At 40.8% G+C, this 57,671-nt stretch carries 53 protein-coding genes and 2 tRNA genes (3 of these 55 only partly in view); 41 read left to right on the top strand and 14 right to left on the bottom strand.

The window, feature by feature from the left end; genetic code table 11:
• From lepA to ligA, 3 genes are all read right to left on the bottom strand, one after another.
• Positions 1–762, bottom strand: the 5' portion of a protein-coding gene (lepA, locus tag TPSD3_RS00770) for a translation elongation factor 4 (RefSeq protein ID WP_086486690.1). 1,038 nt of this gene lie to the left of the window's left edge; the window shows 762 of its 1,800 coding nt (coding positions 1–762); it begins with the start codon at positions 760–762; its stop codon lies beyond the left edge, outside the window.
• A 349-nt stretch (positions 763–1,111) separates the two neighbouring features.
• Positions 1,112–1,826 (bottom strand): IS1 family transposase gene (locus TPSD3_RS00765; RefSeq protein WP_217884325.1). Its coding sequence is split into 2 segments (ribosomal slippage): positions 1,112–1,574 and positions 1,573–1,826, totalling 717 coding nucleotides; the frame shifts between segments, so codons are not numbered across the junction.
• A 53-nt stretch (positions 1,827–1,879) separates the two neighbouring features.
• Positions 1,880–3,928 (bottom strand): NAD-dependent DNA ligase LigA, encoded by a 2,049-nt coding sequence (gene ligA, locus TPSD3_RS00760; protein ID WP_086486689.1) that lies wholly within the window; start codon positions 3,926–3,928, stop codon positions 1,880–1,882.
• A gap of 179 nt (positions 3,929–4,107) precedes the next feature.
• On the opposite strand from ligA, the gene TPSD3_RS00755 reads away from it, so the two are divergent.
• The 16 genes from TPSD3_RS00755 to tatC all read left to right on the top strand — a co-directional run bounded on the left by TPSD3_RS00755 (position 4,108) and on the right by tatC (position 24,575).
• Positions 4,108–4,632, top strand: a complete 525-nt coding sequence (locus tag TPSD3_RS00755) for a GTP-binding protein (RefSeq protein WP_086486688.1) — start codon at positions 4,108–4,110, stop codon at positions 4,630–4,632.
• Between the two features lie 29 nt (positions 4,633–4,661).
• Positions 4,662–6,944 carry a CHAT domain-containing protein gene (locus tag TPSD3_RS00750; RefSeq protein ID WP_086486687.1) on the top strand — a complete coding sequence of 761 codons (2,283 nt, stop codon included), beginning with the start codon at positions 4,662–4,664 and terminating at the stop codon, positions 6,942–6,944.
• A gap of 198 nt (positions 6,945–7,142) precedes the next feature.
• Positions 7,143–7,448 (top strand): DUF485 domain-containing protein, encoded by a 306-nt coding sequence (locus TPSD3_RS00745; protein ID WP_086486686.1) that lies wholly within the window; start codon positions 7,143–7,145, stop codon positions 7,446–7,448.
• Positions 7,448–9,100, top strand: coding sequence for a cation acetate symporter (locus TPSD3_RS00740; protein ID WP_086486685.1), 1,653 nt, complete (start codon positions 7,448–7,450; stop codon positions 9,098–9,100). The genes TPSD3_RS00745 and TPSD3_RS00740 overlap by 1 nt, the downstream gene beginning before the upstream one ends.
• 164 nt (positions 9,101–9,264) lie before the next feature.
• Entirely contained in the window at positions 9,265–11,094 is a 1,830-nt protein-coding gene (locus TPSD3_RS00735; protein ID WP_086486684.1) for a putative nucleotidyltransferase substrate binding domain-containing protein, read from the top strand.
• Positions 11,094–11,711 (top strand): 3'-5' exonuclease, encoded by a 618-nt coding sequence (locus TPSD3_RS00730; RefSeq protein ID WP_086486683.1) that lies wholly within the window; start codon positions 11,094–11,096, stop codon positions 11,709–11,711. Before TPSD3_RS00735 ends, TPSD3_RS00730 begins: the two co-directional genes overlap by 1 nt.
• 420 nt (positions 11,712–12,131) lie before the next feature.
• Positions 12,132–12,665 (top strand): 50S ribosomal protein L10, encoded by a 534-nt coding sequence (gene rplJ, locus TPSD3_RS00725; protein WP_086486682.1) that lies wholly within the window; start codon positions 12,132–12,134, stop codon positions 12,663–12,665.
• 58 nt (positions 12,666–12,723) lie between these two features.
• Positions 12,724–13,098 (top strand): 50S ribosomal protein L7/L12, encoded by a 375-nt coding sequence (gene rplL / locus TPSD3_RS00720; RefSeq protein ID WP_086486681.1) that lies wholly within the window; start codon positions 12,724–12,726, stop codon positions 13,096–13,098.
• 159 nt (positions 13,099–13,257) lie between these two features.
• Entirely contained in the window at positions 13,258–17,796 is a 4,539-nt protein-coding gene (rpoB, locus tag TPSD3_RS00715; protein WP_086486680.1) for a DNA-directed RNA polymerase subunit beta, read from the top strand.
• 111 nt (positions 17,797–17,907) lie between these two features.
• The gene (gene rpoC, locus TPSD3_RS00710; protein ID WP_086486679.1) at positions 17,908–22,158 is read left to right on the top strand and encodes a DNA-directed RNA polymerase subunit beta'; all 4,251 of its coding nucleotides are present in this window, start codon (positions 17,908–17,910) and stop codon (positions 22,156–22,158) included.
• Positions 22,136–22,270: a hypothetical protein gene (locus TPSD3_RS18060; protein ID WP_280938399.1), complete on the top strand. Its 135-nt coding sequence runs from the start codon at positions 22,136–22,138 to the stop codon at positions 22,268–22,270. Before rpoC ends, TPSD3_RS18060 begins: the two co-directional genes overlap by 23 nt.
• A gap of 34 nt (positions 22,271–22,304) precedes the next feature.
• Positions 22,305–22,649 (top strand): phosphoribosyl-ATP diphosphatase, encoded by a 345-nt coding sequence (locus TPSD3_RS00705; protein ID WP_086486678.1) that lies wholly within the window; start codon positions 22,305–22,307, stop codon positions 22,647–22,649.
• Between the two features lie 4 nt (positions 22,650–22,653).
• Positions 22,654–23,010, top strand: coding sequence for a histidine triad nucleotide-binding protein (locus TPSD3_RS00700; RefSeq protein WP_086486677.1), 357 nt, complete (start codon positions 22,654–22,656; stop codon positions 23,008–23,010).
• Between the two features lie 26 nt (positions 23,011–23,036).
• Entirely contained in the window at positions 23,037–23,288 is a 252-nt protein-coding gene (gene tatA / locus TPSD3_RS00695; protein WP_086486676.1) for a Sec-independent protein translocase subunit TatA, read from the top strand.
• Between the two features lie 28 nt (positions 23,289–23,316).
• Positions 23,317–23,742: a Sec-independent protein translocase protein TatB gene (gene tatB, locus TPSD3_RS00690; protein ID WP_086486675.1), complete on the top strand. Its 426-nt coding sequence runs from the start codon at positions 23,317–23,319 to the stop codon at positions 23,740–23,742.
• Positions 23,743–23,750: 8 nt separating this feature from the next.
• The gene (gene tatC / locus TPSD3_RS00685) at positions 23,751–24,575 is read left to right on the top strand and encodes a twin-arginine translocase subunit TatC (RefSeq protein ID WP_086486674.1); all 825 of its coding nucleotides are present in this window, start codon (positions 23,751–23,753) and stop codon (positions 24,573–24,575) included.
• Here the strand turns inward: tatC and TPSD3_RS00680 are convergent, their stop codons facing one another.
• Positions 24,576–26,174: a hypothetical protein gene (locus TPSD3_RS00680; protein ID WP_086486673.1), complete on the bottom strand. Its 1,599-nt coding sequence runs from the start codon at positions 26,172–26,174 to the stop codon at positions 24,576–24,578. It abuts the gene before it with no gap.
• Positions 26,175–26,303: 129 nt separating this feature from the next.
• On the opposite strand from TPSD3_RS00680, the gene TPSD3_RS00675 reads away from it, so the two are divergent.
• The 11 genes from TPSD3_RS00675 to TPSD3_RS00625 all read left to right on the top strand — a co-directional run bounded on the left by TPSD3_RS00675 (position 26,304) and on the right by TPSD3_RS00625 (position 34,140).
• Positions 26,304–27,335 carry an IS630 family transposase gene (locus TPSD3_RS00675; RefSeq protein ID WP_086486621.1) on the top strand — a complete coding sequence of 344 codons (1,032 nt, stop codon included), beginning with the start codon at positions 26,304–26,306 and terminating at the stop codon, positions 27,333–27,335.
• Between the two features lie 64 nt (positions 27,336–27,399).
• Positions 27,400–27,810: a hypothetical protein gene (locus TPSD3_RS00670; protein WP_086486672.1), complete on the top strand. Its 411-nt coding sequence runs from the start codon at positions 27,400–27,402 to the stop codon at positions 27,808–27,810.
• On the top strand, positions 27,794–28,243 hold the full coding sequence (locus tag TPSD3_RS00665) for a helix-turn-helix domain-containing protein (protein ID WP_086486671.1): 450 nt from the start codon (positions 27,794–27,796) through the stop codon (positions 28,241–28,243). The genes TPSD3_RS00670 and TPSD3_RS00665 overlap by 17 nt, the downstream gene beginning before the upstream one ends.
• A gap of 55 nt (positions 28,244–28,298) precedes the next feature.
• Positions 28,299–28,826, top strand: a complete 528-nt coding sequence (locus TPSD3_RS00660; RefSeq protein ID WP_176329666.1) for a transposase — start codon at positions 28,299–28,301, stop codon at positions 28,824–28,826.
• A 219-nt stretch (positions 28,827–29,045) separates the two neighbouring features.
• Positions 29,046–30,077, top strand: a complete 1,032-nt coding sequence (locus TPSD3_RS00655; RefSeq protein ID WP_086486669.1) for an IS630 family transposase — start codon at positions 29,046–29,048, stop codon at positions 30,075–30,077.
• 244 nt (positions 30,078–30,321) lie between these two features.
• Positions 30,322–31,005, top strand: a complete 684-nt coding sequence (locus TPSD3_RS00650) for a hypothetical protein (RefSeq protein WP_086486668.1) — start codon at positions 30,322–30,324, stop codon at positions 31,003–31,005.
• Positions 30,989–32,020, top strand: a complete 1,032-nt coding sequence (locus TPSD3_RS00645; RefSeq protein ID WP_086486667.1) for an IS630 family transposase — start codon at positions 30,989–30,991, stop codon at positions 32,018–32,020. Before TPSD3_RS00650 ends, TPSD3_RS00645 begins: the two co-directional genes overlap by 17 nt.
• Positions 32,021–32,081: 61 nt before the next feature.
• The gene (locus TPSD3_RS00640) at positions 32,082–32,621 is read left to right on the top strand and encodes an InlB B-repeat-containing protein (protein ID WP_342587060.1); all 540 of its coding nucleotides are present in this window, start codon (positions 32,082–32,084) and stop codon (positions 32,619–32,621) included.
• Positions 32,605–33,060: a helix-turn-helix domain-containing protein gene (locus TPSD3_RS00635; protein ID WP_086486665.1), complete on the top strand. Its 456-nt coding sequence runs from the start codon at positions 32,605–32,607 to the stop codon at positions 33,058–33,060. The genes TPSD3_RS00640 and TPSD3_RS00635 overlap by 17 nt, the downstream gene beginning before the upstream one ends.
• A 47-nt stretch (positions 33,061–33,107) precedes the next feature.
• Positions 33,108–33,635, top strand: a complete 528-nt coding sequence (locus tag TPSD3_RS00630; RefSeq protein ID WP_176329665.1) for a transposase — start codon at positions 33,108–33,110, stop codon at positions 33,633–33,635.
• A gap of 169 nt (positions 33,636–33,804) precedes the next feature.
• Positions 33,805–34,140: a hypothetical protein gene (locus TPSD3_RS00625; RefSeq protein ID WP_086486663.1), complete on the top strand. Its 336-nt coding sequence runs from the start codon at positions 33,805–33,807 to the stop codon at positions 34,138–34,140.
• A gap of 25 nt (positions 34,141–34,165) precedes the next feature.
• Here the strand turns inward: TPSD3_RS00625 and TPSD3_RS00620 are convergent, their stop codons facing one another.
• On the bottom strand, positions 34,166–35,197 hold the full coding sequence (locus TPSD3_RS00620) for an IS630 family transposase (RefSeq protein WP_086486662.1): 1,032 nt from the start codon (positions 35,195–35,197) through the stop codon (positions 34,166–34,168).
• Between the two features lie 88 nt (positions 35,198–35,285).
• Here TPSD3_RS00620 and TPSD3_RS00615 point away from each other — a divergent pair, with 88 nt between their 5' ends.
• The 6 genes from TPSD3_RS00615 to TPSD3_RS00590 all read left to right on the top strand — a co-directional run bounded on the left by TPSD3_RS00615 (position 35,286) and on the right by TPSD3_RS00590 (position 39,851).
• On the top strand, positions 35,286–37,466 hold the full coding sequence (locus TPSD3_RS00615; RefSeq protein WP_086486661.1) for a PKD domain-containing protein: 2,181 nt from the start codon (positions 35,286–35,288) through the stop codon (positions 37,464–37,466).
• A 427-nt stretch (positions 37,467–37,893) separates the two neighbouring features.
• On the top strand, positions 37,894–38,283 hold the full coding sequence (locus TPSD3_RS00610; protein ID WP_217884324.1) for a ComEA family DNA-binding protein: 390 nt from the start codon (positions 37,894–37,896) through the stop codon (positions 38,281–38,283).
• Positions 38,284–38,487: 204 nt separating this feature from the next.
• A tRNA-Asn gene (locus TPSD3_RS00605) sits at positions 38,488–38,563 on the top strand.
• 38 nt (positions 38,564–38,601) lie between these two features.
• A tRNA-Asn gene (locus TPSD3_RS00600) sits at positions 38,602–38,677 on the top strand.
• Positions 38,678–38,776: 99 nt separating this feature from the next.
• Positions 38,777–39,304, top strand: coding sequence for a glycine cleavage system transcriptional repressor (locus tag TPSD3_RS00595; RefSeq protein WP_086486659.1), 528 nt, complete (start codon positions 38,777–38,779; stop codon positions 39,302–39,304).
• Positions 39,305–39,545: 241 nt separating this feature from the next.
• Positions 39,546–39,851: a hypothetical protein gene (locus TPSD3_RS00590; protein WP_086486658.1), complete on the top strand. Its 306-nt coding sequence runs from the start codon at positions 39,546–39,548 to the stop codon at positions 39,849–39,851.
• 24 nt (positions 39,852–39,875) lie between these two features.
• On the opposite strand, the gene TPSD3_RS00585 is transcribed toward TPSD3_RS00590, so the two are convergent.
• From TPSD3_RS00585 to TPSD3_RS00570, 4 genes are read right to left on the bottom strand one after another with little or no spacing between them, the layout of a single operon-like run.
• On the bottom strand, positions 39,876–40,817 hold the full coding sequence (locus TPSD3_RS00585; protein ID WP_086486657.1) for a sulfotransferase family protein: 942 nt from the start codon (positions 40,815–40,817) through the stop codon (positions 39,876–39,878).
• Between the two features lie 24 nt (positions 40,818–40,841).
• Positions 40,842–41,594 carry a metallophosphoesterase gene (locus TPSD3_RS00580; RefSeq protein WP_086486656.1) on the bottom strand — a complete coding sequence of 251 codons (753 nt, stop codon included), beginning with the start codon at positions 41,592–41,594 and terminating at the stop codon, positions 40,842–40,844.
• A 24-nt stretch (positions 41,595–41,618) separates the two neighbouring features.
• Positions 41,619–44,033, bottom strand: a complete 2,415-nt coding sequence (locus tag TPSD3_RS00575) for a hypothetical protein (protein WP_086486655.1) — start codon at positions 44,031–44,033, stop codon at positions 41,619–41,621.
• A gap of 18 nt (positions 44,034–44,051) precedes the next feature.
• Complete coding sequence (locus tag TPSD3_RS00570) at positions 44,052–46,079, bottom strand: response regulator (RefSeq protein WP_086486654.1); 2,028 nt, start codon at positions 46,077–46,079, stop codon at positions 44,052–44,054.
• Positions 46,080–46,360: 281 nt separating this feature from the next.
• Between TPSD3_RS00570 and TPSD3_RS00565 the strand changes: the two genes are divergently transcribed.
• Together TPSD3_RS00565 and TPSD3_RS00560 are read left to right on the top strand one after the other, a co-directional pair.
• On the top strand, positions 46,361–47,482 hold the full coding sequence (locus TPSD3_RS00565; RefSeq protein WP_086486653.1) for an FIST signal transduction protein: 1,122 nt from the start codon (positions 46,361–46,363) through the stop codon (positions 47,480–47,482).
• A gap of 48 nt (positions 47,483–47,530) precedes the next feature.
• Complete coding sequence (locus tag TPSD3_RS00560; RefSeq protein ID WP_086486652.1) at positions 47,531–48,253, top strand: CAP domain-containing protein; 723 nt, start codon at positions 47,531–47,533, stop codon at positions 48,251–48,253.
• 35 nt (positions 48,254–48,288) lie between these two features.
• Here the strand turns inward: TPSD3_RS00560 and TPSD3_RS00555 are convergent, their stop codons facing one another.
• The 5 genes from TPSD3_RS00555 to TPSD3_RS00535 are packed head-to-tail and all read right to left on the bottom strand — an operon-like array spanning position 48,289 to position 53,198.
• Complete coding sequence (locus tag TPSD3_RS00555) at positions 48,289–48,990, bottom strand: pirin family protein (protein ID WP_086486651.1); 702 nt, start codon at positions 48,988–48,990, stop codon at positions 48,289–48,291.
• 30 nt (positions 48,991–49,020) lie between these two features.
• Entirely contained in the window at positions 49,021–51,066 is a 2,046-nt protein-coding gene (gene prlC / locus TPSD3_RS00550) for an oligopeptidase A (protein WP_245391495.1), read from the bottom strand.
• Entirely contained in the window at positions 51,050–51,436 is a 387-nt protein-coding gene (locus TPSD3_RS00545; RefSeq protein ID WP_245391494.1) for a DUF2304 domain-containing protein, read from the bottom strand. Before TPSD3_RS00545 ends, prlC begins: the two co-directional genes overlap by 17 nt.
• On the bottom strand, positions 51,433–52,146 hold the full coding sequence (locus tag TPSD3_RS00540) for a glycosyltransferase family 2 protein (protein WP_086486649.1): 714 nt from the start codon (positions 52,144–52,146) through the stop codon (positions 51,433–51,435). The genes TPSD3_RS00545 and TPSD3_RS00540 overlap by 4 nt, the downstream gene beginning before the upstream one ends.
• Complete coding sequence (locus TPSD3_RS00535; RefSeq protein WP_086486648.1) at positions 52,143–53,198, bottom strand: quinone-dependent dihydroorotate dehydrogenase; 1,056 nt, start codon at positions 53,196–53,198, stop codon at positions 52,143–52,145. The genes TPSD3_RS00540 and TPSD3_RS00535 overlap by 4 nt, the downstream gene beginning before the upstream one ends.
• 193 nt (positions 53,199–53,391) lie before the next feature.
• Between TPSD3_RS00535 and TPSD3_RS00530 the strand changes: the two genes are divergently transcribed.
• Positions 53,392–54,186, top strand: a complete 795-nt coding sequence (locus tag TPSD3_RS00530) for a YciK family oxidoreductase (RefSeq protein WP_086486647.1) — start codon at positions 53,392–53,394, stop codon at positions 54,184–54,186.
• 67 nt (positions 54,187–54,253) lie between these two features.
• Positions 54,254–55,030, top strand: coding sequence for an exodeoxyribonuclease III (locus TPSD3_RS00525; protein WP_086486646.1), 777 nt, complete (start codon positions 54,254–54,256; stop codon positions 55,028–55,030).
• Between the two features lie 19 nt (positions 55,031–55,049).
• Positions 55,050–55,646, top strand: a complete 597-nt coding sequence (locus TPSD3_RS00520; protein WP_140048445.1) for a TIR domain-containing protein — start codon at positions 55,050–55,052, stop codon at positions 55,644–55,646.
• An 84-nt stretch (positions 55,647–55,730) separates the two neighbouring features.
• Entirely contained in the window at positions 55,731–57,410 is a 1,680-nt protein-coding gene (locus TPSD3_RS00515) for a VWA domain-containing protein (protein WP_086486644.1), read from the top strand.
• 23 nt (positions 57,411–57,433) lie between these two features.
• On the top strand, positions 57,434–57,671 hold the 5' portion of the coding sequence (locus tag TPSD3_RS00510; RefSeq protein WP_086486643.1) for a hypothetical protein. Its footprint extends 20 nt past the window's final position; only the first 238 of its 258 coding nucleotides appear in the window; the start codon lies at positions 57,434–57,436; its stop codon lies beyond the right edge, outside the window.
• On the top strand, positions 57,669–57,671 hold the beginning of the coding sequence (locus tag TPSD3_RS00505; protein WP_176329664.1) for a substrate-binding domain-containing protein. The gene runs 687 nt beyond the window's last position; the window shows 3 of its 690 coding nt (coding positions 1–3); the start codon lies at positions 57,669–57,671; the stop codon falls past the right edge of the window. Before TPSD3_RS00510 ends, TPSD3_RS00505 begins: the two co-directional genes overlap by 23 nt.

Raw genomic sequence — 57,671 nt, 5'->3', positions numbered from 1 at the left:
CACCGAAAGACTGTCTCGATCTTTGGGTTTTGGGGTAAAAATGCCGAGTTGTTCAACTTGGACTTTGCGCCCGGTGGACATCACAAGAATTTTTTGGCGTTTGCGCAGCGTACCATCCATAATACGAACTAAGGACACCACGCCCAAATAGTTGTCAAACCAAGAATCAATAATCAAGGCTTGCAAAGGGGCATCCGGATTGCCTTTAGGTTCAGGAATGCGCTCAATCAGTTGTTCTAATAAGTCTTCGATTCCGATGCCTGTTTTAGCACTGATGCGCAGAGCGTCACTGGCTTCGATACCGATAATGTCTTCAATTTGATGAATGACTCGTTCTGGATCGGCCGCGGGGAGATCGATTTTGTTTAGCACAGGGATCACTTCTAACCCCTGTTCCAACGCCGTGTAACAGTTGGCGACACTTTGGGCTTCAACGCCTTGCGCCGCATCAACCACCAACAAAGCCCCTTCGCAAGCCGCTAGGGAACGAGACACTTCATAGGAAAAATCCACATGTCCAGGCGTATCAATGAAGTTTAATTGATAAGTTTGGCCATTGCGGGAGTTGTAGTCCAATGTCACACTTTGGGCTTTAATAGTGATACCGCGTTCTCGTTCTAAATCCATAGAATCAAGAACTTGTTCTGCCATTTCACGTTCACTGAGTCCGCCGCACACTTGGATAAAGCGGTCGGCTAAAGTGGATTTACCGTGATCGATATGGGCAATAATAGAAAAATTGCGAATGTTCTGGTGCTTCATGCCGCGTATAAGGGCGTAAGTAAGGATTGCCTAAAAGGTGAGCTAGGACAATCAGCGTATGTCTTTAGAAAAATGCAGACGACGGGTTGCTCATCTAACCGTTGCGTATCGTGTAAATGATGTGGCCAATTTGTCACAACGCCACCATTATAGCGCAAATGATACACTTCTTAAACCAAAGACAGAATATTACAGCAATTCCCCATTCAACTGCTGCTCGATCATCGTCAAGCAATTGGGTTTGTTTTTGTACGGACTTAGAAAAATTTTTTTTTCCCTACCCTGACCCTGACATGCAAAGGTATCTACACAAGTCGGTAGTCCTAGCCAAGTAGTGATATGAATAAAATTATCCCAAATCTAATGATTCGTTATCATGGTGAATAAAGTGCCAAATTGCTCCGATGTGATTTTCTAATTTTTTAGAGAAGGATAGCATTTCTCTGACCAGAAGAGAAATACGCTGTCTCAGGGGGCAATTAAGACGTTCAACAAGGTTGGTTAGACCTGTTTGTTTGCCAACAGCATGATGGCGTTTACTAGGAAAAACAGATTGATAGGACTGCCAAAAATCGGTATACGAGACAGCACATTGCCGATACACTGGTGGAAGAGACTTCCACAATTTTTGCGCCGCGGCTTCATCTCGTTTACCCACATAAGCTCCTATAATTTCACGGGTTTCTATATCTAAGGCAATCCATATCCACTGTTTGTTTTTCTTGTTTTGGACAAAAGACCACATCTCGTCACACTGTAGGGTAAGCCGCCGTTTAGATTTTTTTTTACATGGACTTCGCGTGGGGTTGTTCATATTTTTTATTGACGTATCTTTGTAACCAACTGGCTGATACGCCCGTTACCCGACCAATAGCGGCTAAAGACAGCCGCTCAAGAAGCAATTTATCAATCAGTTCTACCGTCGTTTGAGGAATAGGCTGATTGGTGTTCTGGGGATTTTCCACAAACTGACGACCGCAATCTTTACAGGCATATTTTTGCTTTCCACTATTAATACTTCCATTCTTTACAATCGCTTGGGATTGGCAACGGGGACATTTCATTCGCTTTTCCTCTTTATCTCTATAAAAATGGATATTATACCATTTATCACCACCTAGAGGGGACTACCCCTTCCCATTAACGCCAACAATTCCTCTTCATTTAAACAAGTAATTCCTAATTCCTGTGCTTTGGTGAATTTACTGCCTGCGGATTCGCCCACGGCCACATAATGGGTTTTCTTAGACACACTGCCACTCACCGTTGCGCCTAATTCGCGTAATTGACGGGTTAATTCGTCACGAGTGAATTGTTGAAAGACTCCCGTTACTACAATCGTTTTTCCCAATAAAATTTGTGCTTTGGGTGTAGCGATAGGTTGAGCATGAGATTGATCTTGGCAAGCGATCAATTGCGCGGCTTTTAAACGGGCTAATAATTCTTGATTACTTTTTTCTTGAAAAAAATTATAAATCATTTGCGCCACTTGTTCACCGATTCCCGCGGTGCTTTTTAAACTGTCTAAATCAGCTTGCATTAATGCGTTTAATGCGCCATATCGTTCTGCCAATTGATGCGCAGTCACTTCTCCCACATTGCGAATGCCCAGCGCGTATAAAAAGCGTCCTAATGGAACTTGTTTGCTTTCTTCTAATGCACGCATTAAATTTTCCGCTGATTTTTTGCCCATACGCTCTAAATGAGACAATCTTTCTACGGATAATTGGTACAAATCAGCCACATCCGCAATATAATTTTTTTCTAATAATTGCGTGATTAATTTTTCTCCTAATCCTGCAATATCCATCGCGCGTCGTGAGGCAAAATGAACCACACTTTGTTGCAATTGCGCAGGACAATGAAATTGATTGCGACAACGAATCACCACATCTTCATTATCATTGGGAGTTAATTCGCTGCCACACGAAGGACAATGAGTAGGAAAAACAAAAGGTTGGGCGTTTTCTGGGCGTTGTGCCAACACCACACTGACAATTTCAGGAATCACATCCCCCGCACGTCGCACAATAACCGTGTCTCCCACACGAATATCTTTACGTTTAATTTCTTCTTGATTGTGCAAAGTGGCGCGGCTGACCGTGACTCCACCCACAGAAACAGGCTGTAAATGCGCCACAGGCGTAATTGCGCCCGTGCGTCCCACTTGGCTGTCAATGGCTAAAACGGTCGTCGAGACTTCTTGCGGAGGCAATTTATGCGCAATTGCCCACCGCGGCGCACGCGCCACAAAACCCGCCAATTGTTGCTGTGCCAGATTATCCACTTTATACACCACACCATCAATATCAAACGGTAATTGATCGCGTAATGTTTTTATTTTTTCATAATAAGCTAAACAACCCGAAACGCCCGTTACTTTTTCAGAATAAGCAGAAATTGGTAAGCCGAATTGTGCCAATTGTTGCAATAATTCATAGTGCGATAAAATCTGGGTTATTCCGTCAATTTCTACCACAGAATAAGCGGTAAATAATAAAGGACGTTGTGCGGTAATGTGGGCATCTAATTGACGCAAACTACTGGCCGCCGCATTACGCGGATTGGCAAAGATTCGTTCTTGACGTTGGGCTTGTTTTTGATTTAATTCTACCAAGCCTTGTCGCGTCATAAAAACTTCTCCCCGTACTTCTAAAAAACGCGGAATATTTTCCCCTTTTAATTGTTGAGGAATGCAGGAAATGGTTTTTACATTGGCCGTGACATTTTCTCCTTGCGATCCATCGCCACGAGTGGCTGCTTGGATTAACTGCCCTTGTTCATAGCATAAGCTAATCGCCAAGCCATCTATTTTTAATTCGGCCACATATTCGATTAAATCCACTTCTAAGCGCGTACGCAAACGGCGATCAAAATCAGTGATATGTTGGGCTTCAAACGCATTGCTTAATGACAACATGGCCGAACGATGTTTTACAGGTGCAAATGTGGGTAATGGCGCGGCACCCACTTGTTGTATGGGCGAATCTTGACGCGCCCATTCAGGATAAGCCTGTTCTAATGCTTGTAATTGTTGCCATAATTGATCATAGTCATGATCTGGAATGGTGGGCGCGTCTAACACATAATATTCATGACGATATTGATTTAATAATGCGCGTAATTGTTCTATTTTTTGTCGTAATTGATCGGCGGATAAATTCATTTTACAGCGTCCTTATTTTTAGCGAAATGAGCAGAGGAGAATGATACTTTAGCGTGATTTCCCGTCCCCACACCAAAGGCTGTAAAAGAACAGGCAAAAAGCGCATAATGGACTGCAACACTTTTTGCTACACGGTGTTGGTTAGGTATATGTTTTACAGTTATCGTGAGTGAATCCCTATGGATAAAATTATTTTCACAGGCCCGATGGGGGCAGGCAAAACCACGGCCATTGCCTCGATCAGCGAAATTCCCCCCATTTCCACTGATGTCCGCTGTAGCGATGAAGAAGGCAAAAATCGCAAAGAAAACACAACCGTGGCAATGGATTATGGTTATATCACTTTGGATGCGGGCGAACGCATCCATTTGTACGGCACGCCCGGCCAAGCGCGATTCGATTATATGTGGACAATTTTAACCCGCGGCGGCATTGGTTTGGTTTTAATGTTGGATAATGCGCGTCCTGATCCTTTAGCAGATTTGGCTTTTTATTTAGATGCGTTTAAAGATTTTATTGCCCAAACGGGAGTCGTGATTGGTGTGACGCGATTTGATGTCAGTCAACAATTAACTTTATTCGATTATCAACAGGCCTTAATGCAGCGCGGACAAATCGTGCCGATTTTTGAAGTGGATGCACGTCAACCCAATGATGTAAAAATTTTAATTCACGCTTTATTAGCGATTTTACAAGCGGTTTAATTTCACTTTTATTTTGGAATGTTTTAGTTATGCGCAATGGATTATATTTGTTTTATGGGCTAATTGTTTTTTATTTATTCGGTGGTTTTTCTTTATCTGCACCGGTGTGGGCTGACAGTGCGTGGCAGGCTTATGAGCAAGGGAGATTTGAACACGCCATTCGTGCATGGGAATTACGTTTGCCATCGGCCAGTGGGGAAGAAAAAATACAATTACACAGCCGTTTAGCCGCCGCACAACAGGCTTTAGGCAAGCATCGCCACGTTTTTTTACAATTAGATCAAGCAATTAAATACGCCGAACAATATGGCGATCCCACTCAACAAGCTTTAATTTTCAGTCAATTCAGCGATGCGTGGTTGACCATTGGCGATCAAGAAGCCGCGTTAGCGTATGCGCAACAAGCCGTCACTTTAGCCGAATCTCTCAATGACCCCGCTATTTTAGCACATGCCTTAAACAGTTTGGGTAATGTTTGGTTGGCTCATGATGCTTTAGAAGAGGGGTTAGCCTGTTATCAACGCGCTGCGGCATTGGTGGCGAATGGGGATGATTTGTCTTTATTTTTTAAGATTGCATTAAACCATTTATTTGCTTTAATCGCACAAGAAGAAATAACTGCCATTTTGCCTTTTTCTCAACAATTAGCCACGCAATTATTACAACAACCCCATACGCAACACACCGCCAGTTTCTTATTAACTTATAGTCAACATTTACAAAAATTATTGACTTTTCCTGATTTATCTATTAGCGATAAACAACAGCTGCTTAATCAGTTATATCAAGCGGCTATAAAAGCCCATGAATTAGCCCAAGAATTACAGCAACCACGTTTATTGGCATTAAGCTATCAACAACATGCACTATTAGCAGAACAGTCACGGCAATTTTCTAATGCTTTAGATTATGCCCGTCAAACTATTTTTTATGCTAATCAATCGAATTCTTTAGAATTGCTTTATCAAGCCTATTGGCAAATGGGGCGCATTCAACGAGAATTAGGTGAGGTCGATGAAGCGATTAAACTTTATCAAATGTCAGCCGATATTTTGCAGCCAATTCAAGAGTTATTAGAAACAGGACAACGAATTGTTCAAGGCCATTTTAATGAAGTGGTTAGACCTGTTTATTATGAATTAGCCGATTTGTTTTTACATAAAGCCAGTAAAGCCACACAAGAAGAAGATAAACAACACTGGTTAAAACAAGCCCGATCCAGTATTGAACAAGCGAAATTAGCCGAATTGCGCAATTATTTCCAAGATGATTGTGTCTCGACGGCGGAGCGTGATTATCCTGAATTGGATCAATTGGTTGAACATACCGCGGTGATTTATCCCATTACTTTAGCGGATCGTTTGGTGTTATTGGTCAGTGCGGGAGAGGGCATTAAAGTTTTTACCGTTTCTGCCACGCAACAAGCAGTTGAAGAACAATTATTGCTTTTACGCACAGGCTTGCAAACGCGACCGAATAAACGTTATCTTTATCCCGCACAACAATTATATGATTGGCTCATTCAACCACTTCAGTCTTATTTAAAAAAACGTCAAGTAGATACTTTGGTTTTTGTGCCAGATGGATTATTGCGTACCGTGCCTATGGCGACGTTATTTGATGGTCAGCAATTTTTAATTGAACAGTACGCCTTAGCCATTACACCGGGTTTAACTTTGACTGAACCTCAGCAGATTGATTGGCACAATGCCCAATTTTTACTCGCAGGCTTATCCGAAGCCGTGCAGAATTATCCGCCGCTGCCCAGCGTTCCCAAAGAACTACAACGAATTGCTGAAGTGACGCAACGCGCCACAATTTTATTAGACAAAAATTTTTCTTTGGAAAATCTACAAGGGCAATTGCGTGCCACAGAATTTACTGCGATTCATCTCGCCACGCACGGCGAATTCAGCGCAGACCCACAGCAAACTTATTTGCTTAATTATCACGATAAAATTACAATAGATCGCCTACAGACGGTGATTGGTTTGGGGAGCTTTCGTCAACAGCCCATTGAGTTGCTGACACTCAGCGCGTGTCAGACAGCAGTGGGTGATGATAAAGCGGCACTGGGTTTAGCGGGTGTGGCGGTGAAAGCGGGCGCACGCAGTGCGATGGCAACGTTGTGGTTTGTGGATGACGAGGCGACTGCGTTGGCGATGACACAGTTTTACCAGACCTTGCTGAATGCTTCAGGAATCTCCAAAGCCAAAGCCTTACAACAGGTGCAAATGCAGTTGTTGCGACATCCCCGTTATCAGCATCCTGCTTATTGGGGGCCTTTTCTGTTGACCGGGAATTGGTTATGATGATGTGCTTGTTTTACGTTATTGGGTTTGAGTAAACACCTGATTTTGCCTGTCTGTGATTCGACAGAGGTGTGGCAAATAATCGTTGCTAAAAATAATTATTCACGATAACATCTATCACTGTTGATTTTACTTATAAGTTCGGTAAAAAAAATTAATACCCGCACTTAACTAACAACCAACCAATAGGAGTCATTGATGCAACAAGATATTGTTGAAAAAGTCAAAAATAACCCAAAATACAAGGAGTTAGTCGCTAAACGCACGCCGTTTATTTGGATACTTTCTGCCTTAATGTTGGGAGCATATTACGGCTTTATTTTGATCATCGCTTTCGCCCCCAGTGTATTCGCCCAGTCTATCGGTGGTTCAGTAATTACCGTTGGCATTCCCGCTGGATTAGGAATCATTATTTTTGCATTCGTAGTAACAGGGGTTTATGTCTATCGCGCTAACGGCGAATTTGACCGTCTGACCAAAGAAATCAAGGAGGAATTGAAATAATGGTCAAGAATTTTATTCTGTGGGGTGGGTTTATTACTCTATTTCTGGCATCTGCCGTCTTTGCACAGTCCACAGGTGCTAAAGAGGAGAGCTTGAATGTAACCGCGATTATTATGTTTTTGATATTTGTAGGTGCAACGCTAGGGATTACCTATTGGGCAGCACAACGTACAAAAACAGCAAAAGACTTTTACACCGCTGGCGGTGGTATCACTGGTTTTCAAAACGGTTTGGCGATTGCGGGTGACTACATGTCGGCTGCGTCGTTTTTGGGGATTTCAGGTTTGGTATTCGCATCAGGTTTTGATGGCTTGATTTACTCCATCGGTTTCTTGGTCGGTTGGCCAGTGATTCTGTTCTTAGTGGCAGAGCGTTTACGTAACTTAGGTAAATACACCTTCGCAGACGTGGCTTCTTACCGTTTGGCACAAACTCCCATTCGTACCTTGTCTGCTTTTGGGGCTTTGACCACCGTTCTGCTGTACTTGATCGCCCAGATGGTGGGTGCAGGTAAACTGATTCAACTTCTGTTCGGTTTGTCTTATGAACTGGCTGTGGTTTTAGTCGGTATCCTGATTATTCTGTACGTCACCTTTGGCGGTATGTTAGCGACCACATGGGTACAGATCATCAAAGCAGTTTTGTTGCTCTCTGGCGCAACCTTCATCGCTGGTATGGCGTTAGCCCAGTTCAATTTCAGCCCTGAGCAAATGTTTGAAAAAGCGGTTGAAGTTCATGCCAAAGGAGCGGCCATCATGGCACCCGGTGGTTTAGTGTCTGACTGGTACTCTGCCATTTCTTTGGGTATCGCCTTGATGTTCGGTACGGCTGGTTTACCACATATTTTAATGCGTTTCTTTACGGTTTCTGATGCACGCGAAGCCCGTAAATCTGTACTCTATGCCACTGGTTTTATTGGCTATTTCTACATTTTGACCTTTATCATTGGTTTTGGTGCTATCGTATTATTAAATACACCTGAATTCTTAGATGAAAAAGGCGCGTTGATCGGCGGCTCTAACATGGCTGCGATTCATTTGTCCAAAGCAGTGGGTGGAAATGTTTTCTTAGGCTTTATTTCTGCGGTGGCTTTTGCAACGATTTTAGCGGTGGTTGCGGGCTTAACTTTAGCAGGCGCGTCAGCGATTTCTCATGACTTATATGCCTCTGTGATCAAAAAAGGCAAAGTGGATGAAGTGACAGAAATGCGCATTTCTAAGATGGCAACAGTCGCATTAGGGATTATGGCTATCTTTTTGGGTATTTTGTTTGAGAAACAAAACATTGCCTTCATGGTCGGCTTGGCATTTGCGATTGCTGCCAGCGCAAACTTCCCCGTATTATTCATGTCCATGTTCTGGTCTAAACTGACCACTCGTGGTGCATTTATCGGGGGATTAATTGGTTTGTTGACTGCGATTGCATTGGTGGTATTAGGGCCAACCATTTGGGTAGATGTTTTAGGTTTTGAAAAGGCAATTTTCTTCTCCAAACATCCTGCGTTGATTTCAGTCACCATTGCGTTTGTCGGTATTTGGTTCTTCTCGATTACTGATAAGAGCGAGCGGGCGAAGATCGACTTGGCTGCGTTTGAAGCACAAGATATTCGTTGTCAAACGGGTATCGGTGCGGAAGGGGCTTCTAGCCACTAATCGCGTCTTGCAGTTTGTTGTGTGATCGGGGGAAGAGTCTCCTCTTCCCCCAAAATATGGACAGAAAGCCACAAAGGTTGTTGAATGTTGAGTATTTTTTAACATTCACTGCGGTTGTGGCTTTTTTTATTGAATAAAGATGTTCTAAAGGTTGAGGTGTTATTTTGAGTGTATTGGAACAAAAAACATTTATTGCGGCGATTCCGCCTTTTGATCGCTTATTAGAAGCGGATTTAGAGCGTATGGTGCAATCGGTCGATATTGCTTATTTTAAGACGGGGGAATATTTAATTCCGGCGGGGCGAGTGCCTGATCATTTATTTATTGTGATTAAAGGCTTGGTGCATGAATTAAGCGATGAAGAAAAAGTGTCGGTTTATACTAAACAAGATTCGTTTAATCCGCTGGCTTTAATTGAAAATTCTAATTCCAACGCTTTTGTGGCGCAAGAAGAAACGATTTGTTATTTAGTGCCGAAGGTGGTTTTTTTAAATATTCTCCATCGTAATAAAAGTTTTGAAAATTTTTATTATCAGGACTTAACGGCGCGTTTAAACGATCTGATTGAACAACGCAATAGTAAAGAAGTGGCCTCATTTATGGTGGCGCGTATTGAAGATGCGTATATTCAGCCGCCTGTTTTTGTGGATGCCCAAGTGTCGATTGCGGAAGCGGTAAAATTAATGCGTGAGCAGAAAGTCATGGCCTTATTGATTAAACGCGATCAAGATGTGGGGATTATGACGGACACCGATGTGTCTAATCATGTGGTGTTAAAGCGCGTGCCGATTGATGCTGCAGTGGGCGATATTGCCACGTATCGTTTAATTGGCGCGAAAATAGATGATTTTTTGTTTAATGCCAATTTATTAATGACGCGCAATTCGATTAAGCATTTGATTATTTACGACAGAGAAAATCAAATCGCAGGCATTTTGGATCAAGTGGATTTATTAAGTTATTTTTCCACCCATTCGCATTTAATTGCGGTGCAAATTGAGCGCGCCACCACCACGGAACAATTGAAAAAAGCCAGTCAAACCTTGGTGAGCATGATTCAATCGTTGTATAGTCGTGGTGTAAAAGTGCGTTTTATTTCGCAATTGGTGGGCGAATTAAATAAAAAGATTTTTGAGAAACTGTACCAATTAATTGCGCCGCCCGAATTATTAGCGAATTCTTGTTTATTGGTCATGGGCAGCGAAGGGCGCGAAGAGCAGATTTTAAAAACCGATCAAGACAATGCAATTATTTTACGCGATGGTTTTGAATATCCTGATTTGCCTAAATTAACCCAGAGTTTAACCGAGATTTTAATTGATTTTGGTTATCCGCCGTGTCCGGGCAAAATTATGGTGAGTAATCCTTTTTGGTGTAAATCGCTAAAAGCCTTCCAAGATCAAATGTATGACTGGGTGGATCAACCCAACGAAGAAGCTTTGATGAACTTGGCGATTTTCTACGATGCCCAAGCGATTGCGGGCGATACCAGTTTATTGGCTGCGGTGAAAAATTATCTGTATAAATTATTAAACGATAATTTAATCTTTTTCAGCAGTTTTGCCCGTCCTACTTTGGCTTTTGAAACGCCATTGAGTTGGTTTGAAGGTTTTATTGTCGAGAAAAATGAGCATAAAGATGAACTCGACATGAAAAAAGGCGGAATTTTCCCCATTGTTCACGGGGTGCGCAGTTTGGCCTTAGAACATCGTCTGACTTGCACCAATACTATTGAACGCATTAAAGTCTTACGCGATAAAGGTGTATTGGATAAAGATTTTGCCATTGAGTTAATTGAAGCGTTTGCCTTTATGATTTCAATTCGCTTAGATGCCGAATTGAAAAAGGTTAATTTAAACCAAGATTACGACAATTATATTAAGCCAGACGCGCTTAATAAACTGGAACGTGATTTGTTAAAAGATTCGTTTAAGATTGTGAATGAATTTAAAAAATTCATTACCCATCATTTTCGTTTAAACATGGTGTCTTGATGTTTGACTTATTTGCTAAATTGCAACGAGAACAACGGCGGTTAAAAAACGATAAATACCGTTTTTTATTTGAAATGCCTCCTGATAATAATCTTGTGTGTTTTGATTGTGAAAGCAGCAGCTTTGATGTGAAAAAAGCGGACATTTTGTCTATTGGTGCGGTATTTGTTGAAAATAATCGCATTTTGACCAGCCGTCGCTTAGAATTGTTTATTCAACCCTCTTCAGAATTAGATGAACATTCGATAAAAAAACACCATTTACGCCGTTGTGATTTGGAAAATGGTTTATCGCCCGAAGTGGCTATTTTAGCCTTTTTACAATTTATTGGTTCGCGGCCGTTGGTGGGTTATTACTTGGAATTTCAAGTGGCGTTATTGAATAAATATATTCGTCCATTACTCGGCATTGCGCTGCCCAATCCACAAATTGAAGTCTCAGGCTTATATTATGATCGCAAATATGGCAGTGCGCGTTCTCATCAGCCGCGCCAAATTGATTTGCGTTTTGATAGCATGATGCAAGATTTAGATTTGCCTGTTTTAGGACAACACGATGCTTATAATGATGCCTTAATGACAGCATTAATGTACTTGAAATTAAAACACAGTTTTTAATTTTAAAATGGGCTTGTTTTGTCTGAATCAGAAACTCGTTTAATTCGTTCAAACTGATTCAGACAACGCCCTCCTGTCCCATTACGCTCACCTCCCACTGGTGTAAACAAAAAAAACACTTTACACCTCCAAAAAAATCCATTACAATCTCCAGTTTTTGCACTTATACCGAATACACCAAACAAAGGAACATGATCGAATCGATCAACGCCTTTGTTAGACAGACTTTGTTAGGCTGCTGATGTTTGATATATCTTGACGTTCAGCGGTCGTCAAAGACCACAGGTGCGAGTTTGTTACTCGTTTAAAGGCGCGAAAATACGCTCCGCCAGTGCAGACGGCAAGACCACTGAACGGTCTTTGCTGGTAAAAAAGCCAAGGCTGGTGACAGCCCTCATTTTAAGCAAGGAGTATCCTTATATGCCGCTTAGACTCGCAGACAAGCAGGCCATCGTCGCAGAAGTTGCAGAAGTTGCAGCGACGGCCTTCTCTGCTGTCGCTGCTGAATATCGTGGCATGACGGTAACGGAAATGACGGCATTACGCATTCAAGCTCGAAATAACGGTGTTTATCTTCGAGTCGTGCGCAATACCTTAGCGCGTCGCGCCATTGAAGACACTGAATTTAAATGTCTTCAATCGGTTTTGACAGGCCCCGTTGTTCTGGCTTTCTCACAACAAGACCCCGGTGCCGCGGCACGGGTGGTTAAAGAGTTTCTCAAAACCAACAAAAAATTAACCGTCAAAGGCGTAGCCATCGGCGGTCGGTTGTATGGTGCTGAAGAACTTGAGCGCATCTCGAAGATGCCAACCCGTGACGAAGCCATCAGCCTGCTCATGTCCGTGATCAAAGCACCGATCACCAAATTTGTACGCACGCTGGCCGAACCGCATGCCAAGCTGGTTCGCACCGTCGCTGCGATACGCGACAGCAAACAAAGCGCATCCGCTTAATTTCCACTTAGACCATTTTGGGAAAGTTTATTTTTCCCGCTAGGAGTTATCAAAAATCATGGCCGTTTCTAAAGAAGAATTGTTAGATACCATTGCCAACATGACCGTTATGGAAATTGTTGATCTGATCAGCGCAATGGAAGCAAAATTTGGCGTTTCTGCTGCCGCTGCGGTGGCTGTTGCCGCTGCACCCGCTGCCGAAGCCGCAGTGGTTGAAGAACAAACCGAATTCAACGTCTTGTTGACCGGTTTTGGCGATAAGAAAGTCAACGTGATTAAAGCCATCCGTGCTATCACCGGCTTAGGTCTGAAAGAAGCCAAAGACTTGGTTGAAGGTGTCCCTTCCGTGGTGAAAGAAGGCGTTTCTAAAGATGAAGCCGCAAAAATCAAGAAAGAATTGGAAGAATCAGGCGGCACGGTGGACATTAAGTAAGCCCCTTGTATGCCAATCTGACGCATTTTTAACGTCTTAAAAAAACGGGCTGGTGACGGTGATGTCACCGGCCTTTTTCTGCTAGTGTCTTAACGTGTCTTGGCTCATGGCTTGAAACCCGCTTGTTTCACAGTCCATGGGGTAAAATCGGGAGTGATAATGGTCTATTCGTTCACGGAAAAAAAACGTATTCGTAAGGATTTCGGTCAGCGTTCCAGCATTTTGAAAGTGCCTTATCTGCTCGCCACTCAGATTGAATCCTACCGTCTTTTCTTACAAAAAGAGGTTACCCCTGAGCTGCGTGAAGACATCGGACTCCATGCCGCTTTTAAATCCGTTTTTCCCATTGTCAGCTATTCGGGGAATGCTGTACTTGAATACGTCAGCTATCGTTTAAGTAAACCGATGTTTGACGTAAAAGAGTGTCAAGTGCGCGGTATGACATACGCAGCGTCATTGCGCGTCAAAGTGCGTCTTGTGTTGTACGAAAAAGACTCTAAAAATCAAACCATGAAGGACATCAAAGAGCAAGAAGTCTATATGGGCGAAATGCCATTGATGACCGATACGGGAACGTTTGTGATTAACGGCACGGAGCGCGTTATTGTCTCACAATTGCACCGTTCACCGGGCGTTTTCTTCGACCACGATAAAGGCAAAACCCATTCGTCTGGAAAATTATTATTTTCCGCACGGATTATTCCTTATCGCGGCTCATGGTTAGATTTTGAATTTGATCATAAAGATTGTGTGTTTGTGCGTATTGATCGCCGTCGCAAATTACCGGCGACCATTTTGTTGCGCGCATTGGGATTTAGTAATGAAGAAATGCTGCGCTTTTTCTTTGAAACCAATCAATTTGAACGCCAAGGCGATGAGTTTTTCTTAACCTTAATTCCTGAGCGATTAAAAGGTGAATTGGCCTCTTTTGATATAAAAGACACTGAAGGCAATGTGGTGGTCGAATCTGGGCGACGCATTACTGTGCGCCACATTCGCGCTTTGGAAAAAGCCAATATGACTTCATTAAGTGTGCCACGTGATTATTTATTAGATAAAATTTTAGCACACGATGTGGTCAGTACCATTGGTGGCAGTGTCTTGGCCAAAGCCAATGATATTATTACGGCGGAATTACTCGATACGTTTGTCGAACACGGTATTGATCATTTCCAAACCCTTTACACCAATGATTTAGACCGCGGCCCTTATATTTCTGACACCTTGCGCATTGATCCCACCACAACTCCCTTAGAAGCTTATGTGGAAATTTATCGCATGATGCGCCCCGGTGAACCCCCCACCGCAGAAGCCGCTGAACAATTGTTTCATCACTTGTTTTTTACCTCTGAACGTTATGATTTATCCGCCGTGGGACGGATGAAATTTAACCGCCGCATTGAACGCACAAAATTAACTGATTTTGTGAAAACATTTAATGAAGTCGGTTTGTTAAACGAGCGGGATTTATTAGAAGGTTTCCAATCGCTGATTAAAGACAATATATTGTCGCGCCAATCCATTGTCGATACGTTTAAGAATTTGGACACCGCTTATCGTTTATCGGAAAAAGATTTACTCAAACGATTAGAAGAAACGCGCATTTTTGCCGGTCAAGTGATTTTCGCCCCCGAAGATGTGCAGAAGGCACTGAGTGCTGTGGATACGTGGGCGCAACGTCCTGACGCGGCCGCATTAAAATACACCTTGAATCTGTTATGCCATCACCAATTGTTGCGAAAACAAGAGGTTGAAGCCGCATTGTCCGCTTTAGCCGCAGTAGATGACGTGACTCCCGACGCAGACACCTTTTTGCACGGCTTAAAAGCTCTGCATGACTTAAAAGTGTTGACCAAAGAATCACTGCTCAAAATCACTGAAACTTTAGCCAGTGTGGGAACGTTGTCGCGTCAAGATATTTTGGACGTTTTGCGCACGTTGATCCAAATTCGAGACGGCAATGGCATGGTGGATGACATTGACCATTTGGGCAATCGTCGTATTCGTTGCGTGGGTGAAATGGCGGAAAATCAATTCCGTATTGGTTTGGTTCGGGTGGAGCGGGCGGTAAAAGAACGCCTGACCTTGGCCGAATCGGACAACATCATGCCGCAAGAATTGATCAATGCCAAACCGGTCTCCGCGGCGATTCGGGAGTTTTTTGGTTCTAGTCAATTGTCGCAATTTATGGATCAGAACAATCCCTTGTCCGAAGTCACGCATAAACGTCGTGTTTCTGCTTTAGGACCGGGGGGGTTGACGCGGGAGCGGGCTGGTTTTGAAGTGCGCGACGTGCATCCGACGCATTACGGTCGTGTGTGTCCGATTGAAACGCCTGAAGGGCCGAACATCGGCTTAATCAATTCTTTAGCCGTCTATGCGCGCACGAATGAATATGGCTTTTTAGAAACGCCTTATCGTCGGGTAGAAAATGGCAAAGTCACGGATCAAGTGGATTATTTATCTGCGATTGAAGAAAGCCGTTATGTCATCGCCCAAGCCAATGCGGAATTAGACGACAATAATTGTTTAGTCGATGATTTGATCACAGCGCGCTTTGAAAATGAATTTACCTTAATGCAGCGCGAGCGAATTGAATACATGGACGTGTCGCCGCGTCAAATTGTATCGGTGGCGGCTTCCCTGATTCCCTTCTTAGAACACGATGATGCCAACCGCGCCTTAATGGGGTCTAACATGCAACGGCAGGCCGTGCCAACCGTACGCACGGAAAAACCTTTAGTGGGTACGGGAATGGAACGCGCGGTTGCCGTCGATTCGGGTGTTACCGTCATCGCCCAGCGCGGTGGCGTGGTGGATTCGGTGGATGCGGCGCGGGTTGTGGTACGAGTCAACGACGACGAAGCCGATGAGTCGGGTGTGGATATTTATAACCTCACCAAATACTTACGCTCTAACCAAAATACTTGTATTAACCAACGTCCCCTAGTACAAATTGGCGACGTGGTGGCCAAAGGTGACGTATTAGCTGATGGCCCTTCGACGGATTTGGGCGAGTTGGCTTTGGGACAAAATATGTTAGTGGCGTTTATGCCGTGGAATGGCTATAACTTTGAAGACTCTATTTTGGTGTCAGAGCGTGTTGTGCAGGAAGAGCGTTTTACCTCGATTCATATTGTTGAATTGAGTTGTATGGCGCGGGATACCAAGTTGGGGCCTGAAGAAATTACTGCCGATATTCCCAACGTCAGCGAAGCCGCATTGAATAAGTTGGATCAATCGGGCATTGTTTACATTGGGGCTGAAGTGCGTCCCGGTGATATTTTAGTCGGTAAAGTCACGCCCAAAGGCGAAACCCAATTGACTCCCGAAGAAAAATTGTTGCGGGCGATTTTTGGTGAAAAAGCCTCTGATGTGAAAGATACCTCCTTGCGCGTGCCGTCGGGTACAAATGGCACGGTGATCGATGTGCAAGTGTTCACGCGGGATAGTGTGGAAAAAGATGCGCGTGCCTTGCAAATTGAGCAGACAGAACTGGAAAAAATCCGTAAAGATTTACGCGATAAATTGCGGATTTTAGAAGACGACACCTATGATCGTTTAGAGAAAGTGTTGAAAGGACGCAAAGCCATCAGTGGCCCGAGAAATCTAGCCAATAATGCGGTGATTGATGAGGAATACCTCAAGAGTGTGCCACGTGAACACTGGTTTGAAATCAGTTTGTACGACTCTGAAATCAACGAACAGTTGGAGCGCGCTTCGGAACACTTGAAAGAAGCCCGCCAGCGTTCTGATGAGTTATACGAAGAAAAACGCCGTAAACTCATGACGGGCGATGACTTGGCACCGGGCGTGTTAAAAATGGTTAAGGTGTATTTAGCCGTGAAGCGTCGCATTCAATCAGGCGATAAAATGGCAGGACGACACGGTAATAAAGGGGTGGTCTCTATGATCGTGCCGATTGAAGACATGCCTTATACCGCCGATGGTACGCCGGTTGATATTGTGTTGAATCCTTTGGGTGTTCCTTCGCGGATGAACGTGGGACAGGTGTTAGAAACGCATTTGGGTTTAGCGGCCAAAGGCTTGGGACATCGTATCAACGACATGATCAAAGCCTATCGACCCGTTGAAGAAATTCGCGGCTTTTTGGAAAAAATCTACAATGTCAAAGGTCGCCCAGAAAACTTAGACAGTTTGTCTGACGATGACATTCTTGATTTGGCACGAAATTTACGCCAAGGCGTGCCGATAGCCACTCCTGTTTTCGACGGCGCAAGTGAAGAAGACATTAAGTACATGTTGCAATTGGCGGGTTTAGACACCAGTGGACAAACGCGCTTATTTGATGGCCGTACGGGCGAGGCCTTTGAGCGTCCGGTCACCATTGGTTACATGTACATGTTAAAACTCAATCACTTGGTTGATGACAAAATGCACGCTCGTTCGACAGGGCCTTACAGCCTCGTCACGCAACAGCCTTTAGGGGGTAAAGCCCAATTCGGTGGACAACGTTTTGGGGAAATGGAAGTGTGGGCGTTGGAAGCCTACGGCGCGGCGTATACTCTGCAAGAAATGCTCACGGTCAAATCTGACGATGTCAACGGACGCACGAAAATGTATAAAAACATTGTCGATGGCGATCACCGTATGGAAGCAGGAATGCCAGAATCATTTAACGTCTTGGTGAAAGAAATTCGCTCGTTGGGTATCGACATCGAATTGGAACAAGATTAATCCTACTTACCGCTTCATTTTTAGGAATAACTGTGATTGTGAAAAACGCAGTTATTCCGCATTATCCGAATCCGAAATCGACGGACTGCGCGCTTCAATGGGAGAACGGCTTTGAAAGATTTACTCAATTTACTCAATCACCAAGGACAAATCGAAGAATTTGATCGAATTTGTATTGGTTTGGCTTCGCCAGAAAAAATTCGCTCATGGTCTTATGGTGAGGTGAAAAAACCCGAAACCATTAACTATCGCACGTTCAAGCCCGAACGCGACGGCCTATTTTGCGCCAAGATTTTCGGCCCCATCAAAGACTACGAATGCCTTTGTGGTAAATACAAACGCTTGAAACATCGCGGTGTCGTGTGCGAAAAATGTGGCGTGGAAGTGACCCAAGCCAAAGTACGCCGTGAACGGATGGGACATATCGAATTAGCCAGTCCCGTGGCACATATTTGGTATTTAAAATCATTGCCCTCGCGTATGGGTTTATTATTGGATTTAACTTTACGCGATATTGAGCGGATTTTATATTTTGAAGCCTATGTGGTGATTGATCCGGGCTTTGAAACGCCGTTATTGCGCGGGCAATTGTTATCTGAAGAAGAGTATTTAGACGCTTTAGAACAATACGGCGAAGATTTCACGGCCAAAATGGGCGCGGAAGCCATTGATGCCTTGTTAAAAAGTATGGATTTGTCGGGTGAGGTGAATCAATTACGCGAAGAGATTAACAGCACCAATTCCGAAACCAAAATTAAAAAGCTGAGTAAACGCTTAAAACTGATCGAATCTTTTCTGCATTCTGGCAATCGTCCCGAATGGATGATTTTAAAAGTGTTGCCGGTGTTGCCACCTGAATTGCGTCCTTTGGTGCCATTGGACGGCGGGCGTTTTGCCACCTCAGATTTAAATGATTTATATCGTCGGGTGATTAATCGTAATAATCGGTTAAAACGCTTATTAGACTTAAATGCGCCTGATATTATTGTGCGTAATGAAAAACGGATGTTACAAGAATCCGTCGATGCCTTATTAGACAATGGTCGTCGCGGCCGCGCCATTACCGGTACCAATAAACTGCCTTTAAAATCTTTAGCCGATATGATTAAAGGTAAACAAGGGCGTTTTCGGCAAAACCTGTTAGGAAAACGGGTGGATTATTCGGGACGTTCGGTGATTGTGGTGGGGCCGACGTTGAAATTGCAGCAATGCGGTTTGCCCAAAAAAATGGCTTTGGAACTGTTTAAGCCGTTTGTTTTTGGTAAATTAGAATTGCGCGGTTTGGCCACGACCATTAAAGCCGCAAAAAAATTGGTTGAACGCGAAGGCCCAGAAGTCTGGGATATTTTAGAAGAAGTGATTCGAGAACATCCTGTGTTACTCAACCGTGCGCCGACCTTGCACCGTTTGGGGATTCAGGCGTTTGAACCGGTGTTGATCGAAGGCAAAGCGATCCAATTGCATCCCTTAGTTTGTACGGCTTTTAATGCCGACTTTGACGGTGACCAAATGGCGGTTCACGTGCCATTATCGATTGAAGCGCAATTAGAAGCGCGATCATTGATGATGTCCACCAATAACATTTTATCGCCCGCCAATGGTGAACCGATCATTGTGCCGTCGCAGGACGTGGTGTTGGGTTTGTACTATATGACGCGGGAGCGGCTGGGCGCAAAAGGTGAAGGCATGATATTGCGTGACACCAATGAAGTCCATCGCGCTTATGAAAACCGTCAATTAGACTTACAAGCGCGGGTCACTGTGCGCGTGCGCGAGGTGGAAATCGACGACAAAGGGCAACATCACCCTCGTACCATTCGTGTTAGTACCACGGCTGGCCGGGCTTTATTGTCTGATATTCTGCCGGCGGGTTTGTTGTTCAAATTGATCGATTGTCCGTTGAGCAAAAAAGCCATTTCTAAGCTCATTAACGCCTGTTATCGCCAAGTGGGTTTAAAAGAAACGGTGATTTTTGCGGATCGCTTGATGTACACAGGTTTTACCTATGCGACGCGAGCGGGAATTTCAATCGGCATCGAAGACATGGTCGTGCCTGAAGATAAACCCGACATTATCGGTCAAGCCGAAGCCGAAGTAAAAGAAATCGAAGGCCAATATGCCTCTGGTCTCATCACCAATGGCGAGCGTTACAACAAAGTCGTTGACATCTGGTCACACACCAATGACAAATTGGCCAAAGCCATGATGAGCAAATTAGGCACAGAACCCGTGCGGGAACAAAATGGCGATATTCGCTTAGATGAGAACGGTAAACCCGTTATGCAGCCATCATTTAATTCGATTTACATGATGGCCGATTCGGGCGCACGGGGTTCAGCGGCGCAGATTCGCCAATTGGCAGGAATGCGCGGTCTGATGGCAAAGCCAGACGGTTCTATTATTGAAACGCCCATCACGGCGAATTTCCGCGAAGGCTTAAATGTTTTACAATATTTTATTTCCACGCACGGCGCACGTAAAGGCTTGGCCGATACGGCGTTAAAAACGGCAAACTCAGGTTATTTAACCCGACGTTTGGTTGATGTCGCACAAGACATGGTGGTGTTGGAAGTTGATTGTGGTACGATTCATGGGCTGGAAATGACCCCGTTGATCGAAGGCGGCGACGTGGTAGAACCCTTGCGAGATCGTATTTTAGGCCGGGTGGTGGCGGAAGATGTGCTGATTCCCACGCAAGATGAGCCGATTGTGACACGTGGAACGTTACTTGATGAAAAATGGGTGGACATTTTAGATCAACATGGGATTGATCGCGTGCGCGTGCGTTCGGCGATCACCTGTGAATCACGTTATGGCATTTGTGCCAAGTGTTACGGGCGCGATTTGGGACGCGGACATTTGGCCAATATCGGGGAAGCTGTCGGCGTTATCGCTGCACAATCCATTGGTGAACCCGGTACGCAGTTGACCATGCGTACATTCCACATTGGAGGCGCAGCTTCTCGTGCCGCCGCGGTGAATAGCATTGAAGCCAAATCGAAAGGGATTGTTAAACTCCACAATATCAAAACCATTCAACAACAAGGCGAAAATGCCACCGGTAAATTGATCGCAGTATCACGTTCGGGCGAATTGGGCATTTTAGACGAATTCAACCGCGAACGGGAACGCTATAAAGTGCCTTATGGTGCGGTGTTTTCCGTACACGACGGCGATCATGTGGAAGCAGGACAACAAATTGCCACGTGGGACCCGCACACTCATCCCGTGATCACTGAAGTGAAAGGGCGTGTGGCTTTCAGTGAAGTCATGGAAGGCGTAACTGTTAGTCGTAAAATTGACGACATCACCGGTCTAACCAGTATCGAAGTGATGGATCCCAAACAACGCCCCAGTCACGCCAAAGATTCGCGGCCAATGGTGAAATTAATCGACGAAGAAGGCCATGATTTGTGCATTCCCGGCACGGAAATGCCTGCTTCGTATTTTCTACCACCGAAAGCAATTATCATTGTCGAAGATGGCGGCAGTGTTAGCGTAGGCGATGTCATTGCACGCTTGCCACAAGAATCGTCAAAAACCCGTGATATTACAGGTGGTTTGCCGCGTGTGGCGGATTTGTTTGAAGCCCGCGCTCCGAAAGAACCCGCAATTTTGGCGGAAGTCAGTGGTACAGTGAGTTTTGGTAAAGACACCAAAACCAAGCAACGTTTGATTATCACCGATAAAAGCGGTGAAGCCACTGAAATCCCTATTCCTAAATGGCGACATGTCAATGTGTTTGAAGGGGAACATGTGGAACGTGGCGAAATTTTGGTAGATGGCGCGCCAAATCCGCACGATATTTTGCGTTTATTGGGTATCACCAAACTGGCCAATTACATTGTCAACGAAGTGCAAGAAGTTTATCGTTTACAAGGGGTTAAAATTAACGACAAACACATTGAAGTGATCGTACGGCAAATGTTGCGTAAAGTGGTGGTGATCGATTCTGGTGAAACCCGTTTGTTGCGGGGTGAGCAGGTAGAACTGGCGCGTTTACGTGAAGAAAATGATCGGGTGCAAAGCGAAGGCAAAATGCCAGCGACGTTTGAACCGATTTTGTTAGGTATCACTAAAGCGTCTTTGGCGACTGATTCGTTTATTTCTGCGGCTTCGTTCCAAGAGACCACTCGCGTATTGACCGAAGCTTCGGTGAATGGGCGTTGTGATGATTTGCGCGGTTTGAAGGAAAATGTGATTGTGGGGCGTTTAATTCCTGCGGGAACGGGTTTAGCTTATCATAAAGATCGACAAAACCAACAACGTCAACCCACCACCAGTATTCTCCCAACGCCCATACGTGTCAAACGGGAACGGGAAATTCCTAGTTTAGACGATGATGATTTGTCGGATTTTTAGTTTTTTTGTTCATCGCGTCAATGTGGTGTCTCGTTCCCAAGTTCACTTGGGAATGGGACAAGACGCGGTAAAAAATGAGAAAATCCCGTTTTATCAAGAAAAAACCCCATAACGCCTCATTTCACCCACTATTTACCCCATCACTTATGACTGCAAATGATACTCTTTTTCGCTTGGCGCAGGTGTTAGAGATGCGTAAGCAGGCTGATCCGGATAAGTCTTACGTTGCACAATTGCACCGCAAAGGATTAGACCATATTTTAAAAAAATTAGGCGAAGAAGCCATTGAAACCGTGATCGCAGGAAAAGCAGGCGATATTGACCCATTAATTTACGAAACTGCTGATTTATGGTTTCATTCTTTGGTCTTGTTAAGCCATTATAATATCTCACCTGACGCGATTTTGGCCGAATTGGATCGTCGTTTTGGCTTGTCTGGACTTGACGAAAAAGCACAACGTCATTCTTCTCCTTCTTCTCCACGAGACTAATGTGATGAACACAGACCCCAATTGTATTTTTTGTAAAATTGTAGCGGGACAAATCCCGTCTAAACAAGTTTATGCAGATGATTATGTTATTGTTTTTGAAGATATTAATCCCAAAGCGGCGGTGCATTTGCTGGTTGTGCCGCGGGAGCATGTGGTGAGCTTGGCCGATTTAACCCCAGAACATGATGTGTTGATCGCCCATATTATGCGTTTATTGCCCAAATTGGCGCAAGAACAGGGTCTAACGACGGGGTTTCGCACTATGATTAACACGGGCAAAGGCGGCGGACAGGAAGTTTTTCATTTGCATGTGCATTTGTTGGGTGGAGATGATTTACGTGGGATTGGTTTTACTCGTTAATTCTCGTTTATTAAGGAAATTTATTTATGGGTATTAGTATTTGGCAACTATTAATTGTATTAGTGATTATTGTGTTGTTGTTTGGTACGAAGAAACTGCGCAATATTGGTGGTGATTTAGGCTCGGCGATTAAGAATTTTCGTTCTTCAATGAAAGACGGAGAAGAAGACAAAACCGAGAACCTCCCCGTATCAAGTACAACACAGCAAGTAGGACAGGACAAAAAGCCTGAACAGGTCATCGAAGGCGAAATCACCGCCAAACGTCGAGAACCGTAAATCATCAAGATAATCGTGGGACATCGTCATGTTTGACATCGGTTTTTTAGAATTGTTGGTGGTCGGTGTGGTGGCTTTACTGGTGTTTGGGCCAGAGCGTCTGCCGGGCGCGGCACGTACCGCAGGACTTTGGTTTGGGCGTATAAAACGATTTGTGACTTCGATTAAAAATGACATTGACAAAGAGTTGCGGCTGCAAGAATTACAAGAACAAATGCGACAAACCGAAGTCAACCAAGTGTATGAATTTCTTAATGAAACTAAAAATACCTTGAACCAGTCCGCCACCGCACCAGAGGCTTCCGCACATACACCGTTATCCCCTAGCGCGGAGAATTCAGGGGCTGTTCGTTCGTGGAATCCTCCGGTGTTGGAATCTCCTGAGCCTGCTCCTGCTGCTCCTGCCACTGTCGATGTCCCTGTTGCTGGACTTGACCCCAAGAATAAGGTCTAAGAATCAGTATGACTGAACATTCCTCTCAAGACGGCAGTATGTCGTTTGTTGAACACCTCGTTGAAATTCGTAATCGTTTATTACAAATTGTATTGGTGGTGTTGGTTATTTTATTGGCATTAATGCCTTTTGCGAATAGTTTATTTTCTCTACTCGCTGATCCGTTATTGCGTTTTATGCCTGAAGGCACACAAATGATTGCGATTGATGTGGCTTCACCTTTTTTTACTCCGTTTAAATTAACATTGGTGTTAGCGATTTTTATTGCCATTCCTTATATTTTTTATCATGTGTGGGGATTTGTGGCACCGGGGCTTTATGATCATGAAAAACAACTCATGTATCCCCTGCTTATTTCTAGCACATTGTTATTTTATTTAGGAATGGCATTTGCGTATTTTGTGGTGTTTCCATTGGTGTTTAGTTTCATGATCAGCATGACACCTGATGGGGTTTCTATGATGACGGATATTAGTCGTTATTTAGATTTTGTGTTAAAGATGTTTTTTGCGTTTGGAATTGCTTTTGAGGTGCCGATTGCGACGATTTTGCTGGTGCGTATGGGGATGGTTACGCCTGATGAATTGATTGAAAAGCGGCCTTACATTATTGTTGCGGCGTTTATTATTGGGATGTTAATGACTCCGCCTGATGTGATTTCACAAACGCTATTGGCAGTTCCTATTTGGATATTATTTGAAGCAGGTGTGTTTTTCTCCAGACGTTTCGTACCAAAAGAAACCAATGACAATAACGATGAATATAAACCCTTAACTCCAGAACAAATGGATGCCGAATTAGCACGCTTAGAACAAGATGAAAAAGGCAAGTGATTATTGCTTATATTGCATCCGAGTGGGATGAATAGAATTGATTTGTTCAGTAGTCAGCGGGCGGGCAATATCCCAATTGGCGTTGAATAATTCGATGTATTGTTGAATCTTGGAAAGATTGGAAACCATTGTTGTTGATTGTGCCTGAGAAAAACACTCTCTGCCAGTAAGAATAATAGCTATTTTTTCGTCAAAAATAGCTAAATCTAAAACTCCTGTTTTTTCTAATAAGCTAGGCTCAACCCAATCTTGCTCACGTAAATATAAAACCTCAATGCCTGCCTGTTGCTCTTGGTACATTCGCATCAGTAGACGTTCATCAGGTTGTTCTTTCCGAGTAATAAAAAGTCGTTTTACAGAAATATTTTTTTCTATAATTAACTTTTTCTGAATAGAAAAATAATATTGGCTAAATGAACTAATTTCTCCATTTTGATAATGGTGAGTATCATGTAGATAAGTTGCAATGATATTTTTTTGTGTATTTTCTGCTAAATAAGAAATCCGTTTATAATATTGAGCAGGTTTTATAAAATGATAGCTTTGGTTAAGAATTGCATTTTTAAGTAGAGAAAAATAATCTTCTAAACAATCTCTTTCTATTGCACCAATATGACTCAACCCATTAATTAAATGAGCTAACTCCTCAAAAACTAACTTATCTCTTTGTAACTTAGTGTGATGATTTGTGGTCGTTAATCCATAGGGAATGGCATGTAAAGGAATGTAATTATCAATAGAATCTAATATTTCAGAAAATCTGCTTTTATTGGCATTAATGACTTGCTCCACATTAAACGCCATTTGTGCTAAGTTTTCGGTTAAAGGAATAGCATATTTTCTCTCCAAATCTTGGATTGAATTAAGTTTGCGAAATAAGATTTTCATGGCACTTGGTTCAGCCATTTTATAAGATAAAAAGCTGGTGACTCCAGTAAATTCAAGCCGATCTAATCTTTCTGGAATATTAGAAATAATATAAACCATTTCATTACCATATAAAACATCCTCAAAGGTAAAATATAGCTTAGTTCCCACTCTAATACAAAAGCCTTCAAATTTTGAATGATTATTTATAATTAAGCATTTTATATTACCTGATTCATTAATGCCATTGCATTCCAACAGATCATAACTAATTGTTTGTTTATCGATAAAGCTCGTTGAGTAAGTAAATAACTCCCAATATCCACTCATAATCTGAAGCAATTTTTCCGCACTATCAATGCGATCTGTTAAGTTGCCCAGTAACTTTAGAGAAATACTTCCTTTCTCTGGAAATAAAGCCACTTCTGTGCTTAATGCTCCCTTAATGATTCCTCGATTAATTAAATCTTGATTAAAAACTTCATAGGGTTGATACCAAAGCTGTTCAGGAATTGCAGCAGGACTTGCCTTGTAAATGGTTTGCAATTTCAAGAAAGTTTCTTCGGAGATACTCTCTTTCAATCGAGACACAAAACCACCCGCCACATCCAATTCTAATTGAAGTGTTTTTTGGCTGCTTATTCTATTTACATTATTGTCTAATAAAAGATTAATTTTTTCTTTTAAATTAGAAATTTTTATTCTTGAATTATTTTGTTTGTCTGTAGGCATGTCGAACACTCCAACAATTAAAGCAGCAAAGTATAGAGCAATGGTTTGGCAAATGTTTGGTAAAACTTTTGGCAGATATACCAATTTTTTCAGAGTCGTATAATAATACTTTTCAAATAGGAGAGAATAATGAACAAAAGATATGAAGATTTAGAAGAGTTAATGTCAACAGGTGAAGCGAGAGAAGTGAAGCGAGCGATGGCAGTAAGAATGTCTTTGCTTGGTTTTGTGCGTGCGGAAGCGGCTTTAGCGTATTGTGTCAGTGTGCAATTTGTGGATAAATGGAAAGCCATTTATTTAGCGTCAGGGGTTGAAGGATTAAAGTTAGCGTATAAAGGCTCACCAGGGTATTTAAAGCCGCGTGAACGAGAAAATGTGATTAATTGGATACAAGAAAAGAAGACAATAACAATAGAGGAACTAAAGAGATACTTAAAAGAGGAGTATGATGTTTTCTATTCTTCAAATACTTCTTATACTAAATTATTAGAAGAAGCGAATTTAAGTTATAAGAAGACACACAAAGAGAATTCGGCAAAAGATGAGGTAAAAGTGGAAGCTAAAAAAAAAGAGATTAAGGATTTAATAGATAAGGAGCGTGAACAGATAGAAAGTGGAGAGGTAATGTACTGGATGCAAGACGAAAGCCATCAGTTGTGGGGAGATATTTGTGGTTATGTTTGGTCGAAAAAAGGAGAAAGAACGTCAATAAAGATGAGTAATTATCGCACTTCTCAAACGTGGTATGGAGCGGTGAATATTTATACGGGAGAATTTATTTTAGATAGGGCAAAGAAAGCTGATACAAAATATACGATAGACTTTATTAACTGGCTCATTTACAGATATAAAGAAGCCCGTCATGTGATTATTTGGGATGGTGCAAGTTATCATCGTTCTGAAGGTTTAAGAACTTATTTAGAGAAATTAAATGGGGGACTTCCAGAATCAGAATGGAAAGTTCGTTTATTAAGATTTGCACCTAATGCCCCAGAGCAAAATCCAGTCGAGGATATTTGGCTTCAAGGTAAGAATTGGGTCAGAAAGAATTTTCATCGCCTATCAAGCTTTAAAGAAGTCACTAGTATGTTTGAGACCTTTTTGTCAGGTAAAGTGTTTAAGTTTAATAAAATTAAACAGTATCTTATACCTAATATCTAGGTAGATATTAAAACTTAATTTGTTTTTATATCTCACATAATTTTGGTATATTACCGTTAAAAAAATGGAGTCATTACCACCTGTTGCAAATCCTACCCCTGATGACAATACGCCAGATGTTACTACAAATGAGCCTTTAAATGTAAGTATTGTTTTCCCTAGTCAGGGAACAACGATAGAGTCCGATTTTGGCATAGTTGCTTATGTAGATGATCAAGATGGTGTAGAGGGCTGTGTTGCTGTATTAACTGATAGCAATAATAATGAAGTAGAAATTCCAATGACATTTAGAGGATTTTCAAGATATCGTTGTGCTTCCGAACCTGTTAAATTGGAAAGTTTAGCTAATGGTCTCGTTTCTCTTAAGATTAAGGTTAATGATAAGAAAGGGAACGCTGAAGTCTCTATACCAATTTTTTCAGAGTCGTATGATAATACTTTTCAAATAGGAGAGAATAATGAACAAAAGATATGAAGATTTGGAAAAGTTAATGTCAACAGGTGAAGCGAGAGAAGTGAAGCGAGCGATGGCAGTAAGAATGTCTTTGCTTGGTTTTGTGCGTGCGGAAGCGGCTTTAGCGTGTTGTGTCAGTGTGCAATTTGTGGATAAATGGAAAGCCATTTATTTAGCGTCAGGGGTGGAAGGATTAAAGTTAGCGTATAAAGGCTCGCCAGGGTATTTAAAGCCGCGTGAACGAGAAGATGTGATTAATTGGATACAAGAAAAGAAGACAATAACAATAGAGGAACTAAAGAGATACTTAAAAGAGGAGTATGATGTTTTCTATTCTTCAAATACTTCTTATACTAAATTATTAGAAGAAGCGAATTTAAGTTATAAGAAGACACACAAAGAGAATTCGGCAAAAGATGAGGTAAAAGTAGAAGCTAAAAAAAAAAGAGATTAAGGATTTAATAGATAAGGAGCGTGAACAGATAGAAAGTGGAGAGGTAATGTACTGGATGCAAGACGAAAGCCATCAGTTGTGGGGAGATATTTGTGGTTATGTTTGGTCGAAAAAAGGAGAAAGAACGTCAATAAAGATGAGTAATTATCGCACTTCTCAAACGTGGTATAGAGCGGTGAATATTTATACGGGAGAATTTATTTTAGATAGGGCAAAGAAAGCTGATACAAAATATACGATAGACTTTATTAACTGGCTCATTTACAGATATAAAGAAGCCCGTCATGTGATTATTTGGGATGGTGCAAGTTATCATCGTTCTGAAGGTTTAAGAACTTATTTAGAGAAATTAAATGGGGGACTTCCAGAATCAGAATGGAAAGTTCGTTTATTAAGATTTGCGCCCAATGCCCCAGAGCAAAATCCAGTCGAGGATATTTGGCTTCAAGGTAAGAATTGGGTCAGAAAGAATTTTCATCGTCTATCAAGCTTTAAAGAAGTCACTAGTATGTTTGAGACCTTTTTGTCAGGTAAAGTGTTTAAGTTTAATAAAATTAAACAGTATCTTATACCTAATATCTAGCTAGATATTAGAACTTAATTTGTTTTTATATCTCACATAATTTTGGTATAGGACTGCTTAATTTCTAGTTGAAGATAAGCTGAAAATAAATAACGCTCCAAATTGGGAGCGTTATTTATTTGGAGATATAAAGATAAACATTGACAATATCTGGATCGGTGACTACTATACCAATTTTTTCAGAGTCGTATAATAATACTTTTCAAATAGGAGAGAATAATGAACAAAAGATATGAAGATTTAGAAGAATTAATGTCAACAGGTGAAGCGAGAGAAGTGAAGCGAGCGATGGCAGTAAGAATGTCTTTGCTTGGTTTTGTGCGTGCGGAAGCGGCTTTAGCGTGTTGTGTCAGTGTGCAATTTGTGGATAAATGGAAAGCCATTTATTTAGCGTCAGGGGTTGAAGGATTAAAGTTAGCGTATAAAGGCTCACCAGGGTATTTAAAGCCGCGTGAACGAGAAGATGTGATTAATTGGATACAAGAAAAGAAGACAATAACAATAGAGGAACTAAAGAGATACTTAAAAGAGGAGTATGATGTTTTCTATTCTTCAAATACTTCTTATACTAAATTATTAGAAGAAGCGAATTTAAGTTATAAGAAGACACACAAAGAGAATTCGGCAAAAGATGAGGTAAAAGTGGAAGCTAAAAAAAAAGAGATTAAGGATTTAATAGATAAGGAGCGTGAACAGATAGAAAGTGGAGAGGTAATGTACTGGATGCAAGACGAAAGCCATCAGTTGTGGGGAGATATTTGTGCTTATGTTTGGTCGAAAAAAGGAGAAAGAACGTCAATAAAGATGAGTAATTATCGCACTTCTCAAACGTGGTATGGAGCGGTGAATATTTATACGGGAGAATTTATTTTAGATAGGGCAAAGAAAGCTGATACAAAATATACGATAGACTTTATTAACTGGCTCATTTACAGATATAAAGAAGCCCGTCATGTGATTATTTGGGATGGTGCAAGTTATCATCGTTCTGAAGGTTTAAGAACTTATTTAGAGAAATTAAATGGGGGACTTCCAGAATCAGAATGGAAAGTTCGTTTATTAAGATTTGCACCTAATGCCCCAGAGCAAAATCCAGTCGAGGATATTTGGCTTCAAGGTAAGAATTGGGTCAGAAAGAATTTTCATCGCCTATCAAGCTTTAAAGAAGTCACTAGTATGTTTGAGACCTTTTTGTCAGGTAAAGTGTTTAAGTTTAATAAAATTAAACAGTATCTTATACCTAATATCTAGGTAGATATTAAAACTTAATTTGTTTTTATATCTCACATAATTTTGGTATAGTGATGCTGAGAACATTACTTTTACAAAATTAGGTGGCTGTACAGAGCGCACATCACCATTTGATTCTGATAATCCTGAAGTTAACTTTACTGAGTTATACGACATCAAAGCAATCTACAATCTGGGTAGTGAGATAAATCCGGATGCAGGCGATGATTTTGAATATGAACTTGCTGCTACTGATAATAATGGCTTGCAATTTATAGAATTGACTATTAAAAACGCCAAAGATGAAGTTATGTTTTATAAAAAACATGGTTTCGGTAGCAATCCTACTTCAGCAACGACAGGCGGTAATTCCTTCAAGTTTACACGTGATAAGTGGAAACCTGAGAACACGGAAGACCCCGAATCATCTGGTGAATATACATATACAGTTAGAGCTACTGATACAGCAGAACTTTGTCATGAGCTGATTGGTACGTTCAAATTAATTGAGCCGAGTGCTAACGTATCCTTTACTTCTCCACCAGAAGAAAATTCTGAAAAGATTTACTATGGGTTAAATGTGCCCATTAGTGGATTAAGTGTAAATGCTAACGGGGTTAAAAAGGTCAATGTAAGCTTGGTCAATAGCGAAAGCGAAAATAGCACTGTTTTAGAAACCCAAGAAACCTCTACTTATTGGAGTTCAGGTGCTCCAATTGAGCATGATTTTTACAAAAGTTTCAATCCTGCAATCTTGGGTGTAAAAAGTGGTACATATTTACATGCTAGTGTCACAATAACAGATGTTAATGGAGACACTAGTCAACCAGTATCATCACCATCTTTTAAATGGTGTCGTAATGACCCTTGTCCATCTCCTATACCAATTTTTTCAGAGTCGTATGATAATACTTTTCAAATAGGAGAGAATAATGAACAAAAGATATGAAGATTTGGAAAAGTTAATGTCAACAGGTGAAGCGAGAGAAGTGAAGCGAGCGATGGCAGTAAGAATGTCTTTGCTTGGTTTTGTGCGTGCGGAAGCGGCTTTAGCGTGTTGTGTCAGTGTGCAATTTGTGGATAAATGGAAAGCCATTTATTTAGCGTCAGGGGTGGAAGGATTAAAGTTAGCGTATAAAGGCTCGCCAGGGTATTTAAAGCCGCGTGAACGAGAAGATGTGATTAATTGGATACAAGAAAAGAAGACAATAACAATAGAGGAACTAAAGAGATACTTAAAAGAGGAGTATGATGTTTTCTATTCTTCAAATACTTCTTATACTAAATTATTAGAAGAAGCGAATTTAAGTTATAAGAAGACACACAAAGAGAATTCGGCAAAAGATGAGGTAAAAGTAGAAGCTAAAAAAAAAGAGATTAAGGATTTAATAGATAAGGAGCGTGAACAGATAGAAAGTGGAGAGGTAATGTACTGGATGCAAGACGAAAGCCATCAGTTGTGGGGAGATATTTGTGGTTATGTTTGGTCGAAAAAAGGAGAAAGAACGTCAATAAAGATGAGTAATTATCGCACTTCTCAAACGTGGTATGGAGCGGTGAATATTTATACGGGAGAATTTATTTTAGATAGGGCAAAGAAAGCTGATACAAAATATACGATAGACTTTATTAACTGGCTCATTTACAGATATAAAGAAGCCCGTCATGTGATTATTTGGGATGGTGCAAGTTATCATCGTTCTGAAGGTTTAAGAACTTATTTAGAGAAATTAAATGGGGGACTTCCAGAATCAGAATGGAAAGTTCGTTTATTAAGATTTGCGCCCAATGCCCCAGAGCAAAATCCAGTCGAGGATATTTGGCTTCAAGGTAAGAATTGGGTCAGAAAGAATTTTCATCGTCTATCAAGCTTTAAAGAAGTCACTAGTATGTTTGAGACCTTTTTGTCAGGTAAAGTGTTTAAGTTTAATAAAATTAAACAGTATCTTATACCTAATATCTAGCTAGATATTAGAACTTAATTTGTTTTTATATCTCACATAATTTTGGTATACCAGCTTTGAAATTGATCCGACTCCTGAAAATGGGATTATTGAAGGTGTAGTAAATGAAACCACTATTAAATGTGGTAATGGTTATACTTCATGTAGCGCAACATTAGCAGACAACAGCAATCAAATTAATTTGACTGCAACACCGGCAAGTGCAGATTTTAAGCATACTGGTTGGGGTGATAGTTGTTCTAAAATGCCTTGTGATTTAGCGGTTGGTAAAAATACTGTTATTACGCCAACTTTTGAGCAAGTTCCACCTGTACTCAACCCATCATTGCAAATCATACCTTCGGATAAAGGTATTGTCAGTGGAGTAGTTGGTTCAAGTGTGGTTCATTGTGGGCATGGAGATAATGTACTTGGTCAAAATTGCACAATCAATTTTTCAACTAACACTATCCCTCTATTTGGTTTGATAAAAGCAATTTCTAAAGCAGAATATTCTTTTGTAGAATGGTCTGATTCTTCCATTTGTCCTAATATACCAATTTTTTCAGAGTCGTATAATAATACTTTTCAAATAGGAGAGAATAATGAACAAAAGATATGAAGATTTAGAAGAGTTAATGTCAACAGGTGAGGCGAGAGAAGTGAAGCGAGCGATGGCAGTAAGAATGTCTTTGCTTGGTTTTGTGCGTGCGGAAGCGGCTTTAGCGTGTTGTGTCAGTGTGCAATTTGTGGATAAATGGAAAGCCATTTATTTAGCGTCAGGGGTTGAAGGATTAAAGTTAGCGTATAAAGGCTCACCAGGGTATTTAAAGCCGCGTGAACGAGAAGATGTGATTAATTGGATACAAGAAAAGAAGACAATAACAATAGAGGAACTAAAGAGATACTTAAAAGAGGAGTATGATGTTTTCTATTCTTCAAATACTTCTTATACTAAATTATTAGAAGAAGCGAATTTAAGTTATAAGAAGACACACAAAGAGAATTCGGCAAAAGATGAGGTAAAAGTAGAAGCTAAAAAAAAGAGATTAAGGATTTAATAGATAAGGAGCGTGAACAGATAGAAAGTGGAGAGGTAATGTACTGGATGCAAGACGAAAGCCATCAGTTGTGGGGAGATATTTGTGGTTATGTTTGGTCGAAAAAAGGAGAAAGAACGTCAATAAAGATGAGTAATTATCGCACTTCTCAAACGTGGTATGGAGCGGTGAATATTTATACGGGAGAATTTATTTTAGATAGGGCAAAGAAAGCTGATACAAAATATACGATAGACTTTATTAACTGGCTCATTTACAGATATAAAGAAGCCCGTCATGTGATTATTTGGGATGGTGCAAGTTATCATCGTTCTGAAGGTTTAAGAACTTATTTAGAGAAATTAAATGGGGGACTTCCAGAATCAGAATGGAAAGTTCGTTTATTAAGATTTGCGCCCAATGCCCCAGAGCAAAATCCAGTCGAGGATATTTGGCTTCAAGGTAAGAATTGGGTCAGAAAGAATTTTCATCGTCTATCAAGCTTTAAAGAAGTCACTAGTATGTTTGAGACCTTTTTGTCAGGTAAATTGTTTAAGTTTAATAAAATTAAACAGTATCTTATACCTAATATCTAGCTAGATATTAGAACTTAATTTGTTTTTATATCTCACATAATTTTGGTATACCAAAGTAGATTCATGCAACCCAATTTTATCTGGTGGTAAAGCTTTATCTTTAAGTGCAACGTTCAAACTTAATGGAGAGCCAACAGTTGATCCTGATGTAACAGTTGGAGGCAATGTTTTGCCTCTTCCAACCATTAGTGATGTTCAACTGAGTTCTTATAATTTTGTACCTGGAAGTGAGATCGAAATTTCTTGGAATAGTACAAATCAAGAGGAGTATGTTGTTTACTTATATGACGACAGTACTAATTCACTAGTATCCGATATTGCATGTCCTAATGGTGCTTTTCATCCAATATTAGGGAATGCTTGCCTATTACATGGATCGTCTACCGATACATCCATAAAATGGAATGTTCCATGGATATTACCTTCTGGTCAGTATATGTTTAAGGTTGCTGTAGGAAACGGTAGTGGTTGGTCTGATGCTATACCAAAATTATGTGAGATATAAAAACAAATTAAGTTTTAATATCTACCTAGATATTAGGTATAAGATACTGTTTAATTTTATTAAACTTAAACACTTTACCTGACAAAAAGGTCTCAAACATACTAGTGACTTCTTTAAAGCTTGATAGGCGATGAAAATTCTTTCTGACCCAATTCTTACCTTGAAGCCAAATATCCTCGACTGGATTTTGCTCTGGGGCATTAGGTGCAAATCTTAATAAACGAACTTTCCATTCTGATTCTGGAAGTCCCCCATTTAATTTCTCTAAATAAGTTCTTAAACCTTCAGAACGATGATAACTTGCACCATCCCAAATAATCACATGACGGGCTTCTTTATATCTGTAAATGAGCCAGTTAATAAAGTCTATCGTATATTTTGTATCAGCTTTCTTTGCCCTATCTAAAATAAATTCTCCCGTATAAATATTCACCGCTCCATACCACGTTTGAGAAGTGCGATAATTACTCATCTTTATTGACGTTCTTTCTCCTTTTTTCGACCAAACATAACCACAAATATCTCCCCACAACTGATGGCTTTCGTCTTGCATCCAGTACATTACCTCTCCACTTTCTATCTGTTCACGCTCCTTATCTATTAAATCCTTAATCTCTTTTTTTTTAGCTTCCACTTTTACCTCATCTTTTGCCGAATTCTCTTTGTGTGTCTTCTTATAACTTAAATTCGCTTCTTCTAATAATTTAGTATAAGAAGTATTTGAAGAATAGAAAACATCATACTCCTCTTTTAAGTATCTCTTTAGTTCCTCTATTGTTATTGTCTTCTTTTCTTGTATCCAATTAATCACATCTTCTCGTTCACGCGGCTTTAAATACCCTGGTGAGCCTTTATACGCTAACTTTAATCCTTCAACCCCTGACGCTAAATAAATGGCTTTCCATTTATCCACAAATTGCACACTGACACAACACGCTAAAGCCGCTTCCGCACGCACAAAACCAAGCAAAGACATTCTTACTGCCATCGCTCGCTTCACTTCTCTCGCTTCACCTGTTGACATTAATTCTTCTAAATCTTCATATCTTTTGTTCATTATTCTCTCCTATTTGAAAAGTATTATTATACGACTCTGAAAAAATTGGTATATTACAGCTATAAGCCCTCAAGAAACGCTAACTTATTTGGAAATTATACCTCCAACTGATGGAATTATTAGTGGGTATATTGGTTCTACCACTGTTTATTGTGGAAATGGTGATGACAACGTTGTTGGTGAGCAATGTAGTGTTTCTGGTTTTACAGCAAATACTATGCGTATCCTAACTGCTATACCAAAACAAGGTTACACCTTCTCTCAATGGTCAGATGCTTCAGTTTGTGGTTCTATGATGGATACACCTTGTCTGCCCATTACAACTGGCAATGGTAACACATTAACCGCTTACTTTAGTCCTAAAATTGCTATTCAAGGTAATAATCTTGTTTGCATTACTGGTCTTAGCCAAGAAAAGCCATTTTCATGGCTTTTAAAAAATAAGGATGGAAGTATTTACAAACAGGGAAGCTCTTCCACCCCGTCTAAAGGTGAATCTGCTGAGGTAATTGCTTTTGAATTTTCCTTAGCAATGGGCTTCAAGAATGCTTCGGACAATTGTATTAAAATCGGCAATCGTATGTTATTTGTAAGCTACCCAGATACACCTAACGATATGACTAACATGTGTGAAGTAACTGCTGGTGGTTGCCAATTTAATCCAACTATTAAACTAGTTCCTGAAGCACAAATGTTCACTACCATTCGAGGTTTCATATGGAATGATACTGATGAAAGTGGTTTACAAGAAAGCGGTGAATCATACTTGTCCAATTGGACTGTTCTGCTGAAACGTCCAGATGGTTCAGAAATATCTACTGTAACTAGTGTGGATGGGTATTATGAATTCACTAATTTATCTGCAATAGGGAATTATACTGTTTTTACAGAAATTAAAGAGTCTGCTATTTATACAACTTCGGAGTCTGAGGTAGTAAAAGTAGATTTGACCAATATTCCAACTGCGGTAAGCTTTGGAATTAAAGTGGAAGCAATTCCACAGCCAATTAATCAACCTCCAGTAGCGGCTTTCAACTTAGACAGTGTAGTGTCAGGATACGCCCCTTTAACTATCACAGCTCAAAATACTTCTAACGATAAAGATGGTTATATCGTTAAGCAAGAGTGGAAAATTTCAGACGGGCAAGTATCTACAGAAACAACACCAAGTTTTACATTTACAAAAGGAGGTGAATACACTGTAATTTTGACGGTGACAGATGACAAAGGGGCTGAGGCAAGTACAACGCAAAAAGTATTTTTCCTTGAGCTTAATTTTGGAGAAACGGGCAGTTTTGGCGGTGGGAGTGTTGCTGATAATCAACCCCCTACGGCAAAATTTACGGTCACTCCTGAACAAGGCGTTACCCCATTGGTAATCACTTTGGATGCGTCAATTTCCACTGGTCCCGAAGGCAAAGCACTGACTTATGAGTGGACAAGTCAACCTGAGCTTTCAATTACTGCGGAAAAAGCACCCAAGTTGACACTTTCCCAAACGGGAACATACACGTTCAGCTTAACCGTAAAAGACGACAAAGGACTAATCAGCGAGAAAGTCAGTAAAACAGTGACAGTTACCGAAATTCCTAAAGTAACTTTAACCGTGACTCCTCCTGTGAGTGGTGAGGTTACGGCGACAGGTATCTTATGTGGTACAATCTGTAGTGGAAGCTACCCCGTCAACGTGTCTGTTGTACTTACTGCAACCCCCGCACAAGGCTATGTGGTGGATAGCTGGACAGGTTGCACGCCCAGTGCAGATAAAACCACCTGCCAAGTTACGATGGATACAGCAAAAACTGTTGCGATTCACTTCAAGACAGAAGAAAGCAATAGTGATTCAGTATTGGCACAGCGTCCAGAATGTGCTGCGTACAATCCATACTATGATCTGAAGACTAAGCGAATTACATTCCCTGTTATCAGAGTAGCGGCTATCAATCCCATGACAAATGAGATTACAAGCAATGTTTTGTACGTCAAAACGCAGTTGGCATTAAAACCTAAGACAGAATATAGTTTTTATATCTACAAAAACAAAATTGAAGATATTACTGCTGATTTTGTGTTAAATCCTGCTTGTCCGTTATCAACTTATTCATCTGATGAGAGTAAACTTCTTATTCCTGTTGTTTCAATTCCTCAAGCGATCAAATTCGGCAACCAAGTGGTACCGGCTACTCCATTGCTGTACCAAGTGGACATGAACTTTTCCTCGAAAACGAAACTGTTTGACTTGGGTAATGTAAAGGAATTGCAGCAATAATCTCTGGCATCCTTTAGAAACGATTAGCGGCGCAACTTAAATATTAAAAGTTGCGCCGCTATCCTCTTTCTCTATCCTCATCAAAAGTCCATCTACTATCAAAATATAGCATCCGCACTATAAAAAGATTAAATAGAATTAAGTAAAAAGAGTTCGTCAATAGAATAATGCTGTTGTTTACGGAGAGCTTTAGCTTGCGCCCATTTATGTTCATGGGCTGATTAATTCCTTCTTTTGTATAAATGGGCGGTCTCCCTGAACGTTGACCTTCCTCTAAGCCTGCAACCCCTTTTGCTTTGAAATGAATTTGTTTAACCGTTTATTTTATTGTACAATAATTCCAGTTTGTGATCTGCAAACTGAAGGTGCTGACGTATTATTATTCACTTAAATGCACATTTTACCACCAATTGTAATCACTAAGGGGATGATGATGTTGAGACGTGGATGGATGTTGTTTCTGGTGTTGGGGTTTTGGGGAATTCAGTGGAATGCTTTCGCTGAAGAACCCATTAACATTAATACTGCCGATGTGGAAACATTGGCGGAAACATTAGAGGGGATCGGTGAGAAAAAAGCCGAAGCCATTGTGCAATCTCGCACAGTTGAAGGACCTTTTGAATCCGTTGATGATCTGGAGCGAGTTTCTGGAATTGGCCCCAAACTGATTGATAAAAATCGTCATCTGATGACCGTAGGTGAGCCTGAAGCACAACCCACAGAAACCACCGTAGAACAAGTTGAGACAACAACAGAAGCCGCTGAAGCCACCGTAGAAGCCGAAGCCACAACAGAAACTGAATCAGTCGCAAATTAACATTCGATTGGGCAGACAAATAACCCCTGTTGGCCTATCAGCAGGGGTTTTTGTTGTGGTTTTAATCTTAGGCATAACTCCTTGTAAGCGCAACGGTTTGACAAAAAAATGAACTCGACGCGCATCCCACATAGAAAAAATTTTAACAAAAAACTTGATCTTCATGCTGCAATAATTCATAATAGCGTTTTTCTGATGTGCTGTTCCCTGATAGCTCAGTCGGTAGAGCAAGTGGCTGTTAACCACTGGGTCGGCGGTTCGAGTCCGTCTCAGGGAGCCAACTCCACACAGAAAAACTACAATACGATGCCTTAAAATTCCCTGATAGCTCAGTCGGTAGAGCAAGTGGCTGTTAACCACTGGGTCGGCGGTTCGAGTCCGTCTCAGGGAGCCATTCCCTTGCCTTGTTTCCCTTCTCTCCTGTTTTATTGTGCCAGCGGCAATTGTCGGGGCATCACCGCTTACTTACATCATCTTTTTGAAAAATAGACGTATGCAATCTGTGATTCTATGTGTAATGGGTCAATGGCGTGCGGATTGGTTGATGTATTGCTGTCAACTCATTCAAGAGCATGGGGGTCAAATCGGTGACTCACGTCTGCTGCGTTCCCACGATCAGGCTTTATTTTCCGTGCAAGTGATGGGGGCTTGGGATGCCATTGTCAAATTAGAACATGCCCTGCCGCGAATAGAAAAACAGCTAGGTGTGCGCTGCTTTAGTCAGCGTGTCACACAAAATCCTGCCTCTATAGAACCTTATCTGCCCTACATTGTCGAAGTCACTGCACCCTTAGACGGAGAATGGTTGACTATTTTGGTGCGATTCTTTCACGAACAGGGACTCAATATTGCCGATTTGCACACGCAACAACACCTTAGCCCTTCATCACAACTGCCTTTACTCACGCTGACATTGACCGTACACGTGCCTGTGCAGCATTCCCTCTCAATTTTACGCGGGGAATTTATTGATTTGTGCGATGCACTCAATATAGACGCAATGTTGTCGCCACTGCGATAATTCGCTGATAAACAAAGAATAATCTAACTTTAGTGTGTCATCTTTATGGTGCAACGCATCATTTTTGCGCCAATCTGCACCATTTTGGTGGTCATGGGAAAATTGATGTAGCGATTTATTTTTTCAACAGATTGAAAAAAAAGGCTTTTCAAAAACTGGCCAATTGGTGATAATTTTGCATTGCAACATTTTGCAGCAATGCACCATTCTTACCAGTGAGATCGATTTCAGGAGATTCCTCATGGCCATGTTAGCAGATACTTTTCCGCTTGATGTACGCGCTGTGCTAACGACTGCACGGACGCTGCACATTTCCGAATTTGAAGTTTTTCGTTTAGCCTACCAAAAATGGTACGGACAACATGTCGACACGGCGCAGTTAGAAAATTTCTTTGTGGCTTATTTATTCGACTCAGAAACACCGCATTGGGTGAGACATTTCACCAGCCAAGTCATGGCATTAAAACAAGAAGGCATTGCGGCACAAATAGAACTGGATCGCTTGGAAATTAAGGCACAAATTAATCAAGGCCTATTGATTTGCTAATCAAGCATCTATTCGTGTCTTTTTTTAGGGACGTAAAAGTTCATTTTCGATATGATTAATTTTTAATTTCACCTTTTTTTGCCACGCTTTTAAACCCAAACGTCGAGAAATTATATCTTGCAAATATAAAGAAAAAGGATAGCGTCGCATTCTAAAAAATGCCCGCGATAAATTATTCCAAAACCGCAATCCTGTCGCTTCTATCCACCATGGTTGGCGCGGGGGGAGGCCACTTAACGCATAACCATGTTGTTGCAATAACTTGCCAATTTGCCCCTCAACTAAACGAATTTGATAGGCACTCATTTTGGTTCGCCATTGCTCTAACATTTGCACATCAGGCGGCTTATAATGCGTATGGCTGGTGTAATCATACATCGCCGTATCAAAAGGAATCTGAAGAAAATCAAAAAGTTGCTTTAACACGGCATCGGTATCATGAATGAGCTTTTCATAATAAATTGTGATGTGTTGTTCAGCGGTAATTTGCTGGGTTAATTGCAGCCATGATTGTTGTGCGGCTAACCATCTTTTTGCGCCAAAATAAGGTAAACCATGCCAACCTGTTTTTAAATTCGGTCGTGCCACATCGCGCCCGTCGCGCACAATGTAAATAAAACGCGCCTCTGGCCAAAATTGCGGCAAATGTTCAAAACAATAATGTACGGTGGCACCCACAATAGGCTTATTTTTTTCTTGTTGTTTTTGCCGTAAAAAGCTGCGAATTAATTCATCATAAGGCAAATTTTTATCAATCACAAAAGGATGCAATAAAAAGATGCGATGCGTGGCTAAATAATCATGATAATCTGTAATGGTTGGCCAACGTCCTTGGGCATCTAATTGATCCACAATATATTCAAATTCAAATTGAAAATGAATGAGCGGATGTGAATCTAACATTAAACGCAATAAAGTCGTACCCGAACGCTCTGCCCCCACCAAAAAAACAGGGGAATTTTGCATCACTCCTCACTTATTATTGTGGCGTTAATTTTGTAAATATTCTACCGTGGTTTTTAACGGTTGATTTTGCGTCCATTCAATCATGCGCCAGCCAAAAATTTTCTTATCCAATACCAATTCTGATGAAACACGGTCAATTTGTAACATCGTGGACGGCGTTAAGTGTATCCATTTGTCTGACACTGTTATATCACATCCCGTATGATAATGTCCACAAAAAATATGCTTAATTGACGGCAATGTCAAGAAAAATTGCCACACTTCTTGATAATTTCTTAACGCATGATGCTGATCCATAAATTGACAAGCACATAAGGTCGGCGGATGGTGCATAAATAATAAAATATCTCCCTTTATTTGCTGCACCATTTGCTGTAACCATTGCTGCTGATTTAAAGATAAATAATAAGAGGAAGTATCTAAAAATAAACAATGACATTCATTAAATTGCCGATAAAAATAAAACTCCCCATGATGCACATCTTCTTTTGGCAAATTAAAAACAGACATTGCCGTTTCTAAACGATCATGATTCCCTAACATGATTAAATAAGGCACGGGAAAATCGGCTAATTGTTGCTTAATCCAATCATAAGCCTCTATTTCGCCATCCATTAAAGCCAAATCTCCAGAAATAATGAGCAAATCCAAAGGACGACGCGCTAATTCAGCAATAACCCGTTGGAATTGTCCACGCATATCGACTCCATTATATGGTTCATGGCTTGCGCCAATATGCGTATCAGAAATTTGTGCGATGCGAAGAGATTGAGCCATTTAAAAAATCCAAAAATAAAAAGATTAAGGCTGCGCCTGCCATTCTAAAACATAAGCCGAATGAGGAGCTAATGTCATTTGATAATGGGACGCGAATTGATTTAAGGCTTGCGTACTTAATTGCACCGATTCTACACTTTCATTGTCGTCATGAATGCTAGGCGCGCTGAGGGTATGTAAAGTGGCTTGGTTTTTTACCGCCGTGGGCAAATGCAATTCTATCGTTTGGGCTTGGTATAAATGCAAATTAAACAGCATTAAGCGATAAGAATCTCCGTCACGAAACGCAAAAGAATGAATTAAAGGCAAATCAATCTCTGTTTTTATGTCATTAAAAGCGGCTTGTTTCCATGTGGGTTGATGTTCGCTGTGTTTTGTCACCAATAATTGGCCACCAATAGCGCGATTAGCAAGAGCCAAACCAAGACCTGTTGGCCGTTTGCGTCCAGTGGCTTCTAAATCGCGTAATAAACCCCATAAATGCACATAATCACCATTCGACATCTTAAAAGAATATTGTAGCGTTTGAAACGCTGTTTGGGTGGTAATGCCGAGATATTTTTGATAATTCAACATGTACAAAGGCAAAGCTAAACCACCATTTAATCCTGTCACAAAATCATTGCGAATGTCTAAAGGCGCATCGCCTGAAATGGTGTGAAAATTAATTTCATAAATCGCTAAAGAAGTCGCTGGATTGACTTGATTCATTTTAATTTGACTGTCATAAACGCGGCCACCCGCTTGAATATCCGCCATTGCCCGCGCAAATAAAGGATAATAACGCTCTTCATCTGTCGCATATTGATTTAAAATGCCAAAATAAGGCGCAATGGCAATACTATTATGTGCTTGACTGTTGCTTTCAATTTCGCTTTGTCGGCCAGTGAATTGCGATTGTCCACCGATAATTAAATTAAATTTATTGGCTTGAAAATAAGGGCTTGCCTTTAATTTATTAAAACGATCATGCGCCACTTCACCTAAACGCTGTCCACCGCGTAAACTCGCGCCAATAAAAGGGTCTTTACCCTCATTACTGCCCCACATTTCATTGCCATATTCCAAATGAATGGTTTTAAAAACCGATGTCCACGGCGCAATTTGTCCTTGTTTCGCCCGCTTATCTGCATAAGGATGTGAACCCGCAGGCGCGGCTAAATAAGCCATTAATTGCTGCAATTCTACAGCAGAAAAAGTCGGCGGAATCACATACCACGGTTCTACTTGTAAATAAGCCGCTAATTGTAGAAATTCGGGCAGGGAATAATGAAAGGCTCGCGCAATGCGGTGACGGGGTTGATAAGCGGTGGTTTTTCTTGCCCAAGGTTCGGCTAATTGATTGTCTAAACTAGACCCTAATTGACTGCCCCAATTGCGCAATACTCCAAGTTGTAATTGCTGTAATTGTTCAACAAAAATATCACTAAAAACTGTTGGATTTTTCTGATCTAAACGCTCCAATTTTAAATCATCTACCCACACCTTACCGCCATCAGAGGCAATTTTTAAATGAAAATCGAGAATATTGGCTTGCTGTTTTTCATCAAGATAACGATCCGCATCAGGCGCAATAGTAAATTCTCGTTCAATTAATTGCCAATCTTGATTTAAGTCAATTGTTTCATTAAAAAATGTGCTTTCTCCTTGACGGCGTAAACGAATATTAAGTGTGTTATTTTCATCTTCTGCTTTTGCCCAAATCGTGACTTTCCAACGTCCCGCCATCGGCATTAATTTACCCGCGCTGCGATCCGAATCACGCCAAAAAGAATCCATGTAATAATTAAAAGAAGCCTGCCAATTATTTTTTGTCGGTAATAACACTAAAGATTGCTGTCCCGGACTGCCCGGCCGAATTGTTCCTGTATCGGCATAATGAAACGCTTGTGTATCGCCTTCATAACCTGCTAAAGATTTCTTAACTAAAACCGCATCACCCGTGTTAATAAATGAGCCTTTATCCGCTAAAAAAAATAAATAACGATTGTCCATATGACTAAAATCGCGCACAGTGCCTGAGCGTCCTTTAGAATTGCCTGATAACACTTCATAATCCGCTCCATTCCAAAAATCAATAGGCTGTCCAATATTCAAATCATCTCGATTCCATTTCGTCTCCCAATTATCTGCGCTAATGCGATCCAGTTGCGATCCGCTATCCGTTAAGAAAATCATGGCGATTTCTCCCGCTTCAAAACCGGGATTGGTAATCACATTTTTTAGCACTCCTGCATCCGCAAAACGCGAATAAGACCCTAAATTGACCCCCAATCGCTTTGTTTCTGCCAACTGCACCTCATGCGTCACCTCAATCACGGTAGGCTGTGTGGGCGCGGCTGCGCCTTCTCCACTGCCCCCCCCACAAGCCGACAACGGCAGAATAATCAGCGGAAACAGTAGCAAATAACGAAAAGACAGTGCAGTTTTTAATAACATCAGTTAATCCCCATTTTATCAATCATTAGCAGTAATATGGCGTTGCGCAGCTTCACTGACTAAAACCCGAATGCGATCCAGTAAATCGTGGCTACAATAATTTTCTTTTTTCACAATCGATTCCACATAACCATTCAATTCTTCATGATCTTTTGCACTCAATTTGGTCGAAGTCAAAACAATCACAGGAATATCTTGCCATTGCGGATGTTGACGCAAATGTTGTAAAAATTCAAACCCATCCATCACCGGCATCAATAAATCTAATAAAATTAATACAGGTTTGCGTTCATTTAAATGCTCTAAAGCCACTTGACCATTTTCCGCTTTAAAAACGCGCCAACCTTGTTGTTTTAATCCTGCACTTAGGCGTTCTTGCGTGACTGGATCATCTTCAATAACCATCACTAATGGCGTTTCATCTTGATGAATATGATACTTGTCTAAAATATTAGCCAATTGCTGCCGACTTACAGGCTTAATTAAATAATCCGTTGCCCCCAACGCATAACCCATATTGCGATTGTCTTCTATCGAAGTCATAATGACCGGAATATCAGCCAATAAAGTATCTGCTTTTAATTGTGACAGCACATTCCAACCATCCATCCCCGGCATTTTTACATCTAATAAAATTGCATCTGGGCGCAATTTTCGGGCTAAATTTAATCCCTCACTGCCATCTGCGGCAACCGCTACGGAATAACCCAATTTACCCAAATAATTCTTTAATAATTCTCTCACGATTAAATCATCATCAATGACCAAAACAATACCATCTCCTTCTAATAAAGATTCGGTTTGTTTTAATGATTCACTATAGGCTTGCACTAAAGAAACTTGCGTGGGCAATTGCACCGTGAAACAACTGCCTTGACCAAACTCGCTGGCTGTAGTAATAGAACCGCCCATCATTTCCGCAAATTGGCGACTAATGGTTAAACCTAACCCTGTCCCGCCATAGCGTCTTGTGGTAGAAGCATCGGCTTGCATGAAAGGACGGAATAACTTATTTTGCTGCTCCAATGTCATACCAATTCCATTATCCGCCACGGAAAAGATAACCCAATCTTCTCCATTTTCTAGCGTCCGTTTTGCGGTTAATTTAATAATGCCTCGTTCGGTAAATTTTGCCGCATTGCTCAATAGATTAAATAAAATTTGCCGAGTTTTTGTTAAATCGGCGTGCATGATTTCGCTCATCTGTTCTAAACACACTTCAAAGCGGTTGCCATTTTTTTCCATTAAAGGCCGAACCGTCCCCACAATATCATCAATTAATTGTGGCAAACTGAAATCTTCTAAAAATAATTCCATTCGTCCTGATTCAATCTTTGATAAATCCAACACGTCATTGATCAATCCCAATAAATGCGTGGCAGAACTATGAATCTTTTTTAAATCTTCAACAAAATCATCTAATGCCAAATCATTGGCATCTTCCATTAAAATTTCACTATAACCAATAATCGCATTCATAGGCGTACGCAATTCATGGCTCATATTGGCTAAAAATTGGCTTTTAGAATGGTTAGCGGCTTCGGCTTCTTCTTTAGCTTTACTTAATTCAGCAGTTCGTTGTTCTACTTTACGCTCCAATTCGGTGGCATATTCCAATAATTTCTCATCGCGTTGCGCAATTTCTTGTTCCAATTTCTCACGCAAACGATATAATTCAATATGGGTGCGTACCCGCGCTAATAATTCTTCTTCTTGAAAAGGTTTACTGACATAATCCACTGCGCCTACGGCAAAGGCTTTTAAGCGACTGGAAGCATCACCATGCGCGGATAAAAATAAAATAGGAATATTTTTTAAAACCGCTTGTTGTTTTAACTGCAAGCACGTTTCATAACCATCCCAATACGGCATGGTGACATCCAATAAAATCAAGTCAGGGGGCGTTTTTAAAGCCAATTCTAATGCCGTCTGCCCATCACTGGCTAATAACACCGCATAACCTTGTTTTTGCAACACCAGATGCAAAAATGTTAAATTAGCCGCACTGTCATCTACAGCAAGCACAAGGGGGATGGTTGAAACCATATTGTTATCCTTATTTGTCGCATTATCGCTAAATAGAGCCAATTTTACACAATATTTTAAATCAGATTGATCACATTTTTACACATGAATATGGAAGAATTAAGTCAAATTGTTAATACTCAATAGCATAAGTCAAAAAACGCGCCAAAGTGATTGTTATCGCGTACCGTTGTTTATTATACGATCACAGGGGTTTAATCCAATTTAATCATCAAATGGCTATTTTTGCAAAAAGTTAGAAATAGACCATACCACAGTCACATCAGCAATATGGGGTGTTTATGAGTCAATTTAAAATGGGTCATGCCAGTGCCGACAATTGGCAAGTGGCCGCGTACCAATGTTTGCAGCAAATTGGCAGTGTTGGCCAAGCCAATTTAGGTTTTATTTATGCCACCGATCAATTTGCGGGCGAAATGGGCGAAATTCTGGTTTATTTAAAGCAAGAAACAGGGCTACAACATTGGGTCGGCAGTGTAGCAATGGGCGTTTGCGCAACGGGAATTGAATATTTTGATAAGCCTGCGATAGTGATTTTATTAGCGGAATTTCCAGAAGATTCTTTTCAAGTTTTTAGTACCATTACGGATGATTTTTCTGGTTTTATTAACAAGCATCAAGCGTGGTATCAATCGCGTCAGGCTTTATTTGCGATTGTTCACGGCGATCCCAATAATCGGCATTTGCCTAAATTAATTGTGCAATTAAGCGAACAAATAGGGGATGCGTTTTTAGTCGGCGGTTTAACCAGTTCTCGCAATTATTATGTGCAGGTGGCGAATGAATTGGTCGGTGGCGGCTTATCGGGTGTGCTATTTTCCAATGAAATTGCGGTGGCCACTCGTTTGACACAAGGCTGTTCTACTATTGGTACACGCCATGAAATTACTGAATCCGATCAGAATATTATTATTAAATTAGATCACCGTCCTGCCTTAGATGTTTTTAAAGAAGATATTGGTGATATTTTAGCACGAGATTTAAATCGCGTGGCCGGTTATATTTTTGCGGCATTACCCATTCAAGGTTCTGATACGGGTGATTATTTGGTGCGTAATTTAGTCGGTATTGATACCGAAAATAAATTATTAGCGATTGGGGATTATGTTGAGCCGGGAATGTCAATGATGTTTGCCCGCCGAGATGCGCAAACGGCACGTGAAGATTTAGAGAAAATGCTAAGGCATTTAAAAGCGCAATTAAATGGCAGAATTCCACGCGGTGGCGTTTATTATTCTTGCTTAGGTCGGGGTGAGAATTTATTTGGTAAGGATTCGGTAGAATTGCGTTTAATTCAACAGCAATTAGGGCATTTTCCTTTAGTGGGTTTTTTTGCTAATGGAGAGATTTCGCACCATCGTTTATACGGTTACACGGGTGTATTGACGGTATTTTTATCATAAACTATGCTTAAATCAGTGAATTGATTTTGCATTTTTAAGGAGAAGGAAATGCGCTATTTTATTGCTTTTTTATTGATATTTATCAGCATTCAGGCTAATGCCAGCCAATATGATGCGGAATTGTTGCGTTTAACCAATGCCGAACGCAGCAAGCAAAAATTGCCCGCCTTGACGCTTAACACTCGTTTAGGAGAAGTGGCGCAAAAACACGCGGAAGACATGGCAAAAAACCGTTATTTCAGCCACACCGGCAAAGACGGTTCAACGCCCAGTAGTCGCCTCACGGCGGCGGGTTATGCGTTTTATTATGTGGGAGAAAATATTGCGGCGGGTAATGCCACACCAGCGGCGACGATTGAACAATGGATGAACAGCACGGGGCATCGTGCCAATATTTTGGGTGAAAATTATACCGAAATTGGTTTTGGTTATTTCGCAGACCCTAATAGTCCTTATCGCCATTATTGGGTGCAATTATTCGCTAAAGGTAAAGAAACCATACCCGAAACCACACCAATTGCTTTAACTAAAGCGAATAATTTGTTTAATCGCATTGAAAAAGATTATAACGTTAAACCAGACAGCACCACATTAAGCAGTGGTACGGATAATGAAACAATTTATTATCGTCTGTATTTTAACGGAACAGCAGGATTGGTGGTTTATAAAAACGGTTTTTATTTGGCTGAATATAAGCGACAATGGTTTTTTAAAAATTTAGGTTCTTTAGAAGAAGCCAACCGTACTTATTGTGACAGCAAATGCTGGTAAGAAAAATAACCTGTCTCAATAAGGCAGGTTATTTTTTAAGCCAAATCAAATAACATGATCTCACAAGGGGCTGAAGCAGTTAATTCTAACTGCGTTTCTGTTTCGATCATAAACGCATCGCCAGTGGATAAATGTGATCCATTTACTGCTAATTTTCCCGTGATTAAATGCAGATAATAACGTCTGTCATTGGATAACGGAATTGTCATTTTTTGTGCGGCTTTTAAATAAGCTAAAGAAATCGAAACATCTTGATGAATTAATACGGATTCTTCGCGCTTATCGATTGAAGCGATCAGATGTAATTGTCCTGTTTTTTGGCGCAAATGCGCAAAACTTTTTTGTTCATAACTGGGCGTTAAATGCAATTGATTGGGTTTAATCCAAATTTGCAATAAATGCACTGTTTCTCGATCAGAAGCGTTATATTCGCTGTGCGTAATTCCCGTGCCGGCCGTCATGCGCTGCACTTCGCCCGCGTGAATCACTTTTTCATTGCCCATGCTGTCTCGATGCGCTAATTGCCCTTGCAACACATAAGTGACAATTTCCATGTCATTATGGCCATGCGTGCTAAATCCTTTATTGGGACTGACTTTATCTTCATTAATAACCCGTAATGTACCAAACTGCACATAATTAGGATCGTAATAATTGGAAAAAGAAAAACTATGGTAAGTTTCCAACCAATCGTAATTAAAATAACCTCGATCTGCGGACAAACGACGTTGCAACATGGTGATATTCTCCTGTTTAAGAATGATTCGCTATTGAACGATACCTGTTTGTTTCAACAATGCGTCAATACGGGGTTCACGGCCACGAAATTCGATAAATAATGACATGGGGTCTTCCGCGCCGCCTCGTTCTAAAATGCAATGTAAGAAACGCTGCCCTAATTCACGGTTAAAAATACCTTGTTCAGCAAATAAAGAAAACGCATCTGCTGATAACACTTCTGCCCATTTATAGCTGTAATAACCCGCGGCATAGCCCCCTGAGAAAATATGCGCGAAACTGTGTTGAAAACGATTAAATGTAGGCGGAATTAATACCGCAATTTGCTGCCGCACTTCATCTAATAAGGCTTGAATATCTAATTCAGGTTGATATTCTTTATGTAGCCGCATATCAAACAGCGCAAATTCTAATTGTCGCAATAAAAATAAACCCGCTTGAAAATTCTTAGCGGCTTTCATTTTTTGAAACAACTCATCAGGCAATACTTCTCCCGTCTCATAATGCCGTGCAAATAAATCCAATGCCTCCCGTTCCCAACACCAATTCTCCATAAATTGACTGGGCAATTCCACCGCATCCCAAGCCACACCATTAATTCCAGAAACCAAACTATAATCCACTTGCGTTAATAAATGATGCAATCCATGACCGAATTCATGAAATAAAGTGGACACTTCTTGATGCGTTAATAAAACAGGTTTGTCGCCCACAGAAGGCGTAAAATTACACACCATATAAGCGACAGGAATTTGCACTTGATCATCGGCTAATTTTTTGCGGCTTAAACAATTCCCCATCCATGCGCCACCACGTTTAGCCCGCCGCGCATATAAATCTAAATAAAATTGTCCCCGCACCGTCTTATTGCTGTCAATTATCTGATAAAATTTCACATCAGAATGCCACACGGGAATATTTTCTAATGGCTCTATTTTAACACCATATAAACGCTCAATAATCGCAAATAAACCCGCTAATACGGTCGGTAATGGAAAATAAGGGCGAAGAGTTTCTTGAGAAATATCATAATGGTGTTGTCGCAATTTCTCCGAATAATAAGGCACATCCCACATTTTTAATTCGGTCATGCCATATTGCTCTTGAGCAAAAGCGGTTAATTCTTCCCATTCTTTTAACGCCATCGCACGGGCTTTTTTTGCTAATTCAAGCAAGAAATCAATCACCTGATCAGGCGTTTCAGCCATTTTGCTCACCAGCGAATATTCCGCATAATTATTAAAGCCTAATAATTGCGCTAATTCACGGCGTAACGTTAAAATATCTTGCATCACCGCGCTATTGTCCCATTTCTCAGGATGAATGCCCTGATCCGAAGCACGAGTGACAAAGGCTTGATATAAGCGCGCTCTTAATTCCCGATTATCGGCATAATTCATCACAGGCAAATAGCAAGGCATATCTAGCGTAATTAAATAGCTTTCTAAGCCCGCCTGTTGCGCTTGGTGACGCAATAAATCGCGCACCGATTCCGGCACACCAGACAATAATCGCTCATCGGTAATGTTTTCTTGCCAACCATGCGTTGCGTCCAAAAGATGCTCGGAAAAACGAGTGCTTAATGCCGATAATTGCTGTTGAATTTCTCGATAACGCGCTTGTTTCTCAGGCGATAAATCAATGCCTGATAAACGAAAATCACGCAGTTCATTATTAATAATTTTCTGTTGTGCAATAGACAGCGTTTTAAAGGCTTCATTTTGTGCTAAAGTTTGATAACCGAGAAATAAAGTTTTATTCTGTCCAATTTCACTGCCATAATCAGAAATTTTTGGCAAACAGGCATTATAGGCTTCTCGAATGGGATCATGATTCATGACACTGTTCAAATGCCCAGCCACTGACCATACGCGATTTAAACGATCATTTAATTCATTTAAAGGATGCACAAAATTATCCCACGAAGGCGAATGCGCATGGCGTTGAATTTCAGCGATTGCAGCGCGATTTTCTTGCAATAAAGTATCAATTGCAGACTCAATATGTTCAGGCAAAATATCGCCGAAAGGAGGAAGTCCTTGAAAAGTTAATAATGGATTATTGCTCATGTTCATTGAAATGCTGATCTGATTTGGAAGAAGCGGAAGACAGTTGTTCTAATTGGGTTTCTAAAATCGCTAATTTTTGTGTTAAGCGGCGACATTTTCGCTCTAAATTAGAATGATGAATGTCGATAAGTAATAATTTGACCAAAATTAAACTAATACTGAATAAAAACAGTAAAGACGGTGGATAACTAACCCCAAAAATCTGCGCAATAGGATTAATTAAATTGGGAAAGAAACCCAAAAACGTGACGGCCATTACCACAATTAACCACCATACCGCATGACGGGAATGTAAATGGTCGCGCCGAATTAACCATAAAATAGTAATGGCTAGGAAAATACCCAGTATAGATGAAGTTAAATGATAACTGATCATTTCTTAAATTTAATATGGTTGGTAAAAGCCAAAGTCAAGATAAAAGTATGCAACATATATTTTCCCACCACCCACCAAGAACTAAAAATGCGGGAATGCCCATCTAAGCGCGGCTGCATCACAATATTCACTTCTTTAACCGTTAAATTGGCATGATGCAATAACATTAATACGCCAATATCTTGATACTCTAATAAGGTGGCTATTTTTGAAGATAATAACTTAATGGCATTTTTATTATAAGCTCTTAATCCAGAAGTTAAATCTCTTAAATCAATACCTGATAAAAAACGGAATAATTTCCACGCCACATGCCGCGCCCAACTGCCCCGCGACACGCATTCTCCAATCATGACATCACAAGATTGCTGCTGTAAGGCTTCTAATAGCACGATAATGGAATTCGCCTCATGCTGTCCATCGGCATCCATAGTAATGGCAACTTGATAGCCATTTTTTTCCGCATAACGCAAACCCGTTTGCATCGCGCCCCACGCACCTAATGAAAAGGCTAATTGAATCACTAATGCACCTTCTTTTTTAGCCAATTCTGCCGTGTTATCGGTGCTGCCATCATCTACCACTAAAATAGTACCATGAAAACAGGCTTTAATATCATTTAATACTTGGCGAATGCTGGCCGCTTCATTTTTAGCAGGAATAACGATAATGACGTGGTGATGTGGAATTTCGGTTAAATGCTGATTCATGCCTTTAAATCTGGTAAAGAAATAGAGTCGTTGTTTCTTAACTTCAAGTGTGCAACTGTTTTTTTCACTAATTCTGGCCCGTGATAAATTAATCCCGTATAAATTTGTACCAAACTAGCTCCTGCATCTAATTTCGCTTGCGCATCGGCTGGAGTCATAATTCCGCCAGCAGCAATAATGGGAATTTGACCCGCTAATTGCTCGTGTAATTGCGCCACAATTGCCGTTGATAAAGACGTTAAAGGTGCGCCACTTAAACCGCCCGTTTCATTACCATAAAGATAATTTTTAACCGCTTCACGTTCTAAAGTGGTATTAGTGGCAATCACACCATCCAAACGATGAATTAATAATTGTTCAGCAATGGCTTTTAAATCCTCTGGCGTTAAATCAGGCGCAATTTTCACCACTAAAGGCACATAACGCCCTTGTTGTTGATGTAGGGTATGTTGGGCTTGTTTTAAACCAGATAACATTTGCGCTAAGGGTTCAATTTGCTGTAATTGACGCAAACCGGGGGTATTGGGAGAGGAAATATTAATGGTAATATAATCAGCATAAGCATAAACTTTATGCAAACCAATTAAATAATCATCAGTGGCTTTTTCTAAAGGCGTAATGGCATTTTTACCTAAATTAATCCCTAAAATTCCCTGATATTTTCTTTTTTTCACATTATCTAATAAATAATCAATACCATGGTTATTAAATCCCATACGATTAATTAATGCTTGTGCTTGGAGAATGCGAAATAAACGCGGTAAAGGATTACCCGATTGCGCCAAAGGAGTCACCGTCCCCAATTCTAAAAAACCAAATCCCAAACACGCTAACGCATCAATATATTCGCCGTTTTTATCCAAACCCGCAGCCAATCCCACGGGATTAGGAAAAGTTAGTCCCATGATTTGCACAGGCTTATTTTCGGGTGCAGTGAATAAAAAATGCGCCAATCCAAAACGTTCTAATAACGCCAAAGTTGCCAGCGTTTTAGTATGGGCTTTTTCTGGTTCTAAACTAAATAATAAAGGACGTAATAATGAGTAAAGCATAGCAAAAATAAAAACAGTATTGAATGGGTAAAATAAAAAATTTTATTGCCGTATTGATTCTATAATAGTATTGCGCAATGAAAAAGCAACACACTTAGGGCAACTAAATTGGTTATAATGCACAAGTTACGCCCAGAGGGCAACTTAAAACGCAATCAAAGCGTGAACTCATTGTTTTTAAGGAAATAATAACATGTTTGTTTATACTCCTCCCGCTGATTTATTAAAAGGGCGCGTGATTTTGGTCACAGGCGCAGGCAGTGGCATTGGCCGTGCGGTCAGTAAAAGTTTTGCGGCCCACGGTGCAACTGTGATTTTATTGGGACGCACGCTTAAAAAATTAGAAGCCGTCTATGATGAAATCGAATCCGCAGGCTATCCGCAAGCGGCTATTTATCCCATGAATTTAGAAGGAGCAAGCCCAAAAGATTATGAAGATTTAGCGGCGACTTTAAAGAGTGAATTTGGGCGTTTAGATGGTCTGTTGCATAATGCCAGTTTATTGGGAACATTAACGCCATTAGTGAATTATGACATTACTATGTGGTATCAAGTTTTACAGGTGAATTTAAATGCGCCATTTATGCTGACTAAAGCCTGTTTTGATTTGTTAAAAGCGGCTCCAGAGGCTTCTGTTCTTTTCACGTCTTCTGGAGTGGGGCGTAAAGGGCGAGCGTATTGGGGAGCTTATGCTGTTTCTAAGTTTGCTACCGAAGGATTTATGCAAACATTCGCCGAAGAATTAGAAACAAATACGGCTATTCGTGTGAATAGCATTAGCCCCGGTGCCACCCGCACCAGTATGCGTCGCGCCGCATATCCTGCGGAAAATCCAGAAACCTTGCCCCTTCCCGAAGATATTACTGGATTATATCTGTATTTAATGGGTTCAGAAAGCCGTGGCATTCATGGCCAAGCGTTGAGTGTGCGTGATAATTCTTTAGAAGAATTACAAGCCATCCATTCTCATTCTCCAATGGCTGAATAATTTTAACACAGCCGTATTAATTTTAATAAAATTAATACGGCTTATTTCAAGGGTGAAAAAATAAAAAATGAGAGTGATCACAGCCAATGTCAATGGAATTCGTGCGGCAGCGCGTAAAGGTTTTTTTACATGGTTGGCGGCGCAAAATGCGGATGTCATTTGCATTCAAGAAACCAAAGCACAAGCCGATCAATTAACCGATTCATTATTTCATCCGCAAGGTTATCATTGTTATTATCACAGTGCAGAAAAAAAGGGTTATAGCGGTGTGGCTTTATACAGTCGCGTGATGCCTAAAAATGTGGAGATGGGCATTGGCTGGCCGGATATTGATGCTGAAGGGCGTTATTTAGCGGCTCATTTTGAACAAGTGACGATAGTTTCTCTCTATTTGCATTCTGGGACTTCAGGTGAACATCGACAACAAGCCAAATATGCTTTTATGGATCGTTTACTGCCTTATTTCGCCCAACATTACCATCAAGATAGAGCCGCTATTTTATGTGGAGATTGGAATATTGCGCATCGTCCTATTGATTTAAAAAACTGGAAAAATAATCAAAATCATTCGGGATTTTTACCCGAAGAAAGAGCATGGCTAGATCGTTTATTTACAGAAACGGATTTAATTGATGGGTTTCGCTTGATTTGTCCTGAACCGGAGCATTATACATGGTGGTCAAATCGTGGACAGGCATGGGCAAAAAATGTGGGCTGGAGAATTGATTATCAAATCATTACTCCCCATTTTAAAGAAAAAATACAGCAGGCAATGATTTATAAAGCAGCGCGTTTTTCTGATCATGCGCCATTAATGATGGATTATGATTTTATTCTGGAATAAATAGGGGATTGATTGCATCATGAATCGACTTGTTTCTATGCTGGTGACATCTGAAATGATGGAAGATGGCATTGTCCCCTTATTATTTACAGGAGGCGCGTGCAATATTCAAGGCATTAACGGTCCCATTCGCAATCCTGGACGCGATTTATTAGCCCAATGGTTAGATCAAAACTCATGGAGTTATTTTGATCCACAAATTCATTCCAGCACACATGGGCGTGATTATGTCTGGGGTATTGATGGCCCGCAAGAAAAGAAAGCGAGAGAATTAGCAAAATTACGGGTTTATGAAATTACGCCAACGACGATTGCCGCAATTACTATTTTAGAAATTATGGATGATATGCGTTGTCACCGGCGGTCAATTATCTGGTTTAATAAAGGTAATTTTTTTAGTCCAATTGGTTTGGGAGAACGGGATCAATTGCAACAAAATACTCGCTTGCGAACGCAAGTGGGGGAAATGGTGTTTCAACATTTATTAGCGTATATTAATGCGGGACGGCAATTACGCAATGAATTGGTTAGCATGTTACAACACGATCACAATGCTATTTTTGCTTATACCCTTGATGAAGTTAAAGCGGCTATTACGGCGATATTGTCACGTTGAGAAACACAATTTAACCCTATTGTCATATTTCTTATTTACAATGGATTCGTCTTATTTTATTCTCTCACTATTAGGAGTTTTGTGATGGAGTTATTGTCTCGGTTTTTTACTCGTGTTTTAATCCTTCTATTTTCTCTCTTTTTAATCTCTTGTAGTGGAGAAGATAGCGCGCCTCAAAATGTCTCTTCTGAACCTTCAGTTCCAACAGTAGAATTAGTATTTTTATATGGCTCTGAAAAACAAGCCTGGTTAGAAACGGTGACTCAGCAATTTAATCAGCAACAAATTAAAACAGAACAAGGTGATGTTATTTATGTTAAAACAGTGCCAATGGGTTCGGCAGAAACCATTGATCATATTCTTAATGAAACAGAAAAAGCACATTTAATTAGCCCTGCATCGGCTGCCTTTATCAAGTTAGGTAATGCGGAGTCACAAGTCAAATTAAGACGCGATGTGGTTTCTCACACTGAAAATTTAGTGTTATCGCCTGTGGTCATTGCGATGTGGAAACCGATGGCTGAGGCATTGGGTTGGGGTGAGAAAAATATCGGTTGGCAACAAATTATTGAATTAGCCAATGACCCTAAAGGCTGGGCAAATCATGGGCATCCTGAATGGGGACGGTTTAAATTTGGTCATACTCATCCTGAATACAGTAATAGTGGTTTAATTGCTTTATTTGCACAAATTTATGCCAGCACAGGAAAATTAGCGAATTTAACATTAGATGATGTGCATCATGAAAAAACTAAATTGGATTTAATGGCAATTCAAAATTCAATTGTGCATTATGGGCGATCTACAGGATTTTTTGGCGATAAAATGGCGGCTAATGGGCCGGGTTATTTAAGTGCTGCTGTGCTTTATGAAAATATGGTGATTCAATCCTATGAGCATCCGAATCGAGATGCTGCCATGGTGGCGATTTATCCCGAAGAAGGCACTTTTTGGAGCGATCATCCTGTGGGCATTGTTGAGCGGGATTGGGTCACGCCAATGCACCGCAAAGCTGCACAACAATATATTCAATTTTTACTGGCACAACCGCAACAAGAACAGGCTTTACGTTATGGTTTTCGTCCTGCTGATTTAAATATTCCATTAACAACGCCATTTAATGCGCAATATGGTGTTGATCCTAAACAGCCTAAAACGACATTAGAAATTCCCAGTGTGGAAGTGATGCACGCCATTATGGAACTTTGGAAAGCCAATAAAAAAATATCTAATGTGGTGATGGTGGCTGATATTTCTGGCAGCATGAGTGGCGATAAAATTATCGGGGCGCGTTCTGGATTGCAGCAAATGCTGACTTTATTAAATGAACGCGATAGTTTTTCATTATTAATTTTTAATAACGAGCTGAATTGGCTGCGTCAATCGGTTAATGTGGGACAAGAAAGAACGCTTGTTTTTGAACAAGTTGGAAATTTATTTGCCACAGGGGGAACGGCACTTTACGATGCAATTAATCAGGCTTATTCTTATTTGAAAACCAGAGCCAATTTAGGCGAAATTTCTGCTATTGTTGTGTTAAGTGATGGGGCAGATAGCAATAGCCAATTATCTTTACAAGAATTATTGCAACGACTGCAATTTAACAGTGAAACGCAGCCTATTCGCGTCTTTACTATTGGTTATGGACAAGATGCCGATGAAGGCATTTTAAAGGCAATTGCGGAGAAAACGCAGGGCAAATATTATCACGGTGATCCCAATAATATTCGTAAAGTTTTTACCGAAATTTCTACCTTCTTTTAATTAAGATTAAAACAGGTTAAAAAATGACTCAAGGACCTAAATTAACCTTTTTAGGGAAATTAATGATTTTCCTATTTGTGGCGGCCTGTTTTTATGGGGCTTATTCTATCTTTTCTAAAGATGACCTAGATGACCCAATTGACAAAAAAACAGGTGACAATACTCCTTCAAATGTAGCCTCTCACCGTGATGCTATTAAAATTGGAATTGCCTATGGAACGGAGAAACGTTTGTGGTTGGAATGGGCAGTGAATCAATTTG

It is taken from the genome of Thioflexithrix psekupsensis (assembly GCF_002149925.1).
In the GTDB taxonomy this organism is placed as follows: Bacteria; Pseudomonadota; Gammaproteobacteria; order Beggiatoales; family Beggiatoaceae; genus Thioflexithrix; species Thioflexithrix psekupsensis.
Note: the sequence above shows the minus strand (reverse complement) of the source record. Positions and strands in the feature narration are given on the sequence as shown.

What these genes read in the sequence shown, in the direction of transcription:
- TPSD3_RS00680 (WP_086486673.1), bottom strand. Translation starts at nt 26,174, where the DNA reads ATGCCTACAGACAAACAAAATAATTCAAGAATAAAAATTTCTAATTTA.
- TPSD3_RS00620 (WP_086486662.1), bottom strand. Translation starts at nt 35,197, where the DNA reads ATGAACAAAAGATATGAAGATTTAGAAGAATTAATGTCAACAGGTGAA.
- TPSD3_RS00515 (WP_086486644.1), top strand. Translation starts at nt 55,731, where the DNA reads ATGGAGTTATTGTCTCGGTTTTTTACTCGTGTTTTAATCCTTCTATTT.
- TPSD3_RS00675 (WP_086486621.1), top strand. Translation starts at nt 26,304, where the DNA reads ATGAACAAAAGATATGAAGATTTAGAAGAGTTAATGTCAACAGGTGAA.
- TPSD3_RS00660 (WP_176329666.1), top strand. Translation starts at nt 28,299, where the DNA reads ATGCAAGACGAAAGCCATCAGTTGTGGGGAGATATTTGTGGTTATGTT.
- TPSD3_RS00595 (WP_086486659.1), top strand. Translation starts at nt 38,777, where the DNA reads ATGCAATCTGTGATTCTATGTGTAATGGGTCAATGGCGTGCGGATTGG.
- TPSD3_RS00535 (WP_086486648.1), bottom strand. Translation starts at nt 53,198, where the DNA reads ATGCTTTACTCATTATTACGTCCTTTATTATTTAGTTTAGAACCAGAA.
- TPSD3_RS00530 (WP_086486647.1), top strand. Translation starts at nt 53,392, where the DNA reads ATGTTTGTTTATACTCCTCCCGCTGATTTATTAAAAGGGCGCGTGATT.
- TPSD3_RS00555 (WP_086486651.1), bottom strand. Translation starts at nt 48,990, where the DNA reads ATGTTGCAACGTCGTTTGTCCGCAGATCGAGGTTATTTTAATTACGAT.
- TPSD3_RS00545 (WP_245391494.1), bottom strand. Translation starts at nt 51,436, where the DNA reads ATGATCAGTTATCATTTAACTTCATCTATACTGGGTATTTTCCTAGCC.
- TPSD3_RS00645 (WP_086486667.1), top strand. Translation starts at nt 30,989, where the DNA reads ATGAACAAAAGATATGAAGATTTGGAAAAGTTAATGTCAACAGGTGAA.
- TPSD3_RS00730 (WP_086486683.1), top strand. Translation starts at nt 11,094, where the DNA reads ATGTTTGACTTATTTGCTAAATTGCAACGAGAACAACGGCGGTTAAAA.
- TPSD3_RS00590 (WP_086486658.1), top strand. Translation starts at nt 39,546, where the DNA reads ATGGCCATGTTAGCAGATACTTTTCCGCTTGATGTACGCGCTGTGCTA.
- rpoB (WP_086486680.1), top strand. Translation starts at nt 13,258, where the DNA reads ATGGTCTATTCGTTCACGGAAAAAAAACGTATTCGTAAGGATTTCGGT.
- TPSD3_RS00540 (WP_086486649.1), bottom strand. Translation starts at nt 52,146, where the DNA reads ATGAATCAGCATTTAACCGAAATTCCACATCACCACGTCATTATCGTT.
- TPSD3_RS00665 (WP_086486671.1), top strand. Translation starts at nt 27,794, where the DNA reads ATGAACAAAAGATATGAAGATTTGGAAAAGTTAATGTCAACAGGTGAA.
- TPSD3_RS00635 (WP_086486665.1), top strand. Translation starts at nt 32,605, where the DNA reads ATGAACAAAAGATATGAAGATTTAGAAGAGTTAATGTCAACAGGTGAG.
- TPSD3_RS00575 (WP_086486655.1), bottom strand. Translation starts at nt 44,033, where the DNA reads ATGTTATTAAAAACTGCACTGTCTTTTCGTTATTTGCTACTGTTTCCG.
- TPSD3_RS00565 (WP_086486653.1), top strand. Translation starts at nt 46,361, where the DNA reads ATGAGTCAATTTAAAATGGGTCATGCCAGTGCCGACAATTGGCAAGTG.
- TPSD3_RS00570 (WP_086486654.1), bottom strand. Translation starts at nt 46,079, where the DNA reads ATGGTTTCAACCATCCCCCTTGTGCTTGCTGTAGATGACAGTGCGGCT.
- TPSD3_RS00750 (WP_086486687.1), top strand. Translation starts at nt 4,662, where the DNA reads ATGCGCAATGGATTATATTTGTTTTATGGGCTAATTGTTTTTTATTTA.
- TPSD3_RS00560 (WP_086486652.1), top strand. Translation starts at nt 47,531, where the DNA reads ATGCGCTATTTTATTGCTTTTTTATTGATATTTATCAGCATTCAGGCT.
- TPSD3_RS00630 (WP_176329665.1), top strand. Translation starts at nt 33,108, where the DNA reads ATGCAAGACGAAAGCCATCAGTTGTGGGGAGATATTTGTGGTTATGTT.
- ligA (WP_086486689.1), bottom strand. Translation starts at nt 3,928, where the DNA reads ATGAATTTATCCGCCGATCAATTACGACAAAAAATAGAACAATTACGC.
- rplL (WP_086486681.1), top strand. Translation starts at nt 12,724, where the DNA reads ATGGCCGTTTCTAAAGAAGAATTGTTAGATACCATTGCCAACATGACC.
- prlC (WP_245391495.1), bottom strand. Translation starts at nt 51,066, where the DNA reads ATGAACATGAGCAATAATCCATTATTAACTTTTCAAGGACTTCCTCCT.
- TPSD3_RS00610 (WP_217884324.1), top strand. Translation starts at nt 37,894, where the DNA reads ATGATGATGTTGAGACGTGGATGGATGTTGTTTCTGGTGTTGGGGTTT.
- TPSD3_RS00525 (WP_086486646.1), top strand. Translation starts at nt 54,254, where the DNA reads ATGAGAGTGATCACAGCCAATGTCAATGGAATTCGTGCGGCAGCGCGT.
- TPSD3_RS00755 (WP_086486688.1), top strand. Translation starts at nt 4,108, where the DNA reads ATGGATAAAATTATTTTCACAGGCCCGATGGGGGCAGGCAAAACCACG.
- tatC (WP_086486674.1), top strand. Translation starts at nt 23,751, where the DNA reads ATGACTGAACATTCCTCTCAAGACGGCAGTATGTCGTTTGTTGAACAC.
- TPSD3_RS00670 (WP_086486672.1), top strand. Translation starts at nt 27,400, where the DNA reads ATGGAGTCATTACCACCTGTTGCAAATCCTACCCCTGATGACAATACG.
- TPSD3_RS00580 (WP_086486656.1), bottom strand. Translation starts at nt 41,594, where the DNA reads ATGGCTCAATCTCTTCGCATCGCACAAATTTCTGATACGCATATTGGC.
- tatA (WP_086486676.1), top strand. Translation starts at nt 23,037, where the DNA reads ATGGGTATTAGTATTTGGCAACTATTAATTGTATTAGTGATTATTGTG.
- TPSD3_RS00700 (WP_086486677.1), top strand. Translation starts at nt 22,654, where the DNA reads ATGAACACAGACCCCAATTGTATTTTTTGTAAAATTGTAGCGGGACAA.
- TPSD3_RS00585 (WP_086486657.1), bottom strand. Translation starts at nt 40,817, where the DNA reads ATGCAAAATTCCCCTGTTTTTTTGGTGGGGGCAGAGCGTTCGGGTACG.
- TPSD3_RS18060 (WP_280938399.1), top strand. Translation starts at nt 22,136, where the DNA reads ATGATGATTTGTCGGATTTTTAGTTTTTTTGTTCATCGCGTCAATGTG.
- TPSD3_RS00655 (WP_086486669.1), top strand. Translation starts at nt 29,046, where the DNA reads ATGAACAAAAGATATGAAGATTTAGAAGAATTAATGTCAACAGGTGAA.
- TPSD3_RS00520 (WP_140048445.1), top strand. Translation starts at nt 55,050, where the DNA reads ATGAATCGACTTGTTTCTATGCTGGTGACATCTGAAATGATGGAAGAT.
- tatB (WP_086486675.1), top strand. Translation starts at nt 23,317, where the DNA reads ATGTTTGACATCGGTTTTTTAGAATTGTTGGTGGTCGGTGTGGTGGCT.
- TPSD3_RS00705 (WP_086486678.1), top strand. Translation starts at nt 22,305, where the DNA reads ATGACTGCAAATGATACTCTTTTTCGCTTGGCGCAGGTGTTAGAGATG.
- rplJ (WP_086486682.1), top strand. Translation starts at nt 12,132, where the DNA reads ATGCCGCTTAGACTCGCAGACAAGCAGGCCATCGTCGCAGAAGTTGCA.
- TPSD3_RS00740 (WP_086486685.1), top strand. Translation starts at nt 7,448, where the DNA reads ATGGTCAAGAATTTTATTCTGTGGGGTGGGTTTATTACTCTATTTCTG.
- TPSD3_RS00745 (WP_086486686.1), top strand. Translation starts at nt 7,143, where the DNA reads ATGCAACAAGATATTGTTGAAAAAGTCAAAAATAACCCAAAATACAAG.